This window comes from Allobosea psychrotolerans, assembly GCF_002917105.1.
GTDB lineage: Bacteria > Pseudomonadota > Alphaproteobacteria > Rhizobiales > Beijerinckiaceae > Allobosea > Allobosea psychrotolerans.
The window spans coordinates 1-55,357 of sequence record NZ_PQFZ01000027.1 but is presented as its reverse complement, the minus strand read 5'-3'; the positions used below and the strand labels follow the sequence as shown (position 1 = coordinate 55,357).

Below are 55,357 nucleotides of genomic sequence, written 5' to 3'. Positions count from 1 at the left end.
TCATCGTCACCCACAACATGCAGCAGGCGGCGCGTATCTCGCAGTACACCGCCTTCATGTATCTCGGCGAAGTGATCGAGTTCGCGCCGACCAACACCATCTTCATGAACCCGCACAAGAAGCAGACGCAGGACTATGTCACCGGCCGCTTCGGCTGACTGTCGAACCCTGTTTTCGCTTCCAGAGGATCCGCCGCGATGACCGAACATATCGTCCGCTCCTACGACGCCGAACTTGAGGGGCTGCGCCGCAGCCTCGCCGAGATGGGCGGCATGTCCGAGCGCATGCTCGGCGATTCCACCGTGGCGCTGGTGCGCCGCGACACCACGCTCGCCCAGAAGGTGATCAGCGCCGACCAGCGCCTCGACAATCTGCAGCGCGATGTCGAGGAGCGCGCGGTCCTGACCATCGCCCGGCGCCAGCCGCTGGCGAACGACCTGCGTGAACTGATCTCGGCGATCCGCATCGCTGCCGACATCGAGCGCGTCGGTGATCTCGCCAAGAACATCGCCAAGCGCGCAGTCGCGATCTCCGGCCAGTTCCAGCCGCCGCATCGCGCCGTGGTCGGGCTCGAGCATATGAGCCGGCTCGTCCAGGCCCAGCTCAAGGACGTGCTCGACGCCTATGCCGCGAGCAACGAGCAGAAGGCCATGGAGGTCTGGCGCCGCGACGACGAGATCGATGCGCTCTACACCTCGCTCTTCCGCGAATTGCTGACCTATATGATGGAAGATCCGCGCAACATCACCTTCTGCACGCATCTCCTGTTCTGCGCCAAGAACGTCGAGCGCATCGGCGATCACACCACCAACATCGCCGAGACGATCCATTATCTCGTCACCGGCGAGTCGCTCGACCTCAGCCGTCCCAAGCTCGACACCACCGACATCAATGTCGAGGCCACGGCCGGTCAATAACGTTCGTCATCGGAAACGCACATGCCCGCACGCATCCTGATCGTCGAGGACGAGGAGCCGCTCACGCTGCTCCTGCGCTACAATCTCGAAGCCGAGGGCTTCGAGGTCGACAGCGTCGCCCGCGGCGACGATGCCGAACTGCATCTGCGCGACCACACGCCCGACCTCGTCCTGCTCGACTGGATGCTGCCGGGCCTGTCGGGCATCGAGCTCTGCCGCCGCCTGCGTACGCGCAGGGACACCGAGCGCGTGCCGATCATCATGCTCACCGCGCGCGGCGAGGAGACCGAGCGCGTGCGCGGTCTCGCCACAGGCGCCGACGACTATGTGGTCAAGCCGTTCTCGCTGCCTGAACTGATCGCGCGCATCCAGGCGCTGCTGCGCCGGGCGAAGCCTGGCCATGTCGCTGGGCTGCTCGCGGCCGGCGATCTCGAGCTCGACCGCACGACGCGGCGCGTCCGCCGCTCCGGCGCGGAACTGCATCTTGGCCCGACCGAATTCCGCCTGCTCGAATTCCTGATGCAGGCGCCGGGCCGGGTCTATTCCCGCGCGCAGCTCCTCGACGCCGTCTGGGGGCGCGACGTCTATATCGACGAGCGCACGGTCGACGTTCATGTCGGCCGCCTGCGCAAGGCGATCACGCCCGGCGATGCCAAGGATCCGCTGCGTACGGTACGCGGTGCGGGCTACGCTTTCGACGAGACCTTTGCGCGGGGGTGATGCCGCGTCATTCTCGGGCTTGCCCCGAGAAGCTCCAGCCGCATGAAGCACCATTCGGTTCGGCATGAGATGCTCGGGTCAAGCCCGGGCATGACGATCGCGCTTGACCCGCGCGCCCGCCGGCCCCAAGCCCTCCCGATGCAAAACAAATCCATTGCGATCATCGGCGCCGGTCCGTCCGGCCTGATCGCCGCCGAGCGGCTGTCGGCCGCCGGCCACGCCGTTACGATCTATGACCGCATGCCCTCGCCGGCGCGCAAATTCCTGCTTGCCGGCCGCGGCGGGCTGAACCTGACCCATTCCGAACCGCTGGACCAGTTCCTGACGCGCTATCGCGACGCGCAGGCCTGGCTCGAACCGGCGATCCGCGCCTTCCCGCCCCAGGCCTTGCGCGACTGGGCCGATGGGCTCGGCGCCGACAGCTTCGTCGGTACGAGCGGGCGCGTCTTTCCCAGGGCGATGAAGGCCTCGCCTCTGCTGCGCGCCTGGCTGCGACGGCTGGAAGGGCAGGGCGTGAAACTCGCATCGGGCATGGGCTGGACCGGCTGGAGCGCCGACGGCGCGCTGACCTTCCGGACCCGCGACGGCGGGGTCGAAACGATCCGGCCCGGCGTGACCTTGCTGGCATTGGGCGGCGCGAGCTGGCCGCGGCTCGGTTCCGACGGCGGTTGGGTGCCGCTGCTCGCGGCGCGTGGCGTCGCCATCGCGCCATTGCTGCCCGCCAATGGCGGCTTCACCGTCGCCTGGTCGGCGATGATGCGCGAGCGCTTCAGTGGCGCGCCGCTGAAGCGCATCGTCATCCGCTTTGGCGAGCGTCAGGCCACCGGCGAGGCGATGATCGATGCCGACGGCATCGAGGGCGGCGCGGTCTATGCGCTGTCGGGCCTGCTGCGCGAGGCGATCCTGCGCGAGGGCAAGGCGGCGGTCACGCTCGATCTGCGGCCCGACATGGAGACGGCCCGCCTCGTCGAACGTCTGGCGAAGCGCCGCAAGGGCGAGACGCTGAGCAACCATCTGCGCAAGGCGGCGGGCCTGTCGCCGGTCGCGATCGCGCTCCTGCGCGAGGCGAGCCCGCGCTTGCCTGAGGACGCAGCGGCCTTGGCGACGCTGATCAAATCCGCTCCCCTGACGCTGACTGGCCTCGCCCCGATCACGCGCGCGATTTCGAGCGCCGGCGGCATCGAAGCCGGCGCGGTCGCACCCGACTTCATGCTGAAGGCGCTGCCCGGCGTCTTCGTCGCCGGCGAGATGCTGGACTGGGAAGCCCCGACCGGGGGCTACCTGCTGCAGGCCTGCTTCGCCACCGGCGTCGCGGCGGCGGCGGGGATGGAGGCTTGGCTGGCAAGGGCGTAAGTCAAGCGCGGGGAACCCTTCTCCTGCATCGAAGTCGGGTTTACCCGACTTCGACACCTTGAGTGCTGATCTCGGGCAAGCCCGAGATCAGTGAGAAGGGCAGGGATGAGGTGTCGGCCCCTTGACCAGTAAAGCGTCGAGCCAACCACACGCGACGGTGAGGCTGCGCTCCAGCGTATAACGGCCGACACCTCACCCTGCCCTCTCCTTACAGGAGAGGGTTCTTTGTTGAGGTTCCGCCACCCACCAACACAGGGGAGGAGCTCCCCGCTGGCCCCTGAAGCCGGACCTCACGCGTCGTGAGGTGAGGCCACCGCGCGCTCGTGGTCCCGGGTCCGCTCGTAGATGGCGCCGAGATCATGGCTCACCAGCATGACGGCGTCCTGGCTCAATGGCTTGGCCTGGACCGTCCCATTGGTCAGCAGGAAGAGCTGCACCAGCGCCGAGCGTCCGGCCTCGTCCAGGCCCATGACCTGCGTCAGCAGCCAGAGATCGTCGGGGAGGTCGAAATGGGACGCGACCTCCAGCAGCGGGCTGTAGCGCGGGTACCGTTCCATCAGCGTCATTAGGGTCGCCAGCGCGTTTCCAAGGTCTTGCCGTTCCTCGGTGGACAAGGGCGAATAAGTGCGCTCGTCATACATGGTTGGTTCGCCTTTCCTCGATGATGCTCGGTCCATGCCGCCGGTCGACCAGTGTCGGGGCCGCGATCCGCTTGAATGCGAGCGTGTTGCGCCAGGCCTCCTCGGTCACGCTGATCATCGTGCCGATGCAGGACATGCCGTCGATCATCGTCGGCAGGCCGAGCGGCTTGACCTCCCAGCCGAGCTCCAGGAAGCGCGGCATCCACCAGGTTTCCATCACGACGGTGATCGCGCTGAAATTCTGCTCCAGGCAGTATTCGAGCATGCCGGCGAGCACGCTGTGCAGCACGGTGGATTCGCGGCCGCGATACTCGGGAACTACGAAGATCCGGGTCCATTCGACGATGTCGGGGCCGCGCTGCAGGCCGCGGATATTGGCGAGGAAGGGAAAGACCTCGCTCATCAGATGCGGGCAGAGTGTCGGTACGAGGCGGGAGCCCCCGATCACCTTGCCGTCTTTCAGCGCCAGCAGATAGACCGCGTCCTCGGTGTCGAACTGGTCGACCTCGCGTCCGTCGGGGCGCTCCAGCTCCATCCAGCGGCGCTCCTCGACATAGATGCTGTGCCGGATACGGAAATGCTCCTCGATCTGGTCGGCATAGAGCCGGCGATTGGAGGCGTCGACGATGTGAATCATGTGCTCTTCCCCAGCGGCGTGAGGAAGAATTTTCTGCCTATCCGCGCCGGGCGGTATCCCGGTTTTCCGGGAGGGCCTGAGCTTTCATTGGGCTATAGACTAAAGTCGGATCTCGCCGCGCAGATGCGCCTCGACCACGGTGCGCGTGCGGCCCCGGGCGCCGAGCTTGCGGGCGGCGTTCTGGTAATGCGCCTCGACGGTTCCGGCGCGGATATTGAGCACCTCCGCGACACCCTCGGTCGATTTTCCGACAGCCATCCAGGTCAGGACCTCGCGCTCCCGCACGGTGAGGCGATGGCCCTGGTTGCCGTGTATGGTGGCCTCGGCCTTGGCATGGGCATAGAGCGACATAAGGTGGATGGCGGAGCGGGACTGCTTGGACAGGTCGGGTTTGTCGCCGGCCATGGTGACGACGGCCTTGAAGCCGTCCTCATTGTGGATCGGCACGCAGAAGCCGTGAACCATCTTGAAGTCGCTGGCGCGCCGCATGATCTCCTGCTGGCGCGCGCTGGCGACCTCCTGGCGATAGACCTCGTCCCAGACGAAAGGGTTCATCGTGGTCTTGCAATGCGCCGCGATCGGGTCGTCATCGGCATAGTTCTGCCGGACATAGAGCTCGAACCAGCCATCAGGCCAGCCATTCAGCAGCACGAGCGGGGCGATCCTGTCACCGGTCTCCGGCAGGCCGGTGATCAGGAAGGCATGGAAGCCGAAGCTGGCGAGCTTGTCGCGCAACGAGGTGATGATCGTCTGCGGGTCGTTGAGGCGCGCCAGCACATCGATGAAATCGAGCGCGTCTCGTCCGGTGTCGAAATGTTGTCCCGACATGCACGGTCCCCAATGGCCGCATTATAGCCGTATTGCTACAGCGTGTCTTGGGGAGTCAATGCCTCCTGCGCAATCTCAGAGCCAGAGCAGGATCTGCACGCGAGGCACGGCAAGGCGCGCCCCACAGCCTTCTCCTCCTGCCATCTCCTGTCAGCTATCCGGCCCGCCATGCGCCTTGCCCTCTCGCGCTTGGGTGGCTTCCGCCCCATATTGGCGCCATGTCCAAAACCTCCGCCCCCGACGCCAAGACGAACGACGCCAAGACGAAGCCTGCGAAAAAGCCGGCCAGCGCACGCACGCCCAAATCCAAGGCCTCGCGCCAGGAATTGAAGCCGCTGGAAGGCTATCTCGCCGATCTGCTCAACCCTGCGATCAACCGCGGCAATGCGGTCCCGGGCGGCGCCGCCGGCTTTTCCGACGCGCCGCAGGCCGGCTACGAAGCAAGGCCCCGCCAGGACGAAAGACCTGGCGATGGCGCGCCGAAGAAGAAAATCGGCAAGAAGGCCGATTCCGCCTTTGACGGCGTCGAGGGCGAGACCGCCGCGAGCCTGACGGCGCAGTCGCTGCAGATGCTGCTGGAGACCGGCAGCCCCTTCATCGATCCCGGCAAGGCCTGGACGCCGCATCGCCCGCCGCGCCCCGAAAAATCCGAAGGCGGCATCCGCTTCCGCATGAATTCGGAATACGAGCCGGCCGGCGACCAGCCGACCGCGATCGCCGATCTCGTCGAGGGCATCGCGCGCCAGGAGCGCGACCAGGTCCTGCTCGGCGTCACCGGCTCCGGCAAGACCTTCACCATGGCGCAGGTCATCGAGAAGACGCAGCGTCCCGCCCTGATCCTGGCGCCGAACAAGACGCTGGCCGCGCAGCTCTATGGCGAGTTCAAGAGCTTCTTCCCCGATAATGCGGTCGAGTATTTCGTCTCCTATTACGACTACTACCAGCCCGAGGCCTATGTGCCGCGTTCGGACACCTTCATCGAGAAGGAAAGCTCGATCAACGAGCAGATCGACCGCATGCGCCACTCCGCCACGCGCTCGCTGCTGGAGCGCGACGACGTCATCATCGTAGCCAGCGTCTCCTGCATCTACGGTATCGGCTCGGTCGAGACCTATACGGCGATGACCTTCGGCATCAAGCTGGGCGAGCGCATCGAGCAGCGCCAGCTCATCGCCGATCTCGTCGCCCTGCAATACAAGCGCACGCTCGGCGATTTCGCCCGTGGCTCCTTCCGCGTGCGCGGCGATGTCATCGAACTCTTCCCGGCGCACTATGAGGACCGCGCCTGGCGCATCGGCCTGTTCGGCGACGAGGTCGAGCAGATCTCGGAATTCGATCCGTTGACCGGCCAGAAGACCGCCGACCTCGAATTCGTCAAGGTCTACGGCAATTCGCACTACACCACGCCGCGCCCGACGCTGACCCAGGCCGTCAAGTCGATCAAGGAGGAGCTGCGTGGCCGCCTCGACGAGCTCAACAGGATGGGCCGCTATCTCGAGGCGCAACGGCTCGACCAGCGCTGCACCTTCGACATCGAGATGATCGAGGCCACCGGCTCCTGCAACGGCATCGAGAACTATTCGCGCTATCTCACCGGCCGCAAGCCGGGCGAGCCGCCGCCGACCCTGTTCGAATATCTGCCCGACAATGCGCTGGTCTTCACCGATGAGAGCCATGTCACCGTGCCGCAGATCGGCGGCATGTATCGCGGCGACTTTCGACGCAAGGCGACTTTGGCGGAATACGGCTTCCGCCTGCCCTCCTGCATGGACAACCGGCCGCTGCGCTTCGAGGAATGGGACGCGATGCGCCCGCAATCGGTGCATGTCTCGGCCACCCCCGGCAATTGGGAGATGGAGCGCACCGGCGGCGTCTTCACCGAGCAGGTCATCCGCCCCACCGGCCTGATCGACCCGCCGGTCGAGATCCGCCCCGCCAAGCATCAGGTCGCCGACCTCCTGGACGAGATCAAGGAGGTCTCGGCCAAGGGCTACCGCACCCTCGTCACCGTGCTGACCAAGCGCATGGCCGAGGATTTGACCGAGTATCTCCACGAGAACGGCGTGCGTGTCCGCTACATGCATTCCGACATCGACACGATCGAGCGCATCGAGATCCTGCGCGATCTCCGCCTTGGAGCCTTCGATGTGCTCGTCGGCATCAACCTGCTGCGTGAGGGCCTCGACATTCCCGAATGCGGTTTCGTCGCCATTCTCGACGCCGACAAGGAGGGCTTCCTGCGTTCGGAAACCTCGTTGATCCAGACCATCGGCCGCGCCGCCCGCAATGTCGACGGCCGCGTCATCCTCTATGCCGACCACATCACCGGCTCGATGGAACGGGCGATCGCCGAGACCAATCGCCGCCGCGAGAAGCAGGAGGCCTACAACGCCGCCCATGGCATCACGCCGCAATCGATCAAGCGCGCCATCGGCGACATTCTGGGCTCGGTCTATGAGCGCGACCACGTCACGGTCGATGCCGGCATGGGCACGCCGATCGCAGGCCACAATTTCAAGGCGGCCCTGGCCGATCTCGAAAAGCGCATGCGCGAAGCCGCCGCCGATCTCGAATTCGAGACCGCCGCGCGTCTGCGCGACGAGATCAAGCGCCTCCAGGCGACCGAGCTCGCCATCTCAGACGACCCGCTCGCCCGCCAGGGCGATGTCGAGGCCTCGGCCGGCAAATACAAGGGCGAGCGCTCCTATGGCGCCAGCGCCAACCTGCCGACGCGGGCGCGCAAGCCGACCGATGCCGATATGGGGCCGCATAACTGGGGCGGCGGAGAGGCCAAGCCGGTGGCACGACCGAAGAAGCCGACGCTCGACGAGATGGGGCCAAGGCCGGATTCGCGCCCGCTGGGGGCTGGGGAGGGAAAGGCGAAGAGGCGGGGCAGGCGGTAGGGTCGGGAGTCTTTCCGCGCGCTTCCCGTCATGCCCGCCACAAGCGCGAGCATGAGAGGCGCGGGGAACCCTTCTCCTGCATCGAAGTCGGGTCTACCCGACTTCGACACTCTGGGTGCTGAACTCGGGCAAGCCCGAGTTCAGTGAGAAGGGCAGGGATGAGGTGTCGGCCCCTGGGCCAGTCAAGCGCAGAGCTAACCGCACGCGGCGGTGAGGCCGCGCCCCAGCGGATAATGGCCTACACCTCACCCCGCCCTCTCCTTGCAGGAGAGGGTTCTCTATCGAGGCTCCGGCGCCATTCAAAACGGGCGTGGGGACACCATTCCCCCAAAACAAAAAAGGCCCGGCCTTTCGGCCGGGCCCTCCGTCAAAGCTGGAGCTCACCAGCGGTCGCGGTCGCGATAGCCATGGGCCGGGGCCCAGGGCGGCGGGCCGCCACGGTGGCGGCCATAGCCGCGATCATAGCCGCGATCGTAATGGCGGTAGCCGCGCCGGGCCTGCATCTCCTGGGTCCGCTGGATCTCCCACATGCGGTGCTCGCGGTTGTGCCTGGCATAGCCGACTTCGACCTTGTCGAGCGCGCTCGCGCCGGTGAAGGCCTCGCTCGCTGCCGCGGGTGTCGCGGCCGCCCCCAGTGCAATGGCCGCGGCGATCAGAAAGTGACGCATGAGTTCCTCCTGGTTTTTCTCAATGCCGTACTAGAGCAGGCCAAGTTGAAACGGATGCTGAACGAAAAGGTTCAGTGCCGTTCATCTTCGCGGCGCGCCGCTTAGAGCTTTTTTTGAGCGAAGTTCCGCTGGATAGCGTGAAGAAACACGTTATAACAAAGGGCTAGAGCAATTTAACGATCCGATCGGCTCGGACATTATTCTAGCTGGCGTGCCGCGCCATAACGACGTCCTCTCCGGGGAACCGACGCGCCGCCTCCAGCTCGGCCAATAGCGCCGCCCCGGACCAGGCCGGGCGCTCGGGGCTCACTTCCGCCGCATGGATCAGCGCCACCAGGCGCGCGTTCACCGGGGCCTTGCGACCGTGGCGCGCGGCAAGGCGGACGACCTCGCCATTGATCCAGTCGATCTCGCTCGGCCGCCCGGCGGCAAGATCGTCCGACATCGAGGAGCGCGCCGTCGGGTCGATGGCGAGCATGCGGGCGGCCAACCGGGCGAAGAGCCAGTCGGGCGTATCGAGCAGGCGCGGGATCCAGCGCGCCGGCAGCGGTGTCAATCGGGCCGGACGCAGTCCGGTTTCGTCGAGGAGCGCCAGCGCCTCCGCCTGGGCCAGCGCCAGGCAGCGCCGATAGGTCCGCAGCGAGAGTTCCTCGCGCAATGGCCGGTTCGCCAGCGCGTTGACGGCGTTGTTGAGGTTGAGGAGCAGCTTGGCCCATTGCACCGGCAGCATGTTGCGGTGCTGTTCCAGCGGCAACCCGGCGTTGGTGAAGGCTGGCAGGAAGGGCGCCAACGCCACATCCTCGGCGATGGCGAGCACGCCCGCCGAGGCCTGGTGGAAGGCGCCCGGACCGGGCGAGACCACGTTGAACGGCACCATGCCGGCGAGAACGGTTCGGCCGGGCAGGGCGGCGCGCAGCGTCTCGGCATGGCCGAGCCCGTTCTGGAAGCTCACCACTACCGCGCCCGGCCGCAACACCGGGGCGAGCTCCGCCGCGACCGTGCCCGTCGCCATCGATTTCACCGTGACCAGCACGAGATCGGCCGTGGCGGCACCCGCCGGCCCGGTCGCCATGGCGATGCCCTGCGGCGGAACGCGCCAGCGCCCGCCGTGGAGATCAGTCAGCGTCAGCCCATGTTCGGCCAGCTCGTCGGCGCTGCGCGGGCGGCCGACGAAGCCGAGATCGGCCCCGGCCGCCAGCAACCGCCCGCCGAGATAGCAGCCGATCGCGCCGGCGCCGTAGACACAAATCCTGGCCATGCGCTTCCCCGCCTGCTGCGCGACGATAGCCGCTTCCAGGGGCGGATCGTGAAAGCAATTTCCGATCCAATTGGATCGTTCAATTTTTCTAAGGCTTTGTTTTGACGCGTTTTCTCAGCGCAAACGCTTCGCGTTTGTCGCGAGGGGACGGGTATCCGCTTCACTCGAAAATGCTCTACGCCTCCGGCCCGCCTTCGATCTCGCTTGCCCAGGCCAGCGCCGCGTCGAACTCCGCCGGCTTGAAGCATTTCAACTCGACATGCGGGATGATCGGATTGGCGATCGCCATGAAGCTCTCGATCCAGCCCTTGTCGGTGACCACCGCCTCGCGCGGAAACCGCTTCAATCGTCGCACCATGCTGAGCCCATAGCGCGCATCCTTGAGCCCGGCCCGGAAGGTCATGTCCTCGAAGCCGGTCAGATCGACCAGGATGCCGAGCTTTTCGTGGCGGGACAGCCTGCCCTCGATATCGGCGACGACGCCGTCGAGATCGGCCTCCGTTAGCGTGCCCGTCAGGCGATAAGCGGCGACATGGTCCGGCGCTGCGAGAATTTCGAACATGATGGCCTCCCCGAGAGAAAAGGGAAACGCGCCGGCGCGCGAGAGGTTGCGTCGCGATGGGCGGGAGGTGCGAGGAACCCTTCTCCCACCCATCTCGGGCTTGTCCGAGATGGCAATCCTTGAGAGTCATCGTCGGCAACAGCCGACTTTGATGGGGGAGAAGGAAGAGGCGCACCAACCGCAGCGGAAACGCCTGCGCGGATTTGGCCTGCGCGATCATATTTCCCCGATGAATACTGGCTTGGCAATTATCATAGCGTCAGTGATTGACCCTCGGTCCGGGCAGGTGCTTCCTCGAACCCGGCATCCAAGCTGCGCGCTTACCAGGGGGACAAAAAATGGCACGCTACGCGAGAATTCTGGTCGGCTTCCTGCTGGCGCTCGGCCTGTCATATGGCGGGCAGGCTGAGGCCCAGACCCTGAAGGCGGTCAAGGCGCGCGGCGTCCTGAATTGCGGCATCGGCACCGGGCTCGCGGGCTTCGGCCTTGCGGATGCGACCGGCACCTGGAAGGGCGTCAACATCGATTTCTGCCATGCGCTCGCCGCAGCGATCTTCGACGACGCCAGCAAGGTCAAATTCGTCTCGCTTTCGTCCAAGGACCGCTTCACCGCGCTGCAATCGGGCGAGAGCGACCTGATCGCGGCGACGACGACCTGGACGATGAGCCGCGACACCATCCTCGGCCTGAATTTCCGGGCGGTGTTCTATTATGACGGCCAGGGCTTCATGGTGAAGAAGGCCCTGAACATCAAATCGGCCCGCGAGCTGAGCGGCGCCTCGATCTGCATCCAGCAGGGCACCACGACCGAGCTCAACACCGCCGATTATTTCCGCAAGAACAACATGAAGTTCGAGCCGGTGACCTTCGCCACCAACAACGAGGCGACCGAGGCCTATGAGAGCGGCCGCTGCGACGTCTTCACCACGGACCAGTCCGGCCTCTATGCCGAGCGGCTGCGCTTCAAGAACCCGTCCGAGCATGTCGTGCTGCCCGAGACGATCTCGAAGGAGCCGCTTGCCTATGCCGTGCGCCATGGCGACGATCAGTGGTTCGATATCGTCAGCTGGGTCCAGTACGCGCTGGTCACGGCCGAGGAGCTCGAGGTGACGCAGGCCAATGTCGACGAGATGCGCAAGTCGACCAATCCCGACATCCGCCGGCTGCTCGGCGTCGAGGGTTCCTTCGGCCAGGCGCTCGGCCTCGGCAATGACTGGGCCTATAAGGTGATCAAGACCGCCGGCAATTACGGCGAGGTCTTCGAGCGCCATCTCGGCCAGCAATCGTCGATGAAGATCGCGCGCGGGCAGAACGCCCTGTGGAGCAATGGCGGCCTGCAATACGCCCCGCCGATCCGCTGAGATCTCGTTCGGAGACTCCGCGAGCCCTCATCCTGAGGAGCCATCCTGTGAGGAATGGCGTCTCGAAGGATGCTCCAGGAGTCTCCAGAACCATCTGAAGCATCCTTCGAGACGCCGCTGACGCGGCTCCTCAGGATGAGGGCTCACCTTTGCAAACGGTCCCGAGGAATGTGGCCGGCGCTACTTCAACGCGGCCACGATCATCAGGAAGACCAGCACCAGCGCGATCTGCTTCAGGCTCCAGTTCAGGCGCGTCAGGGCCTCGAACACCGTCTCCTCCGGCTCCTCTTCGGCCGGGGCGAGCGCGGGCGCCGGGGCTGCCGCGCTCCAGGCGATGCGCTCGACCAGGCCGCGCGCCGGGGCGCTGCCCTCATCGTCGGGCCTCGGCCCGAGCCGCCACGCGACGCGGCGCTCGGCAGGCGCGTCGCGGTCCGCCTCGTCGAGCCAGAGGCTCGTGGTGGCGACAAGCGAGAGCCGCCCGGCGCGGCCGGCCTCGACATCCTGCTTCAGCGCGGAAAAGATCTCGCCGGGCAGCCAGAGCGTGGCGTGATAGCCCGGCTCCTCCCCACCATGCGCCAGCACGAGCAGCATGCGCACGGCCGTGCCGCCTTCCGGCAAGGGGCGAATCGCGAGCGGCATCTCGCCGGCTTCCTCGCTGAGGCCCGCCCGGCCGAGACTGTCCTCGGGCAACCTTGCCTGCGCGGCGATCCGGCCGTCATTGGCCAGCGCGCCGTCGCGCAGCGCATAGCCCGAAAGCACGGCAAGCCCGCTCGCCTCCACACTGAGCCGGCGCGCCGGCGCCTGAACGAAATGGCCGGATAAGCCGGCGATGGTCATCTTGCCATCCGTGACCGTTGCGCGTTGCGCTGTCGACAAATCCATGGGCCCCGCGCCGTGTTTGCGGGCGAGGATAGAGCATCGGCCCGAAAAGAGGGAACCGGTTATTCGGGATAAGCCGATGGAAGATCAAAGCTCCGCCCGAATAAGGTGGCGGCTGATGCTGCAATCGATCGCAGCTGACCGGATCGCAGCTGACATGGTCGCGCCATCGCGTCGGGCTATGGTTGCGGAAACGACAACGCCAGGGAGAACACCGTGTCGGACGAGCTCGTGCTCTACACCAACCCGATGTCGCGCGGCCGGATCGCGCGCTGGATGCTGGAGGAGGTGGGGGCGCCCTACCGCGCCGAGATCCTGGGTTTCGGCCCGCCGATGAAGGGCGCCTATAAGGCGGTCAACCCGATGGGCAAGGTGCCGGCGCTGAAGCATGGCGACATGGTCGTCACCGAATGCGCCGCGATCTGCGCCTATCTCGCCGACGCCTTCCCGCAGGCCGGCCTCGTGCCTGCGCCGGGCAGCAGGCTGCGCGGACCCTATTACCGCTGGCTGTTCTTCGGCGCGGGGCCGGTGGAGGCGGCGGTGAGCAACAAGGCGCTGGGTTTCGAGGTGCCCGCCGACAAGGCCCGCATGATCGGCTATGGCAGCTTCGCCGACGTCATGGACACGCTGGAGCAGGCGGTGACGGCGGGCGAATATCTGTTGGGCGACCGCTTCAGCGCGGCCGATGTCTATCTCGGCTCGCAGATCCTCTGGGGTCTGCAATTCGGCTCGATCGAGAAGCGCCCGGCCTTCGAGGCCTATGGCAAGCGCATCTCCGGCCGCCCGGCGGCGCTCCGGGCCGACGAGATCGATAACGCCCTGATCGCCGAGCAGCAGAAGCAGGGCTGAAGCGGTTTCGAGCGAAGCGAGCGCCGGCGCGCTTCCCGCTCGGTGCATGACGCGCTGCAGCAGAGCCGGGTTGTCCCGCATGGGCGGAGGGCATAAAACTCCCCGCTCCAGGGGGCAATCGAGCTTTTCCAGATCCGCCCTGCGCGGATGAGCGCCCGCACAGGCTGACATGACCGCAATCGCAGACCCCGCCCTGCCGCGCCACGGCATGAGCTTCCGTTCCTTCGTGACGCTGACCGCCGCCCTGATGGCGACGAATGCGCTCGCGATCGATTCGATGCTGCCGGCCTTGCCCGAAATGGCCGAGACGCTCGGCATCATGGAGGCGAATCATCGGCAATGGATCGTCACGGCCTATCTGCTCGGCTTTGGCGTCGCGCAGATCGTCTACGGCACGCTGTCGGACCGTTTCGGCCGCAGGCCCGTGCTGCTCTTCGGCCTCGGCCTCTATGTGCTGGCGAGCATCGCGGCGGCCTTCTCCGGCTCCTTCGAGGCGATGATGTGGGCGCGCGTCGCCCAGGGCATCGGCGCGGCGGCGACGCGCGTGCTCGCGGTCTCGATCGTGCGCGACTGCTATTCCGGTCGCGACATGGCGCGGGTGATGTCGCTCGCCATGATCGTCTTCCTGGCGGTGCCGATCCTCGCCCCCTCGATCGGCCAGGCCATCCTCTGGGTCGCGCCCTGGCGCTGGATCTTTGGCGTGCTGACGATCTTCGGCGCCTCGGTGATGCTCTGGGCCGCGTTCAGGCTGCCCGAGACGCTGCATGAGGAGGATCGCAAGCCGATCGAGTTCCACAGCGTCGTCGCCGCCTTCCGCACCACGCTGACGACGCGCGTCGCGGTCGGCTACATGTCGGCCATGGCCTTCGTCATCGGCGGGCTGTTCGGCTTCATCAACTCGGCCCAGCAGGTCTTCGTCGACGTCTTCGCGGCGCCGCAGCTCTTCACCGTCATCTTCGCGCTGATCGCGGGCTTCATGGCGGTGGCCTCGCTGGTCAATTCGCGCATCGTCGTCAGGCTGGGCATGCGCCGGGTCTCGCATGCCGCGCTGCTGGGCTATATCGCCTTCACCGGCACGCATGCGCTGATCGCGCTGGCGGGGCATGAATCGCTCTGGAGCTTCACGGCCCTGCAGGGCGGCGCGATGTTCTGTTTCGGCCTGCTGGCGCCGAATTTCGGCGCGCTCGCCATGGACCCGCTCGGCCATGTCGCGGGCACGGCCTCCTCGGTGCAGGGCTTCGTCACCACGGTCGGCGGCGCGCTGATCGGCTTCTATATCGGCCAGCATTTCGACGGCACGGTGGTGCCGCTGACGCTGGGCTTCTCGTTGTGCGGGTTGGTCGCGCTGGGGATCGTGCTGGTGGCTGAGAAGGGCCGGCTGTTTCGGCCGGCGCCAGGTCGCAGCTAGTTACCGGGTCGCAGCCGACAGTAAGCCGCCGCGGAAATCGGGCCATTGGGGCTGGCCCTTGCCCTCCGACCGCCGCCTCTTGGCGACGGGCATGCCGGGAATCGTCTTCAGTCCTGGTAGATCGATAGAGATTCGCATTGGCTCGGGAAGCGACGCCGCCGATCGGCCTCCCGTCTAGGGGTTGTCTCACGCAGTCTTGAGATTGACCGCCGAGGACTTGCCGGTCTTGCGGTCGGCCTCGAGATCGTAGCTGATCTTCTGACCTTCGTTCAGGCCGCGCATGCCAGAGCGCTCGACCGCGCTGATATGCACGAAAACATCGCTGCCGCCCTGATCAGGCGTGATGAATCCGTAGCCCTTGGTTTCATTGAACCATTTCACGGTACCCGTGCTCACGTGCTGTTCCTTCAGTCTCAGTTCAGGCCGGCTCATGCCGACCCGGGCCACACTGTAGGGGGCAAAACGCTATGGTTGCAATGATGCGCCGCAAAACGCCCTTGCGCCGGTCTTTGCGATGTCGCAGATGCAGCCCCGTCCCGAGAGTCGAGGCCCTTGCCCCGCACGCCCCACTCCCGCATGAACGGCAGCGGAAATATCCGAAGGAGCCCCGAGCCATGACGAATTACGTGATCGATCCGCCTGCCGTCACCGCGGTGCCGGTCGCCGGCGGCGGGCTCTTCCCCGTGCGCCGGGTCTTCTGCGTCGGCAGGAACTATGCCGAGCATACCCGCGAGATGGGCGGCGATCCCGATCGCGAGGAGCCGTTCTTCTTCACCAAGCCGGCCGACGCGCTGCTGATCAACGGCGCCGACATGCCTTATCCGACCAAGACCAAGGACCTGCACCACGAGATGGAGCTGGTCGTGGCGATCGGCACCGGCGGACATGACATCCCCGAGGCCGAGGCGTTGAACCATGTCTATGGCTATGCCGCCGGGCTCGACATGACGCGGCGTGACCTGCAGGCCGCGGCCAAGAAGACCGGCAAGCCCTGGGACATGAGCAAGGGCTTCGACCTTTCGGGGCCGATCGGCGAGATCGCGCCTGCGAGCCATGTCGGCCATCCCAGCGCCGGCAAGATCGAGCTCGTCGTCAATAGCGTGCCTCGCCAGAGCTCGGACCTCGCCAAGATGATCTGGAGCGTGCCTGAGACGATCGCCTATCTGTCGAGCCTCGTCGTCCTCGCGCCCGGCGACCTGATCTTCACCGGCACGCCCGAGGGCGTCGCGGCGGTGGTCAAGGGCGACGTGCTGGAAGGCGAGATCGCCGGGGTCGGCAGCGTGCGCACCCGCATCGTCTGAAAGCCGCATCGAAGCCCATCGACATAATCCATCCGAAAGCCAGAACCATGAGCTTGACCCCCGACGCCAGCGGCGTCTTCCCGATCGCGCCGACGCCGTTCAATCCCGACGGTACGATCGACTGGACCTCGACCGAGCGCCTGTTCGAATTCTACGATCGAATCGGCTCCGACGGAACGACGGTGCTCGGCATCATGGGCGAGGCCCCCAAGCTGGAGCCGGAGGAATCGGTCGGCATCGTCAAGATCGCCGTGGCCAAGATGCCGGGCAAGCCGGTCATCGTCGGCGTCTCCGCGCCGGGCTTTGCCGCCATGCGCTCGCTGGCGCGCCAGTCGATGGAGCTCGGCGCGGCCGGCGTGATGATCGCGCCGCCGCCATCCCTGCGCACCGACGACCAGATCATCGGCTATTACGCCCAGGCCGTGGAGGCGATCGGTACCGACATCCCCTTCGTCATCCAGGATTACCCGCTGACGCTCTCGGTGATCATGACGCCGGCGGTGATCCGCAAGATCGTCATGGACCATCCCTCCTGCGTGATGCTGAAGCATGAGGATTGGCCGGGGCTGGAGAAGATCTCGACCCTGCGCAAGTTCCAGGCCGAGGGTTCGTTGCGGCCGATCTCGATCCTGACCGGCAATGGCGGCATGTTCCTCGATTTCGAGATGGAGCGCGGCGCCGACGGCGCGATGACCGGCTACGCTTTCCCGGAATTGCTGATCGATGTGGTCAAGCTGCAGAAGGCCGGCCAACGCGACGCCGCCCACGACATCTTCGACGCGCATCTGCCGCTGCTGCGTTATGAACAGCAGCTCGGCGTCGGCCTCGCCGTGCGCAAATACACCATGATGAAGCGCGGCATCCTGGCCAGCGACGCCCAGCGCAAGCCGGGCTCCTCGATCTCGGCCAAGGCGAAGACCGAGGTCGATTACCTGCTGGCGCGCGTCGCCAAGACCGATCCGCGCGCCAAGGTGTGAGTGTTATTCTCGGGCGAAGCCCGAGAATCTTTTTGCCGGAGATGCTCGGGCCTTCGCCCGAGCATGACGGCGCGGCCTGCGCCTCAGTGCGTATGCGCGCTGGGGTCGGCGGCCTTGGCGCCCATGGCCTCGACCTTGAACGCGACCTCGATCGTGCCGGCCTTCTCGAAGGTCAGCACGCCCTTGAGCATCTCGTTCTGCTTCAGCGGCTGCTTCAGGTCCATGAACATGATGTGGTAGCCGCCGGGCTTGAACTCGACCTTGGCGCCGGGCGCGAGCGCGAGCCCGTTTTCGAGCGGCCGCATGGTCATGATGCCGTCGACCACGGCCATCTCGTGCATTTCGACGCTGTCGGCGAAGGGCACCGAGATCGAGACCAGCCGGTCGGGCGTCGAACCCGTATTCTCGATCGAGAGATAGCCGCCGCCGACCTTCGCGCCAGCGGGCGTGGCCCGCGACCAGGGATGGCCGATCTTGAGCGGGCCGGCCTTGTATTCATGGGCGAAGGCGGCGGCGCTGCTCACTGTCAGCGCGATGGCCGCGAATGTGCGAGTGATCCTGTTCATCGAAAAATCCTGAATGGCTGCATCGACCATGCCCAGGCGGGCAGGGGATGCGGAACGGCTGGGCAATCTGGTGCGCCTGCCCGAATGAAAGCGTTAGGAGCCGTCAGAGACGGAGGCGGGCCGCGGCCGGCGGCGCGCGCGACTGCGGCAGGCCGAATGTGGCCATGCGCGGCGGCGCTGGGATGATGGTTTGAACGGCAGGCGCCTGAACGGCCAGCCTGACGATCATGCCGTGTAGGGTTGGCGCGGGGCCGGCGATCACCGGATTGACCGGGCAGCCCTTGCAATGCGTCAGCTCGCCGGCAGGCTCTGGCGCGTCAGGCCCGGGAGCGCTCAGTCCGGAACAGAGCAGCGCGCCGTCGAGGCCGGGATGGGCGAGCGCGGCGGACGGCGCCAGTCCCGCAGCCAGCACCGCCAGCGCGTAAGTGACGGCGAGCCAGGCTCCGAGCACGGAGCGGCGCAGTCGCGCTAACGTGTTGCGCGAAAAACTGGGCACCAGGGGGGCGAAAGCCGGCATGCCGGGCAGATGCACCCGCATTCCCGCGCCCGTCAAGCCGCGCCAGTGAAGCCGCGCATTCGCGCAGCGACCGGCGCGGTGTTTCGGCGAAGGATTTTTCGCTTCGCTGCCGCTTGCGGGAAAATTCTTTTCTCCCGCTTCGTTTCTTTAAAAGAACGATTGGGTTGACAAAGAGGATATCTCCAGCCAGATTACGGCTTGTCATCGGGCTTGGTTCGATGGCCGCGGGGATTTGAGCGAGCAGCTTGCGCCGCGTCACCAAACGCTAAAGCGCCACGACGTGGTCGTGGGCTCCAGTTATGAGGAGAAGACCATGGCCATGCTGACCGTTCGACCTGACGAACCCCGCCTCGCCCGCGACATGGGCTGTTGTCGACGCTGATCCTGCGCTGAAGGCCGGCTCACCGGCTCTTCCATCAGATGTCCATCAAGCGCCGCAAGAGCGGCGGAGGCAGAACCATGTCGCATACTCATTCCAGTTACGATCAGCAGGCTCAGATCCAGGCCTCTCAGGCTTATGTCATCGAGGTCGGCGAGACCCAGGCGGGCCTGGTCAATCGCCGCCCCGACGAGCGCTATTTCACCTTCATCGCCGCATCGGCCGCGTTCCATGCGCTCGAGGGCCATCGCTTTGCCACGCCGGGCGCGGCCGAGCTCGCCGCCCGTCAGCTTGCCGCGCCGCGCCGCCACAGCGCGCCGCGACTGGCAGCCTGACGAGGCCGCTATGAGACCGCTCGCCTTTCTCTGGCGCTCGCTGTCGTCCTGGTTCGCCAGGGCGGTGCCTGCGCAGGCAGGTTGCGATCCCACGGCTGATGAGGCCCTGCGCAAATCCATCCATGATGTGACGCACGAACAGCTCGGCATTGCCCACTGGTCCTGCCACACCCAATTCTGAGGCCATGATGAACGCCCCATTGAAGCCCGACGCCTTTCGTGTCGGGATCGGCATCCCGCCCTTGCCTGAGCCGATCATCCGCTTCGAGCGGGTCGGCAAGGTGTTTGCCGGCCGTCGCGGCCAAGGCGAGGTTGAAGCGCTCGCGGGCATCGATCTCGATGTGCCCAGGGGCGCGATCGTCGGCGTCATCGGTCGCTCCGGCGCCGGCAAGTCGACCTTGATCCGGCTGGTCAACGGGCTGGAGCGCGCCAGTTCCGGCCGCATCCTGATCGAGGGTGAGGACGTCACCGGCCTGAGCGAGGCCGGCTGGCGGGCCCGGCGCCGCACGACCGGCATGATCTTCCAGCATTTCAACCTGCTCTCCTCGCGCACGGTCTTCGACAATGTCGCGCTGCCTCTGGAGATCGCCGGCACGCCCAAGGCGGAGATCACGGCCCAGGTCGAGCGCCTGCTCGATCTCGTCGGCCTCGCCGACAAGCGCGAGCGCTATCCGGCCGAGCTCTCCGGCGGCCAGAAGCAGCGCGTCGGCATCGCCCGTGCGCTCGCGACCGGGCCGAAGGTGCTGCTCTGCGACGAGGCGACCTCGGCGCTCGATCCTGAGACGACGCAATCGATCCTGGCGCTGCTCAAGCAGGTCAACCGCGAGCTCGGCGTCACCATCCTGCTGATCACCCACGAGATTCCCGTCATCAAGGAAATCTGCGACCGCGTCGCGGTGATCGAGGGCGGCCGCATCGTCGAGGAGGGCGATACCTTCTCGGTGCTGACGCAGCCCAGGCACCCGACCACGGCGCGTTTCGTCGAGGCGGTGACCGGCGTCGACCTGCCGGCTCATCTCGCCGGCCGTCTTCGCGCGGAGCCGCGACCGGGCGACGCCGCGGTGCTGCGCATCACCTTCACCGGCGAGAACGCGACGGCCCCGGTGATCAGCCGCTTGAGCTCGATCATCGGCGTCGACGTCAACATCCTGGCCGGGCGCATCGACGCCATCGCCGGCAAGCCCTTCGGCAGCCTGCTGGTCTCGGTGCCGGCGCGCGAGCCTGAACTCGGCGCCGTGCTCGGCGCGCTGAAAAACCTCGAACTCAAGGTGGAGGTCATCGGCCATGTCGCCTGACATCATCCGGCTCATCCTCCAGGCCACGGCCGACACGCTGACCATGGTCGCGGTCGCGGCCGGGATCGGCACCTTGCTGGGATTGCCGCTCGGCGTCTTCCTGGCGACGAGCAAGCGCGGCGAGTTGTTCGCCGCGCCCTTCGCCAACGCTGTGCTCGGCGCGCTCGTCAACGCCACGCGCTCGACGCCCTTCATCATCCTCGTCGTCGCGATCATCCCGTTCACGCGTTTGCTGGCGGGCACCTCGATCGGCACTGCGGCTGCAATCGTGCCCTTGACGGTCGCCTCCACGCCCTTCATCGCGCGGTTGATCGAGGGGGCGATCCGCGAGGTCGATCAGGGCCTCGTCGAGGCCGCCCGGTCGATGGGCGCGACGCCGGTCCAGATCGTGCGCAAGGTCTTGGTGCCCGAGGCGCTGCCCGCGATCGTGCTGGGGCTCACGCTCGCCATCGTCAGCCTGCTCGGCTTCTCCGCCATGGTCGGTGCGGTCGGCGGCGGCGGGCTCGGCGATCTCGGCATCCGCTACGGCTATCAGCGCTTCATGCCCGATGTCATGGCCGCTGTCGTCGCCGTTCTGATCGTCCTGGTCCAGACCGTCCAGAGCATTGGGGACCGCCTCGCTCGCCGCCTCAACAAGCGCTTGCGCCACGCCTGAACCGCTTCACCCAACCAAACCCCGGGACCCATATATCTCAGCCCTCATCCTGAGGAGCGCCACAGGCGCGTCTCGAAGGATGATCCGGGATGCTCCGCAACCTCTGGAGCATCCTTCGAGACGCCGCTGTGCGGCTCCTCAGGATGAGGGCTGGATTTGAAACGCAAACCTTCATCATCCTCACAGGAGCCCGTCCCATGTCCATCATCACCCGCCGCGCTGCGCTGGCAGCCTCCGCCGCTCTTGCCCTGACGCTCGCCGTTCCCGCGCTCGCCCAGCAGACCCAGCTCGTGCGCATCGGCGCATCGCCCGGTCCCCATGCCGAGATCCTGGAGAAGCTGAAGCCGCTCGTCGCCAAGCAGGGCATCGACCTCAAGATCATCGAGTTCTCCGACTATGTCGTGCCGAACCAGGCGCTCGACGCCGGCGAGCTGGAGGCCAACTCCTTCCAGAACCAGCCTTATCTCGACAACCAGGTGAAGGATCGCGGCTACAAGATCGTCAGCGTCGGCCTGACCGTGAACTTCCCGCTCGGCATCTATTCGGCAAAGTACAAGAGCTGGGGCGAGGTCCCGGACGGCGCCACCATCGCCATCCAGAACGACCCGACCAATGGCGGCCGCTCGCTGCTGCTGCTGCAGGACAAGGGCATCATCAAGCTGAAGGACGGCGTCGGCTTCAAGCCGGGCCCGGCCGACATCGTCTCGAATCCGAAGAAGCTGAAGGTCATCGAGATCGAGGCGGCGCAGACCCCGCGGTCGCTCGCCGACGTCGCTGCCGCCGCGATCAACACCAACTACGCCGTCGACGCCAAGATCGAGCCGACCTCGGCGATCCTGCGCGAGGATCCGAAGGGTCCCTACGTCAACGTCATCGCGGTCCGTGCCGCCGACAAGGACAAGCCCTGGGTCAAGACCCTGGTCGAAGCCTATCATACCCCCGAGATCAAGGCCTTCGTCGCCGAGCGCTTCAAGGGCGCGGTCCTCGCCGGCTGGTAACGCTTCCTCCCCACCTGGCCCCGATCGCGGTCAGGCGCCTGCCCCGGATGCGTGCATCCGGGGCTTTTTTGTTGCTGCTCAGCGCGTGATCTTGCCGAAGGCGAAGAACTGCGTCTCGCCGGAAGACTCGTCGACGCCGTCATTATCGGTGACGACGAAGAGGTCGCCCGCCTTGTCGAGCGCCATGCCCTCGACCTTGTCGAGGCCGTAGCCGCCGAGCTTCATCAGATCGGGCGTCAGGTCGCGCAGCAGCGTCTTCTCCACGGTTGGGATTGTGGTCGAACCAATCGGTGCCGGAGTCAGGCCCTTGACCGAGAAGGTCGCCAGCGTCTTCACAGCCTTTTCGCCGAAGAGGTTGTCGCGTTCGATCACGACGAAGCTGTCATTGCCGAGAGCTGTCAGTTCGGACAGGCCCATCCAGGCGCCGTCGGCCGGCTTGCCGAGCGGGTAGTGCAGCACGCCCCATGTCTTCGTCGTGGGCTTGTAGCTCAGGATCTTGGCCTTGCCCTTGGGATCGTCCTTCCACTCGCGCTGCACGGCGAGCCAGACGGTTTCCTCCGCGCCGGCGCCGGTCACGGCGACGCCCTCGAAACCGAAGCGGGTTGCCTGCTTCGCCAAATCCTCGGGGAGAAGGATTTCCTCCTCGATCGCGCCTGTGGCCGAGGCGCGCAGCAGGATGTTCTGCGTCGGCTTGTCCTTGGCCTCGGGATTGCCCTCCGAGGCCAGCCAGAAGCCGCCAGCGGGGCGCGTCGCGATGGCTTCGAGATCATAGGCGGCGGGCTTGCCGTCCTTGGTCACGGTCAGGCCGGCGACGATCCGGGCCGGCTTCTGGCTGGCGTCGATCTCGACAAGGCGCGAGGGCGAATAGGCGTTGTCGATGACGGCGAAGAGACGCCCGGGCGTCGCAGGATGCGCCGCCAGCCCCGACAGCGCGCCCCAGCCGAGCGGAGCGCCCTCGACATCACCGGAGACGATGCTCGGATAGGCGGCGGGCTGATCGCCGCGCTGATAGATCGTCACGGCGGAGCGGGCTCCGCCTTTCTCGCCGAGATCGGCCTCGGAGGCCGAGACGAAGAGGTTGCGCTGCGGGATGGCGAGCAGGCCCTCCGGCGCGATGCCGCCCGGCAGCGCCTGGAAATAGCGCGGTGCCCGGCCAGGGCCTTCGTCCTTGTAGACCAGGATCAGCGAGGCGCGCTCCAGCCCGACGAAGATCAGGCGGTCATTGCCGTAGCGTGCGACCTCGATGCCCTCCGGCTCGCTGCCCTTGGCGGCCGAGCGGCGCTCGGGGTAATGGCCGAGGCGCATCGCGACATGCTCGACTGCGGCGCCTGAATCGAACTCGATCGCGCCGTCCTTGCGGAAGATGGTGAAGCCGCGCGAGCCGCCCTTCCAGTCGCCCTCATTGGCGGTGACGAAGCGATCATTGTCGAGCCAGCGCACGGCGTCGGGCTCGCGCGCCACGCCCTTCAGCTCCTCGCCGGGCTTGATCTGGCCGTCGCGAGTCTTGTCGATCTCCTTGATATCGACCGTGCCAGCCGGGAAATGCGCGACCAGCTTGCCCGTTTTCACATCGACGATGGCGATGTGGTTGTTCTCCTGCAACGTCACCACGACGAGGCCGTCCTGATTGACGTCGACGAATTCGGGCTCCGGATCGGTCGGCTCGACAGCCGCGATACCGGTGAGATCGACGATCTGGCGCGAGGCGCAATCGGCCGCGCCGTCCTTGATGCCGATCAGGGTCAGGTTCCCGGCCGGCAATTGCGGCAGCGCGCCCTTGTTCAGCTTCTCGTCTCGCTCGTTCTCGATCGCGATGACGATTCGGCTCTTGTCCTTGCTGAGCGTGATCGAATCGGGCTGGCCACCGAGCTCACATCTGGCCACGACCTGCCTGGTCTTCAGGTCGATGGTGGCGAGATGCCCGGCCGGCTCCTTGAAGTTGTCGCCGGAGGTGACGACCGCCGCGAAGGCGAGATCGCCGAGGATGACGATCGAGGTCGTCTCACCCCCGACGGGAATGAATCCGGCGGGCTTGGGTGCGTTCGGCGTGGCGATGTCGATCAGCCCGACGGCCTTCTGCTCGCCGTCGGTATAGGCGAGCAGGGTGCCGGCCTCGTTGGCCGCGATGATCTCTGCGACCGTCTTCTGCCTGGCGTTCCTGTCGGGGGGAAGATTGAGCGGCACGGAAAAGGTCGCGATGCGGTTGAACATCGGCTCGGCCGTGGCGGCGCCGCAGAACAGCGTGGAGGCGAGGGCGGCGAGGATGAAGGGCTGGCGCATGGATCGATCCTGCTTCCGTTGGGAGATAGGAGGGCGAATCCAACCCGGCTAGTCAGGCTGCATGACAGTTGCGTGTCGGGGTGCCGGAAATCCGGCGCCCCGACGGGACGGGCTGTTGGTCACAGGCTCGCTGCAGCATTGGCGGCAGAGTTGGCCGCCGAACGCTTCAGGCCGATGACCTCGAGCTCCGTGATCACCGCGACGGCCGCGGCTTGCGCCAGCACGAAGGCGGTGCCGAGCCCGCTTGGCTGGAACCAGCCCGCGACCAGGATCGCGATGCTGTCGGCGACCCAGAGGATGTTGATGCCGATCACGGCGTGCACGGCCAGGCGCGGCAGGGTTTGGCGGGCGCAGAACCAGGCGAGCAGTGCCGCACAGGGCAGCAGCACGAGGCCGGCTCCGCGCAGGAAGCTTGTGGGGAAGCCGAGCAGGCCGGAGAGCGGCTCGGCCGCCGCGGCAAGCAGCAGGCCGGTGGCGGCGCAGGCGGCAGCGTCCGCGGCAAGTGCATTCCGCAGGAAGCGCGAGGAGTGGATCATGGACATCGCTCTGGTCTCCTTGGTTGTGGCCGGGGCGGTCTTGAGCCTGGGGCCGTGGTCGATGGAGGCCATGCTGACGGGATCGTGTCGGCGGGTCGATTAAGCGCGAGGTAATTGAAAGCGGACCGTGCTCGGATAGATTTGGCGTCATGAACAAGCATCATCAGCCCATGGTCGGCTCCCTCATCCGCGACTGGCGGCAATTGCGCCGGCTCAGCCAGCTCGATCTCGCGCTCGAGGCCGAGATCTCGCAGAAGCATCTCAGCTTCCTCGAAAGCGGCCGCTCGCAACCGAGCCGCGACATGGTCCTGCTGCTCTGCGAGCATCTCGGCGTGCCGCTGCGCGAGCGCAATGCGCTGCTGCTGGCAGCGGGCTATGCGCCGGTCTATCTCGAGCGCGCCCTGGAAGACCCTGGTCTGCAGGCGGCGAAGGCCGCGATCGACCTCGTGCTCAAAGGCCACGAGCCCTATCCTGCGCTCGCCGTCGACCGCCACTGGACGCTGCTCGCCGCCAACGCTGCGGTTGCGCCGCTGCTTGGCCTCGTCGCTGATACCGATCTGCTGCGGCCGCCCGTCAATGTGCTGCGGCTCTCGCTGCATCCGGCCGGGCTCGCCCCGCTCATCGTGAATCTGGGAGAGTGGCGGATGCATCTGCTGGCGCGCCTGCGCCAGCAGATCAGGGCCACGGCCGATCCGGTTCTGGCCGATCTCCTGGCCGAGTTGCTGACCTATCCCGCGCCGGTCGAGCCTGCGCGCAAGGGCCATGCATCGGAGGTGGATGCGGAGGCTGCCATCGTGGTGCCGCTGCGATTGCAGCTGGGCGAGACGGTCTTGTCCCTGATCTCGACGACGACGGTTTTCGGCACGCCGGTGGACATCACGCTGTCAGAGCTGGCGCTGGAGACCTTCTTCCCGGCCGACGCAGCGACGGGAGAGGCCTTGCGCGCAATGGCGGCGTAAGGCTCTCGAGCGCGCCGCCGGGCACGCCTTGAGCCCTAAAAGTTCCTGGGAACCTTCCTTACGCCCGCTGGTTTCTTCGTCTCAGGCCGTATGGACGGCGCAAGTTCGAGAGAAGGATCAAGACGATGGGCAGCACCGCCGACAAGATCAAGGGCTTGGCCAATGAGGCCGCCGGCAATGTCAAGCAGGCCGCCGGCAAGACGCTGAACAAGCCCGGCCTCGAGGCCGAGGGCATGGCGCAGGAGCGCAAGGGCGAGGCCCAGCAGGCGCTCGGCAAGGGCAAGGATGCCATCAAGAAGGTGATCGACAAGGTCTGATCGCGGTCAGGCTACGATCGAAGAACGGGCTGCCGGAAGGCGGCCCGTTTTTTTGTGTGTGCTGTACCGCTGCCCGTCATTGCGAGCGCAGCGAAGCAATCCAGGGGCAGCGTGCCCTACGAGGCTGGATTGCTTCGCTGCGCTCGCAATGACGTCGGGATCAAGCCGCGCCGCCGAGCCCGCCCAGAAAGTCCTTCACGCGGCCGAAGAAGCCGGCGGCTTCGGGATGGGTCGAATGCGAACTCTCGCGCTCGAACTCCAGCAGCAATTCGCGCTGGCGGGCGGTGAGCTTCTGCGGCGTCTCGATCAACACCTGGATGTAGAGGTCGCCGACCTCGCGCGAGCGCAGCACGCTCATGCCCTTGCCCTTGAGGCGGAACTGCTTGCCGGTCTGCGTGCCCTCGGGGATCTTCACCCGGGCCTGCTCGCCGGTCAGCGTCGGCACCTCGATTTCGCCGCCGAGCGCCGCCGAGGTCAGGCCGAGCGGTACGCGGCAGAACAGGTCGGCGCCGTCGCGCTGGAAGATCGCATGCGGCCTGATCGAGAGGAAGATGTAGAGGTCGCCCGCCGGCCCGCCGCGCAGGCCGGCCTCGCCCTCGCCGGCAAGCCGGATGCGGGTGCCGTCCTCGACGCCGGCCGGGATGTTGACGGCAAGCGTGCGCTCGCGCGTGACCCGGCCCGCGCCCTGGCAGATCTTGCAGGGGTCGTCGATGATCTCGCCGCGGCCATTGCAGGTCGGGCAGGTGCGCTCGACCGAGAAGAAGCCCTGATTGGCGCGCACCCGGCCATGCCCCCCGCAGGTCGGGCATTGCCGCGATTTGGAGCCAGGCTTCGCACCGGTGCCGGAGCAGGCCTCGCAGGCGATCGAGGTCGGCACGCGGATCGAGGCGTTCTTGCCCGTGAAGGCGTCCTCGAGGCCGATCTCGAGGTTGTAACGTAGATCGGCGCCGCGCTCGCGGCCATTGGCTGCGCGCGCGCCGCCGCGTCCGCCGCCCCGGGCATCGCCGAAGAAGGAGTCGAAGATGTCCGACATGAAGTCGGAGAAATCGGGGTTGCCGCCGCCCCCGCCGCCATTCTCGAAAGCCTGGTGGCCGAAGCGGTCATAGGCCGCGCGCTTCTGCTCGTCGGACAGGATCTGATAGGCCTCGTTCAGTTCCTTGAACTTGGCCTCCGCCCCCTTGTCGCCGGGATGACGATCGGGATGGCACTGCATCGCCTGCTTGCGGAAGGAACTCTTCAGTTCCGCATCGCTGGCGGTCTTGGAGACGCCGAGGATTTCGTAATAGTCGCGCTTGGACATCAAATAGCCGCCCCTTCGCACTCCTCGAAATCATGGCCGGGCTCAGGCCCGACCATCTCCGACAGAAGAGCGATATCTTCCTTCAGGACGCCTTCTGCGAACGCAATGGCCGGGTCAAGCCCGGCCATCTCGTTCAGCGAAAGGAGTCGTGCAATCAGGCGCTCTTCTTCTTGTCGCCCTTGTCGTCGCTGACGTCCTTGAAGTCGGCGTCGATGACGTCGTCCTTCTTGGCTTCAGCGGCATGCTCGTCGCCGCCATCGGCCGCCGCAGCGCCTTCGGCCTGGCTCGCCGCATACATGGCTTCGCCCAGCTTCATCGAAGCCTGCATCAGGTCGGTGGTGCGCGCCGAGATGGTCTCGGCGTTGTCTTCCGCCAGGGCCGCCTTCAGCGCGTCGAGCGCGGTCTCGATCGCCGTCTTGTCGGCGGCCGTGACCTTGTCGCCATAGTCCTTCAGCGACTTCTCGGTCGAGTGCACCAGGCTTTCGCCCTGGTTCTTGGCCTCGACCAGCTCGCGGCGCTTCTTGTCCTCGCCGGCATTGGCCTCGGCATCCTTGACCATCTTCTGGATGTCGGCCTCCGACAGTCCACCAGACGCCTGGATGCGGATCTGCTGCTCCTTGTTGGTGGCCTTGTCCTTCGCCGTCACCGAAACGATGCCGTTGGCGTCGATGTCGAAGGTCACCTCGATCTGCGGCATGCCGCGCGGAGACGGGGGGATGCCCATCAGGTCGAACTGGCCGAGCATCTTGTTGTCGGCGGCCATCTCGCGCTCGCCCTGGAAGACCCGGATCGTCACCGCCTGCTGATTGTCCTCGGCAGTGGAGAAGACCTGGCTCTTCTTGGTCGGGATCGTGGTGTTGCGGTCGATCAGGCGCGTGAACACGCCGCCCAGCGTCTCGATGCCGAGCGAAAGCGGGGTCACGTCGAGCAGCAGCACGTCCTTGACGTCGCCCTGCAGCACGCCGGCCTGGATCGCGGCGCCGATGGCGACGACCTCGTCCGGGTTGACGCCCTTATGCGGCTCCTTGCCGAAGAACTGCTTCACGACCTCCTGGACCTTCGGCATGCGGGTCATGCCGCCGACGAGAACGACCTCGTCGATCTGGCCCGCCGAAAGACCGGCATCCTTGAGCGCCTTCTTGCAGGGCTCGATGGTGCGCTGGACGAGATCGTCGACCAGGCTCTCGAACTTGGCGCGCGAGAGCTTGATGGCGAGATGCTTCGGTCCGGAAGCGTCAGCCGTGATGTAGGGCAGGTTGATCTCGGTCTGGGCCGTGGTCGAGAGCTCGATCTTGGCCTTCTCGGCAGCTTCCTTCAGGCGCTGCAGGGCGAGCTTGTCCTTTTTCAGGTCGATGCCCTGCTCGCGCTTGAACTCCTCGGCGAGATATTCGACGAGGCGCATGTCGAAATCCTCGCCGCCGAGGAAAGTGTCGCCATTGGTCGACTTCACCTCGAAGACGCCGTCGCCGATCTCGAGGATCGAGACGTCGAAGGTGCCGCCGCCGAGGTCATAGACCGCGATCGTGCCGGCCGACTTCTTGTCGAGGCCATAGGCCAGGGCAGCCGCGGTCGGCTCGTTGATGATGCGCAGAACTTCCAGGCCGGCGATGCGGCCGGCATCCTTCGTCGCCTGGCGCTGGGCGTCGTTGAAATAGGCCGGGACCGTGATGACGGCCTGGGTGACCGGCTGGCCGAGATAGGCCTCCGCGGTCTCCTTCATCTTGGTCAGCGTGAAGGCCGAGATCTGCGAGGGCGAATAGTCGGTGCCGTCGGCCTCGACCCAGGCGTCGCCCGCGGCGGCCTTCTTGATCTTGTAGGGGACGAGATGCATGTCCTTCTGCGTCATCGGATCGTCGAAGGTCCGACCGATCAGGCGCTTGATCGCGAAGAAGGTGCGCTCGGGGTTGGTGACAGCCTGACGCTTGGCCGGCTGGCCGACGAGGCGTTCGCCGTCATCGGTGATGGCCACGATCGACGGCGTGGTGCGCGCACCTTCCGAATTCTCGATGACCTTGGGTGTAGAGCCTTCCATGACCGCGACGCAGGAGTTCGTTGTGCCGAGGTCGATACCGATAACTTTACCCATGGAGGGGATCCCTTTTAAATTGAGCAGATCGCCGGCCTGCGGTGCCTGGGCGCCGCCTTCCGGCCCATGGACCGGGCCGCCCCCGCCTGCTGCGGCGAGCGAAACCGGCATTCCACGTCGAACGGTCGTTAAACCGCCTCTTGGCGGCGTATATAGTGAGGGTGTTCCCGCCCTTGCAAGACACGAGAGCCGATTAAGAATCAGACGCCGTCGCTATGGCCGGGCGCGGCCACGATGCGGATCATTCCCGGCCGGTGTTGCGCTTGTGTCCTTGCGTGCCGGCGCAGGCCCCTGCATTCAAGGTGGAGTGCCCAAGCTTTCGTCGGGCTTGCCAAGTTTTCGCATGGTCAAGTCTTCGCCAGGGTTGTGACGTGAATCGACATCCGCGCCTTGCTTCGAGCCTTGTCCTGCTCGCCCTTGTCGGCGGGACGACGCTGGCTTGTGCCCAGCCGCTGCAATTGCCCGGCGCCCAGCCGCTGAACCAGGCCGGTGCCCATCAGGCCGCGCCGCCTGCCTCGGGCGGCGCGCCGGCGACACCGCGCGCCCATGTGATGCCGGCGATCAAGGTCGCGGGCGAGGAGGCGATCATTGGCCGGACGCTCAGGCGCAATGGCGGCTTCGGCGAGGCGGTCTTCGAGAAGACGGCGGCGGGCTACGGGCTGAAGCTCAAGGCCGAGGGGTTCCAGGCCAGTAACTTGGTCGAGCCTTGCGCGATCTCGTTCGGCGATGCGCCGGTGCCGCTGACATCGCTGGGAAGACCCGCCGGCGTGCCGCGCTACAAGCTCGAGGCCTCGATCTGCCCGATCGTCTTCGATGTGCTCGATGGTGCTTTCCTCGTGGTCGAACCGGCGCAGCCCTGCGTCGTCGAGACCGCCGCCTGCCGGATCGATCCGCGCGGCTTGTGGGGGCCGGATTCGCGCACGCTCGTCTCTCGCGCCAAGGAGATCGAATCCGCGCGCGGCACGGCTGAAAGGGCAGTGCGCGAGGGCTATCGGGTGTTGGGCGCCAAGGGCGATGCGGTCGACCAGCGCGCCATCGCGCGCGAGCAGGCGAGCTTCTCGGCCGAGCGCGAACTGACCTGCCGCGACTTCCAGCGCGAGGGCTCGCTCGGCTTCTGCGGCGCGCGCGTCACCGAGGCGCGGGCGGCATCGATCCGGGCGCGTCTCGGCATCACCAGCGAGCCGAAGCCCGCGGCCAAGCCGAAGCCGCGTCCGAAGCCGACCCCGCTGCCGCTCACGCCGACGCAGTGACTTACAGTATAGCCCGTCATTCCGGATAAGCTCAGGAATCCGAAGCGCGTCATGGTCGAGCTTGACCCGACCATCTCGTAAACCAGAGCATTCTGGTCATGAGGTTCTTAGGGCGCAAGCCCGAGAACGACGCCCTGTGATTGGCTCCGGGCCTTCGTGCAACTTACCTCGGGTCGACCAAAGGTTTCGAAGGTGGAGCTGCGAAATGACGGCGGGGGTGCTTGTCAGTCGCGCTTTTCGACCGCAGCCCGCAACGCCCGCGTCGCGCCCTCGACATCGTCCGTCCCGAACATCGCGCCGATCACGGCGACACCCTCCGCGCCGGCCGCCATCACCGAGGCGGCGTTGGCCGCATTGATGCCGGCGATCGCTCCAACCGGGAGTAAACCCAGCGCCTCGGCTGCCTGCCGTCGCAGCGCAGCGTAGCCGTCGAGGCCGAGCGGGACGTCGGCATCGTCCTTGTGCTGCGTGGCGAAGACTGGACCGATGCAGGCGTAATCGATGCGCGCGGAGGCGAGGTAGGGCAATTCCGCCGCCTCTCCCAGCGTCGCGCCGATGATAGCGTTCTCGCCGAGCAGGCGGCGAGCGTCGGCAAGCTCCATGTCGTCGGCGCCCAGATGCACGCCTGCCGCGCCGGCCGCCAAAGCAACGTCGACGCGGTCGTTGATCAGCAGCGGCACGCCGGTGCCGGCGAGCGCTGCATGGATCGCTCGGGCCTCCCGCACCATCTCGCGCGTCGAGGCTTCCTTGGCGCGGTACTGGATCAGCGTCGCGCCGCCTTGGGCCGCCGCCCGGGCGAGGTCGGCGAGCGAGCGGCCCCGGGCGATCTGCGGGTCGACCAGACCGTAGAGCAGGATATCGACGCTCAACCCTCTTCTCCCATCCGCGCCCGCAGCGTGGCCTCATCGAGGCCCGCCAGCGCGTCGATCAGCGCGACAGTGAAACTGCCAGGCCCATTGCTGCGTTCGGCGGCGATCTCGCCGGCAATGCCATAGGCGGTCAACGCCGCGGCCGCCGCCAGGGCCGGGTTGCTCTCGACCGCGCAAGCTGCCGCGATCAGGGCGCCGGCGGCACAGCCGACGCCGGTGACCTTCGTCATAAGGGGGTGGCCATGGGCGACCGAGAACGCGCCGCGCGGGCCTTCGATGCGGTCGATCTTGCCGGTCGTGACCAGCGTCAGATTGTGCTCGCGCGCGGCCTGGAGCGCATCTGCGAGCGCCGTCATCTCGGTCGCGTTGCCGCGCACGACGATGTTGCGCAAGCGCAGCACCTGGCGCGCAACGTGCTGGCGCAGGGGCGAGAGCTCGACGAAGACGGGGTCGAAGACCAGCGGCTTGGCCTTGTCGCGCGCCACCTCCAGCAATTTGGGAATGGCGAGCTCGCTCTCGGCGTTGATCGTGCCGATATTGATCAGGATCGCGCCCGCGCCGTCGGCCATCGCCGCGACCTCGTCGACATGGATCGCCATCGAGGGAATGGCCCCGAAGGCGAGCAGCATGTTCGCCGTGATGTTCTGCGCCACCGTATTGGTCAGGCATTGCACGCGCGGCCGCCGCGCCGTCACGCGCGCCAGCACGGCGGCGACGCGGGCGGCATCGAGATGGTCTTCCGTCATGGTCATGCTCATGGTCGTGCTCATTCGGCCGCCGGCAGGTAGAGATTGCCGCCCTTCGCAAGGAATTCCTGCGATTTCGCCGCCATGCCTTCGTGCCTTTGTGTCTCGATCTGCGCCGCCGCCTGGTCAAGTGCGATGCGCTCGTTCTCGCCCATGGCGAGGACCTCGGCGCGCAGATCCTGCGTGATCTTCATCGAGCAGAACTTCGGTCCGCACATCGAACAGAAATGCGCGACCTTATGCACGTCCTTCGGCAGGGTTTCGTCGTGATAGGCGCGGGCGGTGTCGGGGTCCAGCGCCAGGTTGAACTGGTCTTCCCAGCGGAAGTCGAAGCGAGCGCGGCTGACCGCATCGTCGCGGAGCTTGGCCGCCGGATGACCCTTGGCGAGATCGGCGGCATGGGCAGCAATCCGATAGGTGATGACGCCGGCCTTGACGTCGTCGCGGTTGGGCAGGCCGAGATGCTCCTTGGGCGTGACATAGCAGAGCATGGCGCAGCCGAACCAGCCGATCATCGCCGCCCCGATCCCCGAGGTAATGTGGTCGTAGCCCGGCGCGATGTCGGTCGTCAGCGGTCCAAGCGTGTAGAAGGGCGCCTCGCCGCATTCGCGCAATTGCTTGTCCATGTTCTCCTTGATCTTGTGCATCGGCACATGGCCGGGGCCCTCGATCATCACCTGGCAGCCCTTGTCCCAGGCGACCTTGGTGAGCTCGCCCAGCGTCTCCAGCTCGGCGAACTGGGCTCGGTCGTTGGCATCGGCGATCGAGCCCGGACGCAACCCGTCGCCGAGCGAGAACGAGACGTCATAGCGCCGTAGGATCTCGCAGATCTCGTCGAAGCGCTCGTAGAGGAAGCTCTCCTTGTGATGCGCCAGGCACCAGCGTGCCATGATCGAGCCGCCGCGCGAGACGATGCCGGTCACCCTCGAAGCCGTCAGCGGCACATAGGGCAGCCTGACGCCGGCATGGATGGTGAAGTAGTCGACGCCTTGCTCTGCCTGCTCGATCAGCGTGTCCTTGAACACCTCCCAGTCGAGCTTGACCGGATCGCCGCCGACCTTCTCCAGCGCCTGGTAGATCGGCACGGTGCCGATCGGGACCGGCGAGTTGCGCAGGATCCAGGAGCGGATGTTGTGGATGTTGCGCCCGGTCGACAGGTCCATGACCGTGTCGGCGCCCCAGCGGATCGCCCAGACCAGCTTCTCGACCTCCTCGGCGGCACCGGAGGTCACGGCGGAATTGCCGATATTGGCGTTGATCTTGACCAGGAAGTTCCGGCCGATCGCCATCGGCTCGAGTTCCGGGTGGTTGATGTTGGCGGGAATGATCGCGCGGCCGCGCGCGATCTCGCTGCGCACGAATTCGGGCGTGACGAATTCCGGCAGGCTTGCGCCAAAACTCTCGCCATCGGCATGACGGTCTTTCGCGCCTTCAAGCATGGCGGCGCGGCCGAGGTTCTCGCGATGCGCGACATAGATCATCTCGGGCGTGATGATCCCGGCGCGGGCGAACTCGTACTGCGTTGCCATCTGGCCGGGCTTGGCCGTCAGCACCGGACGCTGAGCCGGGCAGGCGGGCACAACGTTCTCGGGCGAGATGTTGCCATTGTCGGCAGCTGTGACCTCGCGGCCGGGAATGGTGTCGAAACCGCGCGCGTCGAGCCAGGCGCGGCGTGGCTCCGGCAGGCCCTGGTTCAGGTCGATCCTGGCGTCGGTCTCGGTGAAGGGCCCTGACGGGTCGTAGATGCGCACCGGTGGTTCGGCGTCGGTCGTCAGCACGACTTCGCGGAAGGGCACCCGCATGGTCGGGTCCTCCGGCGCCGCGACATAGATCTTGCGCGAGCCGATGATCGGGCCGGTGGTGACGCCTGTCGGCGCACCAAATTTGGGCGCGGCCTTGACGCTGTTCTTGTCGGGCTTGGTGTGGGCATTCATGGGGATCTCCTCCTTGGTCCAAGGTTCAGGAGATCCGGCGTCGAAGCGGTCTAGCGCTGTCTGCGGCCGCGATGATGCGCAAGCCACGTTCCAGTCCCTCCGCCGGTATGACCCGGATCAGGTTCGATGGGTTCGGCCTGGACGGCCATCTCAGCTCTTGCGAGCACCCCTCGGAACGGCTGGGAAGTTAGGCGTGATGGCGCCGGTGCGCAACCGGCAAAACACCGGGAACGCCCCGCAGGGCGGGCATGCCGCCTGCTCAGGCGGTGATGTCGACGGTCTGGCCCTGGCCGGGCGGGAGGGCGGCCTTCGCCTGGGCCGCGCCCTGCTGCAGCAGATCGGCTACGGCCTGTTCGGCATCGGCCTGCTGCTTGACCAATTCGGTCTGGATCGTTTGTCGCGTAGCCGCGGCCTGGCTCGTCGCGAGGCTCTGCGCGATGGCAATCGATGAATCGCTCATGGTCAGTCGCCTCTCGGTTAGAGCCAGAGCCTTGCGCGAAAAAGTAGGCACCGGTTTTTCGCGAGAGCAATGCTCTCAACTTTTGGAATAGTTCATGTTGCATTCGGACGATTAAGTCCGAATGCAACATGAACTAGACCAGAGACCTTGCCGCTTCATGAAAGCAATGCGGCGAAAGCGAACCGGCGCGGCAGCGAGCCGCCGCGCCGGCATTGTCTTCAGCGCCCGCTTTGCCCGGCCAGCAGCGGCGTGATCCGCCGCAGCGTCACGCGCCGGTTCTCGCGCGAGGGCTCCTGGGTCGCGACCTTGAGATATTGCTCGCCATAGCCCTGGGTCGTCAGGTTCTCGGCCGGCACGCCGAAGTCGCGGGTCAGGATTTCGGCGACCGATTGGGCGCGGCGGTCCGACAAGGACAGGTTGTCGATGTCGGAGCCGACGGCGTCGGTATGCCCCTCGACCAGGAAGACCTCGTTGGGCGAGCTCTGCAGCCCCTGCCGGATCGACTGGGCGATGGTCGCGAGCCGCTGCGCCTGGTCCGGCGCGATGGTCCAGGAGCCTGTCTCGAAGGTCACCGTATTGATGTCGACGCTGCGCATCCGCGCCCGCAGATCGGGCGAATAGCGCACCTCGTCGAGCGTGTAGCGGCGCGGGATCGCCGCGATCGGCGGGGCCATGATCGTCTCGTAGATCAGACCCTCATCGGCCCGCTCGGCATCGACGATATAGCGCTCGCGCGGCATCGGCAGCGGTGGCGGCGGCAGCACGACGATCTCGTCCGAGAAGCGGTCATTGGGTCGATCGCGGCGGGTGTTGTCGATGATCACGACCTCACGCCCGTCGCGGTCGAGGCGGGCGCGGCGGATCAGCCGGCCATCCTCGTCGGTGACCGTCACCACGCGAGTGCCGTCGGGCCGTTCGAAGACACTGCGGGTCTCGCCGTCGCGACGGTCGACGCGCGGCTGGTAGCCAAGATCACGGAAGCGCTGCGTCTCGTCGCGGCGGATGATGACGCGGTCATCGTCGCGAATGATCGTACGGCCGGGCTCGCGGATGATCGTGACGTCGCCGTCGCGCCGCTCCTCGCGTCGGCTGCGGACATCGTCGAAGCGCTCGGCACCTTGCGTCGCCATGATGCCGCCGATCACGCCGGCGCCAAGGCCGATCGCGGCTGCGCCGCCAAGCCCGATGCCGCCACGCCGGCCTTGCCGGTCAGGCGCCGGCGGTTGGCCGGGGCCACCGGCGGGCGGCTGGCCTGCTGGCGGAGGCGCCAGAGTCTGTCCGGGCTGGGTCTGCCCCGGCTGCGGCTGGGCGGCAGGCGACTGAGTTCCCGGACTGCGCCCGCCAAGGGCAGGGGCAAGGGCAGGGGCCGCCGGAGCCGTCGTGGACGGAGCCGCCTGGGGTGCGGCCGCGGGCGGAGGCACAGGCGCCGGCCGGGTTGCTGGCGCTTGACCCGGAGCCGCTGCCGGCGGAGCGGCTTGCGGCTGGCCCGGCGGCAGTGGCGCCGCGCGCGGGACGGCCGGGGCCGTGGGCGTTCCTGGTGCCGCGGGCGCTGCCGCCGGCGGAACCGGAGCAGGGCGGGGCGCCGCCGGTGCGGCGTTCGGGGCAGGTGCAGGTGCAGGCTGAGCCGCGGGCGGTGCGCCCGGCGCGCGGCCGGCGGGAGGCGGCGGTGCGACTGGGGCCGGTGCGGGCGTCGGCCGTGCGGCCGGCGGCTGGCCGGGCAGGGGCTGCGGTCGCGCGGCCGGCGGGCGGCCGGGTTCGCCTGGGGCGGGCGCCATGATCGGCGGGACGGGGCGCGGCATCGATGGTTCGCGGGGCGGCTCGGCACGCGGGGCAGGCGCGGGCGGAACGGGGCGAGCCGCCGGCGGCTCGGCACGGGGCTGGGGCCGGGGTTCTGGCGCAGCGGCCGGCGGAGCCGGAGCTGGACGGGGCGCAGCCGGGGCCGCCGGCGCGACGTTCGGGGCTGGCGGAGCAGCAGGGCGCTGTATCGCCGGCGGCGCGCCGGGCGCGGGACGAGCCGCAGGCGGGCGCTCGGTCCCCGGCTGCTGGCCTGGCGGGCGGGGCCGGCCCGGCCGGCCGGGTTCTTCCTCGCTGGGAGCGGGGGCGGGCGCTTGCGCCAGCAGCAGGACGTTCTGAGCGGAGGGAGCGGCGAAGCCCCCCTGCGACAAGGTGATCGCAGGCAGCATGGTTCCGATCAGGAGCCAGTTCTTGGTGCGCGTCATGGGATCCGTTTTCCGTTTCAGCGACGGGCATCAACGCCTTTGCGCGCTGAACCCCCGATGAAGCGAAAACGGCCGAAATCGGGCAGAGTTCCGTCCCGCCCGGTATTGCCGGGCGGGATGGCGCGGTTCAGAGCCCGGCCTGCGCCTTCACATAGCGCGCGATCTCGGCATGGCTGGCGAACCAGACATCGCCCTTCGCCTTGGCGTGCCGGATCAACTCCTCGAGGATCCAGATGCGCGAGCGATAGGTGATGATATGCGGGTGCATCGTCAGCAGGAACAACCCGCCATCCTCATAGGCGCCGTCGAATTCGCGGCGGAAGATGTCGAACACGGTCTCCGGCGCCGTATAGGGCCGCAAGGCCTGGAAGCGGTTCATGTTGAAATAGACCGCGTCGTCGCGAATCCATTCGACCGGCAACTCGACCATGCCGGTCGCCTCGCCCTTGTCGATCAGCTCGTAGGGGTCGTCATCGGCGAAGAGCGATGAATCGTAGAGCAGGCCGAGTTCGCGTTCGATCGCCAGCGTCACTTCGGAGAAGTCCCAGGACGGCGTGCGCATCCCGACAGGCCTGACGCCGGTGACCTTCTCCAGCGTGTCGGCAGAGCGCAGATGCAATTCGCGCTCATTGGCCGGGGGCACGGCGGTGTTCACCTCGTGGATCCAGCCGTGAAGGCCGATCTCGTGGCCCTCCGCGACGACGCGGCGCTGTTCGTCCGGGTAAAGCAGCGCGGTCACCGCCGGCACGAAGAAGCTCGCCTGGATGTCCTCCTTCGCCAGCAGGCTCAGGATGCGCGGCATGCCGACGCGATTGCCGTATTGCCCCCAGGACAGCCGCCCCACCGACTTACCGCCATCGCGGAGTTCGTTGGTCTCGTGATCGACGTCGAAGGACAGCGCCACGGCGCAGCGCGCGCCGTTGGGCCAGGTCTTCGGCTTCAGATTGCGTCCGGCGCGGACGCGGTCGACCTTGGCGCGCCAGGTCTCTTCAGGCCATTGCCAGGGTTCGAGGGGCAGATCGGTCATGGCAGGCTCCTTCAGGCGGGGGCGAAAGGCGCGAAATGACAGGCGCTCAGTCGGGCCGCGCCGACCTCGCGCAGGAGCGGCCGCTCCTCGCGGCAGCGCTCTGCCGCGAGCGGACAGCGCAAATGGAAATGGCAGCCCGCCGGAGGCGAGAGCGGCGAGGGCAGTTCGCCAGCGATCGGTTTGAACGACGTCGTGACCCCGTCATCGAGGACGAGCTTGGGCACGCTGTCGAGCAGCGCCTGGGTATAGGGGTGCTGCGGGGCGGCGTAGACCGCCTGCGTTTCGCCCAGCTCGACGATGCGGCCGAGATACATGATCGCGACGCGGTCGCAGAGATGGCGCACCACGCCGAGATCATGGCTGATGAACAGCATGGTGAGGTTGAGTTCGCGGCGCAGCTTCAGGAACAGGTTGATGATCTGCGCCTGGATCGAGACATCGAGCGAGGCCACCGGCTCGTCGCAGACCAGCATGTCGGGCTGCATCGCCAGCGCACGCGCGATCGCGATGCGTTGGCGCTGCCCGCCCGAGAACTGGTGCGGGTAGCGCGAGGCGAAGGCGGGGTCGAGCCCCACGGTCGTGAGCCATTTGCCGACATAGTCGCGCGCCTGCGCCTTCGTCGTCAGGCCATGCGCGAGCGGCCCTTCCGCAATGGTGTCGCCGACCTGCATGCGCGGATCGAGCGAGGCGAAGGGGTCCTGGAAGATCATCTGGACGCGCGTCGTCGTCTTGCGCCCACCCGACATCACCGGCTCGCCGGCAACCGAGGTCGCACCGGCGCTTGGTGCCAGGATGCCGGCGACGACGCGGCCGAGCGTGGACTTGCCACAGCCGGATTCGCCGACGAGCCCGAGCGCCTCGCCCTTGGCGACGGACAGGGAGACGCCGTCGACGGCGTGGGTGATGCGGGTGTCGACCTTCTGGCCGAGCTTGGCCGCGATCCTGTCGCCGAAGGAGACGCGCGGCGCGAACCGGCGCGAGACGTTCTCGATGTTGAGGAAGGCGTCGGTCATGTCGCGACCTCCAGCCCGAGCGGATGGTGGCAGCGATGCTGGCGCAGGCGTTCCGTCACCAGCTCCGGCATCACCTGGCAGGCGGCGTCGGCGCGCGGACAGCGCGGTGCGAAAGCGCAGCCCGGCGGCAGCGAGAGCAGCAAGGGCGTGGAGCCCGGAATCTGCACCAGATCGCGGCCGGGCTCGGCCCGCGCCGGCAGGGAATCCAGCAGCCCGCGCGTATAGGGGTGGCGCGGATTGCGCAGCACGGCCGCCGTCGGGCCGGCCTCGACGATGCGCCCGGCATACATCACCGCGATCTTGTCGGCGAGCGAGGAGACGGTGGCGAGGTCGTGGCTGATCCAGATCAGCGCCATGCCGAGATCGGCGACGAGCGCCTTCATCTCGGCCAGGATCTGCGCCTGGATCGAGACGTCGAGCGCCGTCGTCGGCTCGTCGGCGATCAGCAAAGCGGGATCATGCAGCAGCGCGATTGCGATCGCGACGCGCTGGCGCATGCCGCCGGAGAACTCGTGCGGATAGGCGCCCAGGCGGCGCGCGGCATCGGGAATTCCGACGCGGGTCAGGACGGCGACGCTGCGTGCGCGCGTCGCCTGCTCGCCGGTCACGCCATGGGCTTCCAGGGCCATGCGCATCTGCTCGCCGATGGTGATGACCGGGTTCAGCGTCGTCGCCGGGTCCTGGAAGACCATGGCGATGCGCTTGCCCCGCAGCCGCCGCAGTTGCGAGGGCCGCATCGAAACCAGGTTCTGTCCCTCGAAGCGCACGGCCCCCGAGGCGATTCGGCCGGGCGGATCGACCAGGCCCAGCAGCGAGAAGCCGGTGACGCTCTTGCCCGAGCCGGACTCGCCGACGAGACCCATGACCTCGCCCTTGCTGAGACGAAAGGAAACGCCGTCGACCGCCTTCACCACCCCGGCGCGGGTGAAGAAATGCGTCGCGAGCGCCTCGACCTCCAGCAGCGGCGCCGTGGCCGCGCCGCCGCTCATCGCTTCAACCTCGGATTGACCTGGTCGCGGATCTGGTCGCCGACGAGGTTGATGGCGACGATCAGTACGATCAGGGCGATGCCGGGATAGATCGAGATCCAGTAGCGGCCAGACAGCATGTACTGGAAGCCGTTCGAGATCAGCATGCCGAGCGAGGGTTCGGTGACCGGAAGTCCGACGCCGAGGAAGGACAATGTCGCTTCGAGCGCGATGGCGTTGGCGACCTGCACGGACGCGATCACGATCAGGGGCGGCAGGCAGTTCGGCAGGATGTGGCGGAAGACGACCTGCCAGCCAGGTAGCGGCGTCGAGAGCGCCGCTTCGATATAGTCCTTGCCGCGTTCGGCCGCCGCCGCGCCATGGGCGGTGCGCGCGAAATAGGCGTATTGGGCGGCGGTGAGCGCGGTGATGAGTTGCGCCTTGCCCTGGCCGAGCAGGGCCGAGAGCACGAGCGCGAGCAGGATCGCGGGAAAGGCGAGCTGCAGGTCGATCACCCGCATGATGAAGGCCTCCCAGCGCCCCCCGACATAGGCCGCGCCCAACCCCAGGCTGACGCCGATTGCAAAGGCGCAGGAGCCGGCGATCAAACCCATCTGCAAGGAGATGCGCAGGCCGTAGAGGATGGCCGAGAACAGGTCGCGTCCCTGCGCGTCCGTGCCCAGGATATGAGTGTAGCCGGCCGAACCGACGAAGCCCGGCGGCCGGCGCGCATCCATCAGCACGAGATTGGCGAGGTCATAGGGGTCCTGCGGGGCGACGAGCGGAGCGAGCAGTGCGACGCCGATCATCAGCACCACGACGGCGAGTGCGGCGAGCGCGACCCGGCTCTCGCGGAATTCGGCCCAGAAACGGGCGATCGGGGAGGCGGGCTTCATCAGGCGCGCGCCTTCCGCAGGCGTGGATCGAGCCCGACATAGGCGAGATCGACCAGGAAGTTGATGGTGATGAAGACGCAGGCGACGAGCATGAGATAGGCGACCATCACCGGCCGGTCGAGCGAGGTGATCGAATCGATGATGAGCTTGCCGATGCCGGGCCAGGAGAAGATCGTCTCGGTAACGACGGCGAAAGCCAGCGTCGAGGCGAATTCCAGTCCGAAGACCGTGACGATCGGGATCGCGATCAATCGCAGCACATGCCGGCGCAGTACGGTCCATTCCGAGAGACCGGCGGCCCGGGCGAATTTCACCGTGTCGGTCAGCATCACCTCGCGCGTGCCGGCCCGTGCGAGGCGCGTCATCAAGGCGAGCTTGAAGAAGGCGAGGTTCAGCGCCGGCAGCAAGAGATGACTGAGCCCGTTGAGCGTCAGGAAGCTCCATTCGATGCCGAAGAGCGAGGCCGTGTCGCCGCGCCCGCCCGCCGGCAGCCATTGCAATTCGACCGCGAAGGCGATGATCAGCACGAGGCCGATCCAGAAGGTCGGCACCGAGAAGCCCAGGATCGAGACCGCCATGATGATCTTGGCGGGCAGGCCGTCGGGCCGGTAGCCGGCATAGATGCCGGCGGGAATGCCGATCAGCGCGGCGCCGCAGACGGCCAACAGCGTCAGTTCCAGGGTCGCCGGCAGGCGCGACAGGATCAGGTCGAGCACCGGCATGCCGAAGACGAAGGAGCGGCCGAAATCACCGTGCAGGATGCGCCCGAGGAAGGTGAAGTACTGCTCCCAGAGCGGCCGGTCGAGCCCATAGCGTGCGATGGTCTCGAGCCTGATGTCCTGGCTGACATCGGGGCCGATCAGCACATCGATAGGGTTGCCGATGGCGTAGACGCCGACGAAGACCAGCGCCGACATGACCAGCATGACGGCGAGGGCCTGCACCACGCGCTCGATGACATGGCCTAGCATGGGCGGGCGCCGTGGCGTCGCCTCACGGCCAGTCCTCGACCATCGCCGCGCGGGTCTCCTCGACGCCGATCTGCCAGAGGCTCAGCATCTCCTCGTCGGAGCGCTGGTAGCGGCCGTGGAAATTGCCGTCGCCCAGGATCTCGCGCTTCCGGGCCGGGTTGGCTGCCTGATAAAGCGCCGCATTGAAGGGTGGTTTCGCGGCATTAGGCACCGCCACGCCTTCCAGCCGCGTCCAGGGGAAGTTCTCCATCCAGGACGCGTGCGAAGCCGCCGTATCGATCGCCTTCACGGCTGCCTGAAAACGCGGCCCCGCCCACCAATTGTGCATCCTGACGCTGGCATCGGTCCTCACGCCCATCCACTCCGTGCAGAAGGTCATGGCCGGCGAATTGCCGCCATGGCCGTTGACCAGTACGATGCGGCGGAAGCCGGAGCGGTAGAATCCTTCGAGCATGTCCTCGACCACTGCAATATACGTGCTCAGCCGCAGCGAGACGGTGCCGGGATAGGCGGCAAAGCCCGGCGTCATGCCGTAGGCGAGCACGGGAAAGACCGGGATGTCGAGCGGTTCCGCCGCATCCTGAGCCACTTTTTCGGAGAGGATCGCGTCTGTCGCCAGGCTCAGATAGGCGTGCTGCTCGACGCTGCCGAGCGGCAGGACGCAGCGGTCGTCCCGCCTGGCTTGCGCCTCGACCTGCATCCAGTTCATCTGTGCGATGCGCACGGCCCGTTCCTTGCAGAAAAAGAGTGGCAAAATCCGATGGCTGGGCCATCCTTGACTCCCGCTTTCAGGAGCGTCAAGTTCCATTTGGAACTAAATCAGGGAGCTGATCATGCGCCGCGCCCCGACCGCCCTGTCGCGTCTCGACCATGAGCGCGAGGCCGCGCTGCGCGACCTTGATCCGCTCACCATCACCAAGCTCTGGGACAACCCCTGCTGGCTGTCCTTCCGGCTGAACTTCATCGCCTTCCGCTTCAACGATCCCGTCTATCGCTGGATCGAGACGCGCTATGGGCTGGTGCGGCCCGAATTCGTCGTGCTCTACGCCGTCGGCCTGAGGGATGGCGTCGCCGCCAAGAACATCGTGGCCTCCTCCGGCCTGCCCAAGAACACGCTCTCGCGCGCCATCCAGAAGCTTTTGACCCGCCGCCTGCTCAAGCGCGAGACCGATCGCGACGATCTGCGCAGCTTCGTACTGCGCCTGACCAACGCCGGTCGCGCGATCTTCGATGAGACGATGCCGCTGATGGTCCAGCAGCAGACCACCATGCTGGAAGGGCTCAGCGAAGCCGAGCAGCGCCAGCTCTGCGAATTGATGGACAAGCTCGTCATCGCCTCACCGACCTGGCCCAATGATCTCGAGAACCAGACATAGCCCGGAGGCATCCGAACCGTCTTTCCAAAGAACCGGCGCAGCGTGGCACGTCGAGACTGCCTGCCGGGCTCACTAGAAGCGTTTTCGAGCGAAGTGGACACCGGTTCGCGTGAAGAAAACGTGTCAAAACAAAAGGATAGAGCGATTTCCGATCCAGTAGGATCGGAAATCGCTCTAGAGAAGAACCATCGCGTGGAATCAACCGATCATGCCGCCGCTCGAAAATGGCATGACAGATCTCAGAGGATCCCCATCATGACGCTCTCACTTTCCCTTCGCTCGCTCGCGCTTGCGGCCATGCTCGGCATGTCGGTTTCGACCGCAGCCCTCGCCCAGAACCTCACGATCGGCGTGCGCGCCGGCCCGGATTCGATCGATCCGCATTTCACAGCGACCGGTACTCACGCCGAAGCGCTCAAGCATGTCTTCGACACGCTGACCTGGTCCGGCGACAAACTCCAGATCGAGCCGCGCCTCGCCTTGAGCTGGAAGGCGATTGAGCCCTCCGTTTGGGAGTTCAAGCTGCGTCCCGGCGTGAAATTCCACGACGGCTCGGATTTCACCGCCGAGGACGTCAAGTTCTCGATCGAGCGCATCCCGGTCGTCTCGGGCCCCAACCCGACCACGATCTATGTTCGTCGGGTCAAGGAGGTGAAGATCATCGATCCGCTGACGGTGCATATCGTCACCGACGGACCGGCGCCCAATCTGCCCAACGACTTCATCCGCCTGTTCATCGTCTCGGCCAAGGCCGCCGCTGGCCTGACCAAGGACAACGCCAACGAGGCCTTCAACTCCGGCAAGGCGGCGATCGGCACCGGCCCCTACAAATTCGTCTCCTGGACGCCGAAGGACCAGATGGTTCTGGAGCGTTTCGACGGCTATTGGGGGCCGAAGGAGCCATGGGCTCGGGTCATCCGCAAGGAATTGCCCAATGACGCCGCCCGCGTCGCCCAGCTCAAGGCCGGCCAGGTCGATATCATCGTCCGCGCGCCGTCCTCCGACGTCGCGACGCTGAAGCGCGACCCCAAGCTCTCGGTCGCGACCATCGACACGGTCTATGTCTTCAACATGGAGCTCGACATGCGGGACAAGGCTCCGCAGATCAGCGCCAAGGACGGCTCGCCGCTGGCGAAGAACCCGCTGCAGGACGCAAAGGTGCGCGAGGCGATCGACCTCGCCATCGACCGGCCGGCCCTGGTCGAGATCGCGATGGAAGGGCTGGGGGCTCCGGTCAACCAGCTCGTCACCGCCAGCATTGCGGGCTTCAACTCCTCGCTGCCGCCGCTGAAGCCCGATCTCGCCAAGGCCAAGAAGCTGATGGAGGAGGCCGGTTACGCCAATGGCTTCAAGGTGACCTTCTCCTTCACCAGCGACCGCCTGCCGGGCGATCGCCAGGTCGGCACTTCGATCGCGCAGATGCTGGCCCGCATCGGCATCGAGGTGAACGCCAACGCCCAGCCGGGCGCGGTCTTCTTCCCGGCCCGCTCGCGCGGCGAGTTCTCGCTGGCGATGTCCGGCTGGGGCACGCTGACGGGCGAGGCGAACTACACGCTCTCCTCGGTCGTGCACTCCAACGATCCCGCCAAGAAGCTCGGCCCCTTCAATGTGCTCGGCTACAAGAACGCCGAGCTCGACAAGCTGATCGAGGATGCCGGCGTCGAGATGGACGAGGCCAAGCGCAACAAATACCTCGCCGACGCCAACGCCATCGTCGCCAAGGACCGGCCGCGCCTGCCGATCGTCGCTGTCGGTTCGGCCTGGGCGATGCAGAAGGACAAGGTCACGATCGCCCCGCGCGTCGACGAGGACACGCTGGCGATGGACATCAAGCCCGCCAAGAAGTGAGCGGGCAGGCAGTCGGCAATGGGCAGTCGGCAGTCGTTTTCTGCCGCCGACCGCTCGTCCGACTGCCTATTGCCTATTGCCGACTGCCCCGTTCCGAGGTTCCATCACATGACCAACATCGCTCTCGCCATTCATGGCGGCTGCGGCACGCTGCCCAAGGCCGAGATGACCCACGCCGAATGGGCGCAGGCCCGGGCCGATCTCGCAGCCTCCTTGCGCGCGGGCTGGGCGATCCTCGCCAGGGGCGGCACCGCGGTGGATGCCGTCGAAGCGGCCGTGCTTGTGATGGAGGATTCGCCCCATTTCAACGCTGGCCACGGCGCGGCCTTCAATGCCGATGGCGAGCATGAGCTCGACGTTTCGATCATGGATGGCGCGACGCTGGCGGCTGGCGCACTCTGCGGCGTCAAGCGCGTCAAGAACCCGGTCAGCGCCGCGAAGGCCTTGATGCGGCGCGGCGATCCGCTGCTGCTGGCGGGCGCGGCCGGAGACGCCTTCGCCGAGCATGAAGGCCTCGATATGGTCGAGAACGAGCATTTCTCGACCGAGCGCCGCCGCAAGAACCTCTCCTCGATGAAGATCCGGGAACTAGTAGGCACGGCCTCGGAAGCGAGCGAGGCGGAAAAGCACGGCACGGTCGGCGCGGTTGCGCGCGATGTGCAAGGTCATCTCGCCGCGGCGACCTCGACCGGCGGCTACACCAACAAGCCGGTCGGGCGCGTCGGCGATTCCCCCATCATCGGGGCCGGCACCTACGCCCGCGACGGTCGCTGCGCCGTCTCCGGCACCGGCAAGGGCGAGTATTTCATCCGCTATTGCGTCGGCCACGAGATCGCGTCGCTGATCGCCTATAAGGGGCTGAGCCTGAAACAGGCGACCGACACGGTCCTGGCCGAATTGACGGCGCACAGGATCGGCGCCGGCCTCGTCGCCATCGATGCCGATGGCGCCATCGTCGCGCCCTATAATTCCGAAGGCATGTATCGCGGCTGGGTCACGCCCGACGGGCTCGTCCATGTCGCGACCCATGGTGACGTCGAGATGGCAGGGCAGGCATGATGGACGCGCTTCATCCCACCACAGCCCTCATCCTGAGGAGCCGCGCAGCGGCGTCTCGAAGGATGGTTCAGGAGGCTCCGGAGTCATCTGGAGCATCCTTCGAGACGCAGCCTTCGGCTGCTCCTCAGGATGAGGGCTTCAAGGTGGAAAGGCCGGCGCCATGACCACACCCGAACCCATCCTGATCTGGGGCGCAGGCGCGATCGGCGGCACGCTGGGCGCCTATTGGGCCCGCGCCGGCATCCCTGTCCTCCTCGTCGATATCGTGCCTGAGCATGTCGAGGCCTGCCGCATGACGGGCCTTGCGATCACCGGGCCGATCGAGGAGTTCCGCCAGGTCGTCCCGGCGGCGACGCCGGCCGAACTGACCGGTACCTATAAGCGCATCGTGCTGGCGGTGAAGGCCGGCGCGACCGAAGCTGCGGTCGCGGCGCTGAAGCCGCATCTCGCGGCGGACGGATTCGTGCTCTCCGCCCAGAACGGTCTCAACGAGTTGACGATCGCAAGCCAGGTCGGCGAGGCGCGCACCATGGGCTGCTTCGTCAATTTCGGCGCGGACTGGCACGGGCCGGGCGAGATCTTGTACGGCAATCGCGGCGCGGTCGTCGTCGGCGAACTCGACGGGGCGATGACGCCGCGCCTGCACGAGATGCATGCGTTGCTGAAGCTCTTCGACCAGGACTCGGTCGTGACCGACAACATCTGGGGTTCGCTCTGGGGCAAGCTCGCCTATGGCGCGATGTTGTTCGGCACGGCGCTGACGGATGAGTCGATGTCGGCGAATTTCGCCGATCCCGAGCGGCTGCCGGTCTGGCTCGCGCTCGGTCGCGAGGTCGGCGCGGTCGCCGCTGCGCGCGGCGTACGCTCGCTCGGCTTCGGCGCGTTCGATCCGATGGTCTTTGCCCCCGGCCGGCCTGAAGGCCCGCAGATCGAGACGATTGCCTGGCTCGCCGACTACACCTCCCGGACGGCAAAAACCCATTCCGGCATCTGGCGCGATCTGGCTGTGCGCAAGCGCAAGACCGAGGTCGATCCGCAGATCGGCATCATCGCGACGCTGGGCCGCGAGGCGGGTGTCGCCACCCCGGCGCTGGTTACGCTGGTTTCGCTCATCCATGAGATCGAGGACGGCAAGCGCCCGCTCTCCTTCGCCACGCTGAAAGTCCTGCTCGACCAATGCAAATCCGCTTCGACAATCGCGTAGCCCTCGTCACTGGCGCAGCTCAGGGCATCGGCCGGGCCATCGCCACGGCGCTGGCCGAGTCCGGCGCGACCGTACACCTTGCCGATATCGACGCCGCCGGCGTGGCCGAGACGGCCAAGGCGATCGGCGCGACGGCGCATGCGGTCGATCTCGGTACACCCGAGGCTGCGAGCGCGCTCATCACCGAGATCGTCGCGAAAAGCGGCAAGCTCGATCTCATGGTCCATGCTGCCGGCGGCGTGCGCGGGCAGGTCGGCCGGCCGATCGAGGCGATTTCCGAGGCGGATTGGCGCGTGATCTTCGCCGCCAATGTCGACGCTGCCTTCTTTCTCGCCCAGGCAGCCGCCCCGGTGATGCGGCAATCCGGCTATGGCCGCATCGTCACGATCTCGTCGGGAGCGGGCCTGCGGCCGAGCCTCACCGGCATCCAGGCCTATGCCAGCGCCAAGCACGCGCTGGTTGGTTTGACCAAGCAGCTCGCCTGGGAGCTCGGCCCCCATGGCGTCACGGTGAACTCCGTCGCGCCGGGCTTCGTGCGCTCCAATCCCGCGACCGAGCGGCAATGGGAGAGCTATGGCCCGGAGGGGCAGAAGCGCCTGGTCGAGGGCATCCATACCCGCCGCCTCGGCACGCCGGCCGACATCGCGGCGGCGACGCTGTTCTTCCTGAGCGAACAGGCCGGCTGGATCACCGGCCAGGTGCTGTCCGTGGATGGCGGGCGGTCGTAGGGGCGTCCGGCACGCCGGGGCCTCTTCGGCCGGCATTCCTGGGCAATCTCATGCAGGACGAGGCGTAGTAGCTCGACGCGCGCGAGAGAGGCTCGGGACAAGCCCGAGCATGACGCCGCCGCGCGGTCTCAAGCCTTAGGCAGGTCCGGCACGCGATAGGCCGTGGTCGACTTGATCCGCTCCATCGCGAAGCGCGAGGTCACGTTCTTGAGCGGGATCGTCTCGATCAGCTTCTTGTAGAAGCCGTCATAGGCCGCCATGTCGGCGACGACGACGCGCAGCATGTAGTCGACATCGCCGGCCATGCGGTAGAACTCCATCACCTCCGGCATTGACGCGACCATCTGCGCGAACTTCTCCAGCCACGGCCCGGAATGGTCGGCGGTCTCGATCTGGACGAAGACGGTGAGGCCGAGTCCGATCTTCTCCGGCGCGACCAGCGCGACGCGTTTCACGATGACGCCGGACTGCTCCAGCCGCTGGATTCGCTTCCAGCACGGCGTCTGCGACAGCCCGACGCGGTCGGCGAGTTCGGCGATCGAGATATTGGCGTCGCCCTGCAGGACGGTGAGGATTTTCCGGTCTATCGCATCCATTCTCGTATTCCGTCCGTGATCAGAAGATTATCTCTGTTGAATGCCGCAAAAGGAGAATGATTATCTTTTTAAGGCTTTCATCTTGTTTTCAGATAGAAAATCCTTTTCTCCATCTGTCAATGGGTGCGCCTTCCGCACCGTCTTCACGAAGGATTTGATCGATGGATCGCCGCCAGTTCCTGCTCGCCGGCTCGGCGCTTCTCGCTGCGTCGCCGCTATCCGGCGCGCGCGCCCAGGGCGCTGTCACCGCGCGCATCGGCTATATCCCGGTCATCGGCACGGCTCCGATCTTCGTCGCCAATGGCGAGGGTTGGCTCAAGGAAGCCGGTCTCGCTGCGAGCTTCACGGTGTTCGAATCCGGCCCGAACATGATCCAGGCCTTCGCCTCCGGCACGATCGATTTCTACGTCGCCGGCATCGCGCCACTGGCGGTGGCGCGCTCGCGCGGCGTCGATGTCCGCGTCGTGGCTGCGACCGCAGTCGCAGAGAACGTCTTCGTCGCCGCGCCGTCCCTGACCAAATTCTTCACGCCGGGTACCACGGCCTCGGCCGCCTTCAAGGCCTACAAGGCCGCGACCGGCAAACCGGCGCGGCTCGCCACCCAGCCGGCGGGCTCCGTGCCCAACACCACGCTGCAATACTGGCTCTGGGAGGTCGCCAAGGCCGACAAGGCCGATGTCGAGATCGTGCCGATGGGCATCGACGCGACCCAGCAGGCGGTGCTGGCGGCGGCCGTCGAGGGTGCGATCGTGCGTGAGCCGGCGCTGACCATCATCCAGACCCGCAACCCCGGCATCAAGCTGATCGCGGGCGGGCAGGAGCTCTTCCCCGGCCAGCCCGGCACGGTGGTGGCGGGGTCGGGCGCCTTCGTCACGAAAAACCCGGAGGTCGTGCAGAAGCTGGTCAACAGCCTCGTGCGCGCGGCCGATCTCATCGCCAAGAACCCCGACAAGGCCGCGCCTCATGTCGGGACCGCGCTCGGAAAGGGCATCGTTGATCCCGAATTGATCCGCAAGGCGCTGACCTCGCCGGCGAGCACCTTCGAGATCGATCCGCGCAAGATCATCGAGCCGTCCCGCGTCATGCAGGCCTATCAGGTCAAGCTCGGTTCGCTCGACAAGGAATTGCCGTTCGACGGCCTGTTCGAGACGCAATATTACGAGCGCGCGATCAAGGCGGGCGGTTGACACTCTTGCAATCCCTTCGGGCTCCGGCCCTAGCCTTTGTGGGCCTCGTCGCCTTCCTGCTGCTGTGGGAGGCGATCCCTTTCTTCGGCCTCGTGAACCCGGCCTTCCTGCCGGGCCCGAGCGCCTTGCCGAAGGCGTTTTGGCGTGAGGTCACCTCGGGCGCCTGGCTTGCCGCGATCCTCGGTTCGCTCGGCCACTACTTCACCGGCCTGATCACCGGCTCGGTGCTCGGCGCGGCGCTTGGCGTGCTCGTCGGCATGTCGCGCATCGCTGAAGAAGCCACGGCCTGGGTGGTGCGCCTGCTCAGGCCGATTCCCGGTCTCGCCTGGGTGCCCTTTGCCATCATCTGGTTTGGCGTGAACCCGTCGGCCGCGGTGTTCATCATCGCGATCGGCGTGTTCTGGATCGTCTTCTTCGCCGCCCAGGGCGCGATCCGCGGCGTCGATCGCGATCTGATCGAGGTCGCCGACGCCTTCGGCTTCCGCACGAGCTGGCAGCGCCTGAGCAAGATCCTGCTGCCGGCGGCCATGCCCGGCATCCTGATCGGCGTGCGCACGGCGCTGGGCCAGGCCTGGATGGCGGTCGTCGCGGCCGAGATTTTTGGCGTCGCCGGCGTCGGCCAGCGCATGATGCAGGCCTCCAGCCTGCTCGCGACCGATATCGTGGTGATCTACATGCTGACCATGGCGGGGCTCTACGGCTTCCTCGACACCCTCTTCGTCGCCTTCCAGACATGGGTGCTGCGATGGAAAGCGTGATCGACATCAAGGCGCTCTCGCTGACCTTCACCCGCAACGGCGAGGCGACGGAGGTGCTGCACAAGCTCGATCTCTCGGTCGCGCGTGGCGAGTTCCTGGCGATCGTCGGCCCGTCCGGCGTCGGCAAGTCGACGCTGCTGCGCGTCATCGCAGGCCTCGCCAAGCCCAGCGGCGGCGAGGTCGTGATCAATGCTGCAGATAGCGCCCGCCGGCCGGTCGCGCTCGTCTTCCAGGATTCGCGCCTGCTGCCCTGGCGCAAGGTCGCCTCGAATGTCGGCTTCGGGTTGGAGGGGCAGGTCTCGCGTCACGAGCGTCAGGCGAAGGCGCAGGAGATGCTCGATCTCGTGGGCCTGAGTTCGTTGGCGAAGCGCTGGCCGCACCAGCTCTCCGGCGGCCAGCGCCAGCGCGTCTCGCTGGCGCGCGCGCTCGCCGTCGAGCCCGAGATCCTGCTGATGGATGAGCCGTTCTCGGCGCTCGACGCCTTGACCCGCGAAAGCCTGCAGGACGAGCTGATCCGCGTCTGGCAGCGCACCGGCAAGACCGTGCTCTTCGTCACGCACGACATCGATGAGGCGGCCTATCTCGCCGACCGCGTCGTCATCCTCTCCGGCGCGCCCGGCCAGATCATCGCCGAGCACAGGATCGATGCGCCCCGGCCCCGCAAGCGCGGCGAGGCGGCCGAAGCCGAGATCGTGCGCGCGGTGCGACTGGGTCTGGGCGCCGATACGGTGACGGACGGCGCGGCGATCTGAGGTCTCACTCTCCCTCGACATGCGCCTTGAACGCCTCGGCGAAGCCGGGGTGCCAGCGCGAGAGCGGCGGGCGGTTCTCGATGATGTCGCCGATCGCCCAGGCCATGCGCTTCTCGTCCAGCGCGCGCGGTGTCTCGTTGTCGGGGCAAAGGATGTAGAAGTCGCCTGCGCCCAGTCGCTCCAGCATGAAGTCGACCGTCTGCTCCGGCGTCCAGGCTCCGGCCGGTTGCTCGGGGCGTCCCTTGGCTGTGAGCGGCGTGTAGACAAAGCCGGGGATCAGGAGATGGGCGCTGACCTTGCAGCCTGCCGTCCCGCGCAATTCATGCTGCAAGGCTTCGGTGAAGGCCTTCACGCCGGCTTTCGAGACGTTGTAGGCGGGGTCGCCGGGTGGAGTGGTGATGCCCTGCTTCGAGCCGGTGTTGATGATCAGGCCGGGGGTGCCGCCGGCGATCATGTCGGGCGCGAAGATCTGCGTGCCGTTGATGATGCCGCCGAGATTGACGGCGAGAATCCGCTCCCAGGTTTCGATCGGCCCAAACATCGCGCTGCCCGGCTGGATGCCGGCATTGTTCATCAGCACATGGACGGCGCCGAAGCGGGCCGTCACCTGCTCGTGCAGGGCTTGCACCGCTTCGCGCCGCGCCACATCGGTGGGCACGGCGAGCACGTTCTCCGCGCCGACGAGCGTCGCCAGCACCTGCCCGGCGGCCTTGAGCCCTTCCGCGTCGTGGTCGGCGATGGCGACCTTCATGCCCAGCCCCGCGAAGGCGCGGGCTGCGGCGAAGCCGATGCCCGAGGCCGCCCCCGTGACCACGGCGACATGCGAGGGGGCGATGGCGGCAGGCAATGTGGCCATGGTCAGCTTTCAAGGTTCCGGAATGTCGGGCGCGCAGCTAAAGCAGCACACGCGGCGACATCATGGCGCGGTGCGCTGTTTCCGTCCTTACCCGACAATGACGCCTCGTCCCGGCATCACCGGCTTGTCATTGGCTCTGTGTGGCAAAGTCGGGCATCTGGAGGGGAATTGAACGGGATGACGACCTGGCCCATGGCTCAGAGCTTTCGACAAGGCCTCTTGCGTAACGCCGTGCTGGCGTTCGCGCTGATCGCGCCGGCCATCGCCATCGCGGCGGAATCGGCTGCCGTCAGCTCGCCGCGCGTCACGGCGACGCTGCTGTCGAGCCGCGATGCCGTCCAGCCGGGCGAACGCTTCCAGGTCGCCCTCGTCCAGAAGATCGCCAGGGGCTGGCATACCTATTGGCAGAACCCCGGCGATTCCGGTGAGGCGACGCGCATCGACTGGACGCTGCCCGCCGGCATGACGGCGGGCGAGATCCGCTGGCCCGCGCCCAAGGCGCTCCCGGTCGAGCCGCTGGTCAATTTCGGTTTCGAGGGCACGCTGCTGCTGCCGGTCGAGATCGCCGTGCCCGAGAGCGCCAGGCCCGGCGAGCGGGTGACGCTGAAGGCCAATGCGACCTGGCTCGTCTGCGAGAAGATCTGCATTCCCGAGGAGGGCGCCTTCACGCTCGACCTGCCGGTCGAGGCCACGGCGATCGTCGATGAGAATGCCCAGTCGCGCATCGATGCGACGCTGGCCGCCTTGCCGCAGCCGGCCGGCTTCAAGGCGAAGCTGACGAGCAATGGCGACAGGCTCGCGCTCTCGCTGCCCGGCCTGGGCGCGGAGGCGCGCGATATCCGCTTCTTCCCGCTCTCCGACACGCTGATCGAGCATGCCGCGCCCCAGTCCGCCACGCCCGCTGCCAATGGCACGACCTTGCAGCTTGCCCGCTCCAGCGCGTTCAAGCTCGAGAGCGCGGAGCTCTCCGGCGTCGTCACCTTCAGGGAGGGCGGCCTGCCGCGCGCACTGGCGGTCACAGTCGAGGTCGAGCCCGCCTTGCTGACCGCCGCGACGGGGGCAAGCGCTGCGCCGCGCCCGGCCGTGGTGCGGCTGCCGGTGCCGGTCGAGGGCGCCGACCTGACGCTGTGGGCGGCGCTCGCCTTCGCCTTCGCAGGCGGTTTGATCCTCAACCTGATGCCCTGCGTGCTGCCTGTGCTGTTCATCAAGGCGCTCGGCTTCGCGCAACTGGCGCGGGCGCATCGCGACGAGGTCCGCGAGCAGGGCGTGCTGTTCCTCAGCGGCGTGGTCGTGACTTTCATGATCCTGGCCGGCATCGTCATCGGCTTCGCGGCGCTGGGCTCCGGCATCGGCTGGGGGTTCCAATTGCAGTCGCCGCCCCTGGTCATCGCGCTTGCCGTCATCATGACGCTGATCGGCTTCAACCTGCTGGGCGCCTTCGAGGTCGGAACTTCAGCTGGAGGCATAGGCCAGGACCTCGCCGGCCGAGGCGGGCGCCTGGGCGCTTTCATGACCGGCGCGCTCGCCGTCGTGGTCGCGACGCCCTGCACCGCCCCCTTCATGGGCGCGGCTGTGGGCTATGCGGTGACGCAGCCGCCTGCCATGGGCCTCGCTGTCTTCCTGGCATTGGCGCTCGGCTTCGCTCTGCCCGTCCTGGCGCTCTCCTTCGCGCCCGGCCTGCTGCGTCTGCTGCCCAGGCCCGGCCGCTGGATGGTGATCCTGAAGCAGGCTTTCGCCTTCCCGATGTTCGCGACCGCGATCTGGCTGGTCTGGGTCGCCTCGGTGCAGGCCGGTCCCGGCGGCGTCCTGGCCGCGCTGGTCGCGGTGCTGGCTGCGGGCTTCATCGTCTGGCTCGTCGGCGTCACGCGCGGCGCGGGCGGCGTGCGCCTGGCCGCCACGGGTCTTGCCGCGCTGGTCGCGCTTGGCGCCGGCTGGTTCGTGCTGCAGAGCGCCGTGCCCAGCGCCACCAGCGAGGCGCGTGCTGGCGGCATCCAGGCCTGGACGCCCGAGCGCGTCGCTGCGCTGCAAGCCGAAGGCAAGCCGGTCTTCGTCAATTTCACCGCAGCCTGGTGCATCACCTGCCTGGCGAATGAGCGCGTCGCGCTCTCGCGGCAGGAGGTCAAGGACGCCTTCGCCGAATTGAAGGTCGCCTCCCTCAAGGCCGACTGGACCAACCGCAATTCTGCGATCGCCCAGGCCTTGGCCGAGCAGGGCCGCGCCGGCGTGCCGCTCTATCTGTTCTATCCCGGCAAGAAGGATGCGCAGCCCGAGATCCTGCCGCAATTGCTGACGCCCGACATGGTGGTGACCGCCGCCCGCCGTGCCGCCGGCAAGGAGATGAAGACTGCCTCCCGCTGAGAGTTTCCCCCCTGAAGACGGAGACACCCGATGAAAGCCAGCCTGTCCCGACAGAGTTTCATCGCCGGCCTCGCGCTCGCCGGCCTCTCGCTGAGTGCAGGCTCCGTCCTGGCGCAGGGGGGCGCGAAGATCGGTCAGCCTGCGCCTGCCTTCCAGGCCGTCGATGCCGACGGCAAGACGCGCAATCTCTCGGAATTCGCCGGCAAGACCGTGATCCTGGAATGGACCAATCACGACTGCCCCTATGTCCGGAAGCACTACAACAGCGCCACCATGCAGACGCTGCAGAAGGATATGGTCAGGGAGGGCATCGTCTGGCTCTCGGTCGTGTCCTCGCCAGTCGGCGAGCAGGGTTATGTTGATGGCGCTGCGGCCAAGGAACTGACCACGAAGCGCGATGCTGCGCCGGCCGCGGTGCTGCTCGACCCCAACAGCAAGGTGGCGCGCGCCTATGGAGCGACGACGACGCCGCATATGTACATTGTCGATCCCAAGGGCACGCTCGCCTATATGGGCGCGATCGACGACAAGCCCTCATCGAACCCGGCAAGCCTCAACGGCGCCAAGAGCTATGTCCGGCAGGCCGTGGCCGAGCTGAAGGCCGGCAAGCCGATCAGCGAGGCGGCCACCAAATCCTATGGCTGCGCGGTGAAATACGCGCCGCTGAGCTGAGGGAATCTCGACGCAGAGCCTCTCTCGGAATGTCCAGCGGATAGGTTGGTTACAAATTAGCCTGGGTAGATGGGTGACAGTTTCTGGCCTCGGTGGTCGATGAGGCCGATGGGCTGTTTGTAGAA

The 55,357-nt window shown here is 66.8% G+C and carries 55 protein-coding genes and 1 riboswitch (1 of these 56 cut by a window edge); of the genes, 28 read left to right on the top strand and 27 right to left on the bottom strand.

Going from position 1 to position 55,357, the window contains the following annotated elements; genetic code table 11:
* From pstB to CYD53_RS27310, 4 genes are all read left to right on the top strand, one after another.
* Positions 1–158, top strand: the final stretch of a protein-coding gene (pstB, locus tag CYD53_RS27325; RefSeq protein ID WP_103721241.1) for a phosphate ABC transporter ATP-binding protein PstB. Its footprint begins 643 nt before the window's first position; 158 of the gene's 801 nt are visible here — the last part of the coding sequence; its start codon lies off the left edge, out of view; it ends in the stop codon at positions 156–158.
* 39 nt (positions 159–197) lie between these two features.
* Complete coding sequence (phoU, locus tag CYD53_RS27320) at positions 198–917, top strand: phosphate signaling complex protein PhoU (RefSeq protein WP_103721240.1); 720 nt, start codon at positions 198–200, stop codon at positions 915–917.
* Between the two features lie 21 nt (positions 918–938).
* On the top strand, positions 939–1,637 hold the full coding sequence (gene phoB / locus CYD53_RS27315; protein WP_069689660.1) for a phosphate regulon transcriptional regulator PhoB: 699 nt from the start codon (positions 939–941) through the stop codon (positions 1,635–1,637).
* Positions 1,638–1,775: 138 nt separating this feature from the next.
* A complete protein-coding gene (locus CYD53_RS27310; RefSeq protein ID WP_103721256.1) occupies positions 1,776–2,990 on the top strand; it encodes a TIGR03862 family flavoprotein in 1,215 nt (404 codons plus the stop codon).
* A 290-nt stretch (positions 2,991–3,280) separates the two neighbouring features.
* Here CYD53_RS27310 and CYD53_RS27305 read toward each other — a convergent pair whose 3' ends face one another.
* From CYD53_RS27305 to CYD53_RS27295, 3 genes are all read right to left on the bottom strand, one after another.
* Positions 3,281–3,631, bottom strand: coding sequence for a hypothetical protein (locus CYD53_RS27305; RefSeq protein ID WP_146056018.1), 351 nt, complete (start codon positions 3,629–3,631; stop codon positions 3,281–3,283).
* Positions 3,624–4,268 (bottom strand): acyl-homoserine-lactone synthase, encoded by a 645-nt coding sequence (locus tag CYD53_RS27300; protein WP_103721238.1) that lies wholly within the window; start codon positions 4,266–4,268, stop codon positions 3,624–3,626. The genes CYD53_RS27305 and CYD53_RS27300 overlap by 8 nt, the downstream gene beginning before the upstream one ends.
* Positions 4,269–4,367: 99 nt before the next feature.
* The gene (locus CYD53_RS27295) at positions 4,368–5,096 is read right to left on the bottom strand and encodes a helix-turn-helix transcriptional regulator (RefSeq protein ID WP_103721237.1); all 729 of its coding nucleotides are present in this window, start codon (positions 5,094–5,096) and stop codon (positions 4,368–4,370) included.
* 218 nt (positions 5,097–5,314) lie between these two features.
* Here CYD53_RS27295 and uvrB point away from each other — a divergent pair, with 218 nt between their 5' ends.
* A complete protein-coding gene (gene uvrB, locus CYD53_RS27290) occupies positions 5,315–7,999 on the top strand; it encodes an excinuclease ABC subunit UvrB (RefSeq protein ID WP_103721236.1) in 2,685 nt (894 codons plus the stop codon).
* A 380-nt stretch (positions 8,000–8,379) separates the two neighbouring features.
* Here uvrB and CYD53_RS27285 read toward each other — a convergent pair whose 3' ends face one another.
* From CYD53_RS27285 to CYD53_RS27275, 3 genes are all read right to left on the bottom strand, one after another.
* Positions 8,380–8,667, bottom strand: coding sequence for a hypothetical protein (locus tag CYD53_RS27285; protein WP_103721235.1), 288 nt, complete (start codon positions 8,665–8,667; stop codon positions 8,380–8,382).
* A gap of 202 nt (positions 8,668–8,869) precedes the next feature.
* Positions 8,870–9,925, bottom strand: coding sequence for a 2-dehydropantoate 2-reductase (locus tag CYD53_RS27280; RefSeq protein WP_103721234.1), 1,056 nt, complete (start codon positions 9,923–9,925; stop codon positions 8,870–8,872).
* A gap of 175 nt (positions 9,926–10,100) precedes the next feature.
* Entirely contained in the window at positions 10,101–10,487 is a 387-nt protein-coding gene (locus CYD53_RS27275) for a SpoIIAA family protein (RefSeq protein WP_103721233.1), read from the bottom strand.
* A gap of 338 nt (positions 10,488–10,825) precedes the next feature.
* On the opposite strand from CYD53_RS27275, the gene CYD53_RS27270 reads away from it, so the two are divergent.
* Positions 10,826–11,848, top strand: coding sequence for an amino acid ABC transporter substrate-binding protein (locus CYD53_RS27270; protein ID WP_103721232.1), 1,023 nt, complete (start codon positions 10,826–10,828; stop codon positions 11,846–11,848).
* Positions 11,849–12,028: 180 nt separating this feature from the next.
* Here CYD53_RS27270 and CYD53_RS27265 read toward each other — a convergent pair whose 3' ends face one another.
* The gene (locus CYD53_RS27265) at positions 12,029–12,685 is read right to left on the bottom strand and encodes a hypothetical protein (RefSeq protein WP_146056017.1); all 657 of its coding nucleotides are present in this window, start codon (positions 12,683–12,685) and stop codon (positions 12,029–12,031) included.
* A gap of 258 nt (positions 12,686–12,943) precedes the next feature.
* On the opposite strand from CYD53_RS27265, the gene CYD53_RS27260 reads away from it, so the two are divergent.
* A complete protein-coding gene (locus tag CYD53_RS27260; protein ID WP_103721230.1) occupies positions 12,944–13,576 on the top strand; it encodes a glutathione S-transferase family protein in 633 nt (210 codons plus the stop codon).
* A 169-nt stretch (positions 13,577–13,745) separates the two neighbouring features.
* A complete protein-coding gene (locus tag CYD53_RS27255) occupies positions 13,746–14,984 on the top strand; it encodes a multidrug effflux MFS transporter (protein ID WP_245928455.1) in 1,239 nt (412 codons plus the stop codon).
* Between the two features lie 186 nt (positions 14,985–15,170).
* Here CYD53_RS27255 and CYD53_RS27250 read toward each other — a convergent pair whose 3' ends face one another.
* Positions 15,171–15,380 carry a cold-shock protein gene (locus tag CYD53_RS27250; RefSeq protein WP_054210450.1) on the bottom strand — a complete coding sequence of 70 codons (210 nt, stop codon included), beginning with the start codon at positions 15,378–15,380 and terminating at the stop codon, positions 15,171–15,173.
* Positions 15,381–15,598: 218 nt separating this feature from the next.
* Here CYD53_RS27250 and CYD53_RS27245 point away from each other — a divergent pair, with 218 nt between their 5' ends.
* Positions 15,599–16,285, top strand: coding sequence for a fumarylacetoacetate hydrolase family protein (locus tag CYD53_RS27245; protein ID WP_103721229.1), 687 nt, complete (start codon positions 15,599–15,601; stop codon positions 16,283–16,285).
* Positions 16,286–16,332: 47 nt separating this feature from the next.
* Positions 16,333–17,262 carry a dihydrodipicolinate synthase family protein gene (locus CYD53_RS27240; RefSeq protein ID WP_103721228.1) on the top strand — a complete coding sequence of 310 codons (930 nt, stop codon included), beginning with the start codon at positions 16,333–16,335 and terminating at the stop codon, positions 17,260–17,262.
* Positions 17,263–17,345: 83 nt separating this feature from the next.
* On the opposite strand, the gene CYD53_RS27235 is transcribed toward CYD53_RS27240, so the two are convergent.
* Together CYD53_RS27235 and CYD53_RS27230 are read right to left on the bottom strand one after the other, a co-directional pair.
* Positions 17,346–17,828: a copper chaperone PCu(A)C gene (locus tag CYD53_RS27235; protein WP_245928454.1), complete on the bottom strand. Its 483-nt coding sequence runs from the start codon at positions 17,826–17,828 to the stop codon at positions 17,346–17,348.
* A gap of 103 nt (positions 17,829–17,931) precedes the next feature.
* Positions 17,932–18,366: a hypothetical protein gene (locus CYD53_RS27230; RefSeq protein ID WP_103721226.1), complete on the bottom strand. Its 435-nt coding sequence runs from the start codon at positions 18,364–18,366 to the stop codon at positions 17,932–17,934.
* A 438-nt stretch (positions 18,367–18,804) separates the two neighbouring features.
* Here CYD53_RS27230 and CYD53_RS27225 point away from each other — a divergent pair, with 438 nt between their 5' ends.
* The 5 genes from CYD53_RS27225 (at position 18,805) to CYD53_RS27210 (ending at position 22,007) form a co-directional block, all read left to right on the top strand.
* On the top strand, positions 18,805–19,059 hold the full coding sequence (locus tag CYD53_RS27225) for a hypothetical protein (protein ID WP_103721254.1): 255 nt from the start codon (positions 18,805–18,807) through the stop codon (positions 19,057–19,059).
* A gap of 10 nt (positions 19,060–19,069) precedes the next feature.
* On the top strand, positions 19,070–19,240 hold the full coding sequence (locus CYD53_RS30450) for a hypothetical protein (RefSeq protein ID WP_181012052.1): 171 nt from the start codon (positions 19,070–19,072) through the stop codon (positions 19,238–19,240).
* 7 nt (positions 19,241–19,247) lie between these two features.
* Positions 19,248–20,354 carry a methionine ABC transporter ATP-binding protein gene (locus CYD53_RS27220; protein WP_103721225.1) on the top strand — a complete coding sequence of 369 codons (1,107 nt, stop codon included), beginning with the start codon at positions 19,248–19,250 and terminating at the stop codon, positions 20,352–20,354.
* Entirely contained in the window at positions 20,344–21,009 is a 666-nt protein-coding gene (locus CYD53_RS27215) for a methionine ABC transporter permease (RefSeq protein WP_103721224.1), read from the top strand. The genes CYD53_RS27220 and CYD53_RS27215 overlap by 11 nt, the downstream gene beginning before the upstream one ends.
* Before the next feature lie 197 nt (positions 21,010–21,206).
* Complete coding sequence (locus tag CYD53_RS27210) at positions 21,207–22,007, top strand: MetQ/NlpA family ABC transporter substrate-binding protein (RefSeq protein ID WP_103721223.1); 801 nt, start codon at positions 21,207–21,209, stop codon at positions 22,005–22,007.
* Between the two features lie 78 nt (positions 22,008–22,085).
* On the opposite strand, the gene CYD53_RS27205 is transcribed toward CYD53_RS27210, so the two are convergent.
* A complete protein-coding gene (locus tag CYD53_RS27205; RefSeq protein ID WP_103721222.1) occupies positions 22,086–24,287 on the bottom strand; it encodes an esterase-like activity of phytase family protein in 2,202 nt (733 codons plus the stop codon).
* 119 nt (positions 24,288–24,406) lie between these two features.
* Positions 24,407–24,829, bottom strand: coding sequence for a hypothetical protein (locus tag CYD53_RS27200; RefSeq protein WP_103721253.1), 423 nt, complete (start codon positions 24,827–24,829; stop codon positions 24,407–24,409).
* Between the two features lie 143 nt (positions 24,830–24,972).
* Here CYD53_RS27200 and CYD53_RS27195 point away from each other — a divergent pair, with 143 nt between their 5' ends.
* Both CYD53_RS27195 and CYD53_RS27190 read left to right on the top strand, forming a co-directional pair.
* Complete coding sequence (locus tag CYD53_RS27195; protein WP_103721221.1) at positions 24,973–25,782, top strand: helix-turn-helix transcriptional regulator; 810 nt, start codon at positions 24,973–24,975, stop codon at positions 25,780–25,782.
* A 125-nt stretch (positions 25,783–25,907) separates the two neighbouring features.
* Positions 25,908–26,099, top strand: a complete 192-nt coding sequence (locus CYD53_RS27190) for a CsbD family protein (RefSeq protein WP_103721220.1) — start codon at positions 25,908–25,910, stop codon at positions 26,097–26,099.
* A gap of 160 nt (positions 26,100–26,259) precedes the next feature.
* Here CYD53_RS27190 and dnaJ read toward each other — a convergent pair whose 3' ends face one another.
* Both dnaJ and dnaK read right to left on the bottom strand, forming a co-directional pair.
* Entirely contained in the window at positions 26,260–27,399 is a 1,140-nt protein-coding gene (gene dnaJ / locus CYD53_RS27185) for a molecular chaperone DnaJ (RefSeq protein ID WP_092170945.1), read from the bottom strand.
* A gap of 154 nt (positions 27,400–27,553) precedes the next feature.
* Positions 27,554–29,485: a molecular chaperone DnaK gene (gene dnaK / locus CYD53_RS27180; protein ID WP_103721252.1), complete on the bottom strand. Its 1,932-nt coding sequence runs from the start codon at positions 29,483–29,485 to the stop codon at positions 27,554–27,556.
* A gap of 371 nt (positions 29,486–29,856) precedes the next feature.
* On the opposite strand from dnaK, the gene CYD53_RS27175 reads away from it, so the two are divergent.
* Positions 29,857–30,735 (top strand): hypothetical protein, encoded by an 879-nt coding sequence (locus tag CYD53_RS27175; protein WP_103721219.1) that lies wholly within the window; start codon positions 29,857–29,859, stop codon positions 30,733–30,735.
* Between the two features lie 224 nt (positions 30,736–30,959).
* Here CYD53_RS27175 and thiE read toward each other — a convergent pair whose 3' ends face one another.
* The 11 genes from thiE to CYD53_RS27120 all read right to left on the bottom strand — a co-directional run bounded on the left by thiE (position 30,960) and on the right by CYD53_RS27120 (position 42,562).
* Positions 30,960–31,604, bottom strand: a complete 645-nt coding sequence (gene thiE, locus CYD53_RS27170; RefSeq protein WP_103721218.1) for a thiamine phosphate synthase — start codon at positions 31,602–31,604, stop codon at positions 30,960–30,962.
* Entirely contained in the window at positions 31,601–32,362 is a 762-nt protein-coding gene (thiM, locus tag CYD53_RS27165; RefSeq protein WP_210202445.1) for a hydroxyethylthiazole kinase, read from the bottom strand. Before thiM ends, thiE begins: the two co-directional genes overlap by 4 nt.
* Positions 32,363–32,370: 8 nt before the next feature.
* Entirely contained in the window at positions 32,371–34,284 is a 1,914-nt protein-coding gene (gene thiC, locus CYD53_RS27160) for a phosphomethylpyrimidine synthase ThiC (protein ID WP_103721217.1), read from the bottom strand.
* 76 nt (positions 34,285–34,360) lie between these two features.
* A riboswitch (TPP riboswitch) is annotated at positions 34,361–34,465 on the bottom strand.
* Positions 34,466–34,543: 78 nt separating this feature from the next.
* Positions 34,544–34,744 (bottom strand): hypothetical protein, encoded by a 201-nt coding sequence (locus tag CYD53_RS27155; protein WP_103721216.1) that lies wholly within the window; start codon positions 34,742–34,744, stop codon positions 34,544–34,546.
* A 218-nt stretch (positions 34,745–34,962) separates the two neighbouring features.
* Positions 34,963–36,165, bottom strand: a complete 1,203-nt coding sequence (locus CYD53_RS30805) for an OmpA family protein (RefSeq protein ID WP_245928453.1) — start codon at positions 36,163–36,165, stop codon at positions 34,963–34,965.
* A 925-nt stretch (positions 36,166–37,090) separates the two neighbouring features.
* Positions 37,091–37,990, bottom strand: a complete 900-nt coding sequence (locus CYD53_RS27145) for a polysaccharide deacetylase family protein (protein ID WP_103721214.1) — start codon at positions 37,988–37,990, stop codon at positions 37,091–37,093.
* Positions 37,991–38,001: 11 nt separating this feature from the next.
* On the bottom strand, positions 38,002–39,003 hold the full coding sequence (locus CYD53_RS27140; RefSeq protein ID WP_103721213.1) for an ABC transporter ATP-binding protein: 1,002 nt from the start codon (positions 39,001–39,003) through the stop codon (positions 38,002–38,004).
* Positions 39,000–39,992, bottom strand: a complete 993-nt coding sequence (locus tag CYD53_RS27135) for an ABC transporter ATP-binding protein (protein ID WP_103721212.1) — start codon at positions 39,990–39,992, stop codon at positions 39,000–39,002. Before CYD53_RS27135 ends, CYD53_RS27140 begins: the two co-directional genes overlap by 4 nt.
* Complete coding sequence (locus CYD53_RS27130; protein WP_103721211.1) at positions 39,989–40,867, bottom strand: ABC transporter permease; 879 nt, start codon at positions 40,865–40,867, stop codon at positions 39,989–39,991. The genes CYD53_RS27135 and CYD53_RS27130 overlap by 4 nt, the downstream gene beginning before the upstream one ends.
* Entirely contained in the window at positions 40,867–41,838 is a 972-nt protein-coding gene (locus tag CYD53_RS27125) for an ABC transporter permease (RefSeq protein ID WP_103721210.1), read from the bottom strand. Before CYD53_RS27125 ends, CYD53_RS27130 begins: the two co-directional genes overlap by 1 nt.
* A gap of 22 nt (positions 41,839–41,860) precedes the next feature.
* Positions 41,861–42,562, bottom strand: coding sequence for a creatininase family protein (locus CYD53_RS27120; RefSeq protein ID WP_103721250.1), 702 nt, complete (start codon positions 42,560–42,562; stop codon positions 41,861–41,863).
* A gap of 109 nt (positions 42,563–42,671) precedes the next feature.
* On the opposite strand from CYD53_RS27120, the gene CYD53_RS27115 reads away from it, so the two are divergent.
* The 5 genes from CYD53_RS27115 to CYD53_RS27095 all read left to right on the top strand — a co-directional run bounded on the left by CYD53_RS27115 (position 42,672) and on the right by CYD53_RS27095 (position 48,053).
* On the top strand, positions 42,672–43,214 hold the full coding sequence (locus CYD53_RS27115; RefSeq protein WP_103721209.1) for a MarR family winged helix-turn-helix transcriptional regulator: 543 nt from the start codon (positions 42,672–42,674) through the stop codon (positions 43,212–43,214).
* Between the two features lie 255 nt (positions 43,215–43,469).
* On the top strand, positions 43,470–45,062 hold the full coding sequence (locus CYD53_RS27110; protein ID WP_103721208.1) for an ABC transporter substrate-binding protein: 1,593 nt from the start codon (positions 43,470–43,472) through the stop codon (positions 45,060–45,062).
* Between the two features lie 108 nt (positions 45,063–45,170).
* Positions 45,171–46,121 (top strand): isoaspartyl peptidase/L-asparaginase family protein, encoded by a 951-nt coding sequence (locus CYD53_RS27105; protein WP_103721207.1) that lies wholly within the window; start codon positions 45,171–45,173, stop codon positions 46,119–46,121.
* Between the two features lie 160 nt (positions 46,122–46,281).
* On the top strand, positions 46,282–47,325 hold the full coding sequence (locus CYD53_RS27100; RefSeq protein ID WP_103721206.1) for a ketopantoate reductase family protein: 1,044 nt from the start codon (positions 46,282–46,284) through the stop codon (positions 47,323–47,325).
* Positions 47,298–48,053: an SDR family NAD(P)-dependent oxidoreductase gene (locus CYD53_RS27095; RefSeq protein ID WP_103721205.1), complete on the top strand. Its 756-nt coding sequence runs from the start codon at positions 47,298–47,300 to the stop codon at positions 48,051–48,053. The genes CYD53_RS27100 and CYD53_RS27095 overlap by 28 nt, the downstream gene beginning before the upstream one ends.
* Positions 48,054–48,181: 128 nt before the next feature.
* On the opposite strand, the gene CYD53_RS27090 is transcribed toward CYD53_RS27095, so the two are convergent.
* Complete coding sequence (locus CYD53_RS27090; protein WP_092170895.1) at positions 48,182–48,649, bottom strand: Lrp/AsnC family transcriptional regulator; 468 nt, start codon at positions 48,647–48,649, stop codon at positions 48,182–48,184.
* A 161-nt stretch (positions 48,650–48,810) separates the two neighbouring features.
* Between CYD53_RS27090 and CYD53_RS27085 the strand changes: the two genes are divergently transcribed.
* From CYD53_RS27085 to CYD53_RS27075, 3 genes are read left to right on the top strand one after another with little or no spacing between them, the layout of a single operon-like run.
* Positions 48,811–49,836: an ABC transporter substrate-binding protein gene (locus CYD53_RS27085; protein ID WP_103721204.1), complete on the top strand. Its 1,026-nt coding sequence runs from the start codon at positions 48,811–48,813 to the stop codon at positions 49,834–49,836.
* 5 nt (positions 49,837–49,841) lie between these two features.
* Positions 49,842–50,594 carry an ABC transporter permease gene (locus tag CYD53_RS27080; RefSeq protein WP_103721203.1) on the top strand — a complete coding sequence of 251 codons (753 nt, stop codon included), beginning with the start codon at positions 49,842–49,844 and terminating at the stop codon, positions 50,592–50,594.
* Positions 50,582–51,346, top strand: coding sequence for an ABC transporter ATP-binding protein (locus CYD53_RS27075; protein ID WP_103721202.1), 765 nt, complete (start codon positions 50,582–50,584; stop codon positions 51,344–51,346). The genes CYD53_RS27080 and CYD53_RS27075 overlap by 13 nt, the downstream gene beginning before the upstream one ends.
* Before the next feature lie 4 nt (positions 51,347–51,350).
* Here the strand turns inward: CYD53_RS27075 and CYD53_RS27070 are convergent, their stop codons facing one another.
* Positions 51,351–52,202 (bottom strand): SDR family NAD(P)-dependent oxidoreductase, encoded by an 852-nt coding sequence (locus CYD53_RS27070; RefSeq protein ID WP_181012051.1) that lies wholly within the window; start codon positions 52,200–52,202, stop codon positions 51,351–51,353.
* 177 nt (positions 52,203–52,379) lie between these two features.
* Here CYD53_RS27070 and CYD53_RS27065 point away from each other — a divergent pair, with 177 nt between their 5' ends.
* The gene (locus CYD53_RS27065) at positions 52,380–54,560 is read left to right on the top strand and encodes a protein-disulfide reductase DsbD family protein (protein ID WP_210202444.1); all 2,181 of its coding nucleotides are present in this window, start codon (positions 52,380–52,382) and stop codon (positions 54,558–54,560) included.
* 30 nt (positions 54,561–54,590) lie between these two features.
* A complete protein-coding gene (locus tag CYD53_RS27060) occupies positions 54,591–55,232 on the top strand; it encodes a thioredoxin family protein (RefSeq protein ID WP_103721200.1) in 642 nt (213 codons plus the stop codon).
* Positions 55,233–55,357: the final 125 nt, after the last annotated feature.

Excerpts from the sequence above, each read along its gene's own strand:
- CYD53_RS27090 (WP_092170895.1), bottom strand. The coding sequence starts at position 48,649 with ATGGATGCGATAGACCGGAAAATCCTCACCGTCCTGCAGGGCGACGCC.
- CYD53_RS30450 (WP_181012052.1), top strand. The coding sequence starts at position 19,070 with ATGAGACCGCTCGCCTTTCTCTGGCGCTCGCTGTCGTCCTGGTTCGCC.
- CYD53_RS27070 (WP_181012051.1), bottom strand. The coding sequence starts at position 52,202 with ATGGCCACATTGCCTGCCGCCATCGCCCCCTCGCATGTCGCCGTGGTC.
- CYD53_RS27115 (WP_103721209.1), top strand. The coding sequence starts at position 42,672 with ATGCGCCGCGCCCCGACCGCCCTGTCGCGTCTCGACCATGAGCGCGAG.
- CYD53_RS27300 (WP_103721238.1), bottom strand. The coding sequence starts at position 4,268 with ATGATTCACATCGTCGACGCCTCCAATCGCCGGCTCTATGCCGACCAG.
- CYD53_RS27285 (WP_103721235.1), bottom strand. The coding sequence starts at position 8,667 with ATGCGTCACTTTCTGATCGCCGCGGCCATTGCACTGGGGGCGGCCGCG.
- phoB (WP_069689660.1), top strand. The coding sequence starts at position 939 with ATGCCCGCACGCATCCTGATCGTCGAGGACGAGGAGCCGCTCACGCTG.
- CYD53_RS27105 (WP_103721207.1), top strand. The coding sequence starts at position 45,171 with ATGACCAACATCGCTCTCGCCATTCATGGCGGCTGCGGCACGCTGCCC.
- CYD53_RS27155 (WP_103721216.1), bottom strand. The coding sequence starts at position 34,744 with ATGAGCGATTCATCGATTGCCATCGCGCAGAGCCTCGCGACGAGCCAG.
- CYD53_RS27100 (WP_103721206.1), top strand. The coding sequence starts at position 46,282 with ATGACCACACCCGAACCCATCCTGATCTGGGGCGCAGGCGCGATCGGC.
- CYD53_RS27265 (WP_146056017.1), bottom strand. The coding sequence starts at position 12,685 with ATGACCATCGCCGGCTTATCCGGCCATTTCGTTCAGGCGCCGGCGCGC.
- CYD53_RS27215 (WP_103721224.1), top strand. The coding sequence starts at position 20,344 with ATGTCGCCTGACATCATCCGGCTCATCCTCCAGGCCACGGCCGACACG.
- CYD53_RS27065 (WP_210202444.1), top strand. The coding sequence starts at position 52,380 with ATGACGACCTGGCCCATGGCTCAGAGCTTTCGACAAGGCCTCTTGCGT.
- uvrB (WP_103721236.1), top strand. The coding sequence starts at position 5,315 with ATGTCCAAAACCTCCGCCCCCGACGCCAAGACGAACGACGCCAAGACG.
- CYD53_RS27280 (WP_103721234.1), bottom strand. The coding sequence starts at position 9,925 with ATGGCCAGGATTTGTGTCTACGGCGCCGGCGCGATCGGCTGCTATCTC.
- CYD53_RS27230 (WP_103721226.1), bottom strand. The coding sequence starts at position 18,366 with ATGCGGGTGCATCTGCCCGGCATGCCGGCTTTCGCCCCCCTGGTGCCC.
- CYD53_RS27220 (WP_103721225.1), top strand. The coding sequence starts at position 19,248 with ATGAACGCCCCATTGAAGCCCGACGCCTTTCGTGTCGGGATCGGCATC.
- CYD53_RS27060 (WP_103721200.1), top strand. The coding sequence starts at position 54,591 with ATGAAAGCCAGCCTGTCCCGACAGAGTTTCATCGCCGGCCTCGCGCTC.
- CYD53_RS27225 (WP_103721254.1), top strand. The coding sequence starts at position 18,805 with ATGTCGCATACTCATTCCAGTTACGATCAGCAGGCTCAGATCCAGGCC.
- CYD53_RS27145 (WP_103721214.1), bottom strand. The coding sequence starts at position 37,990 with ATGACCGATCTGCCCCTCGAACCCTGGCAATGGCCTGAAGAGACCTGG.
- CYD53_RS27245 (WP_103721229.1), top strand. The coding sequence starts at position 15,599 with ATGACGAATTACGTGATCGATCCGCCTGCCGTCACCGCGGTGCCGGTC.
- CYD53_RS27075 (WP_103721202.1), top strand. The coding sequence starts at position 50,582 with ATGGAAAGCGTGATCGACATCAAGGCGCTCTCGCTGACCTTCACCCGC.
- CYD53_RS27205 (WP_103721222.1), bottom strand. The coding sequence starts at position 24,287 with ATGCGCCAGCCCTTCATCCTCGCCGCCCTCGCCTCCACGCTGTTCTGC.
- CYD53_RS27140 (WP_103721213.1), bottom strand. The coding sequence starts at position 39,003 with ATGACCGACGCCTTCCTCAACATCGAGAACGTCTCGCGCCGGTTCGCG.
- phoU (WP_103721240.1), top strand. The coding sequence starts at position 198 with ATGACCGAACATATCGTCCGCTCCTACGACGCCGAACTTGAGGGGCTG.
- CYD53_RS27305 (WP_146056018.1), bottom strand. The coding sequence starts at position 3,631 with ATGTATGACGAGCGCACTTATTCGCCCTTGTCCACCGAGGAACGGCAA.
- CYD53_RS27235 (WP_245928454.1), bottom strand. The coding sequence starts at position 17,828 with ATGAACAGGATCACTCGCACATTCGCGGCCATCGCGCTGACAGTGAGC.
- dnaK (WP_103721252.1), bottom strand. The coding sequence starts at position 29,485 with ATGGGTAAAGTTATCGGTATCGACCTCGGCACAACGAACTCCTGCGTC.
- CYD53_RS27130 (WP_103721211.1), bottom strand. The coding sequence starts at position 40,867 with ATGAAGCCCGCCTCCCCGATCGCCCGTTTCTGGGCCGAATTCCGCGAG.
- CYD53_RS27095 (WP_103721205.1), top strand. The coding sequence starts at position 47,298 with ATGCAAATCCGCTTCGACAATCGCGTAGCCCTCGTCACTGGCGCAGCT.
- CYD53_RS27125 (WP_103721210.1), bottom strand. The coding sequence starts at position 41,838 with ATGCTAGGCCATGTCATCGAGCGCGTGGTGCAGGCCCTCGCCGTCATG.
- CYD53_RS27275 (WP_103721233.1), bottom strand. The coding sequence starts at position 10,487 with ATGTTCGAAATTCTCGCAGCGCCGGACCATGTCGCCGCTTATCGCCTG.
- CYD53_RS27195 (WP_103721221.1), top strand. The coding sequence starts at position 24,973 with ATGAACAAGCATCATCAGCCCATGGTCGGCTCCCTCATCCGCGACTGG.
- CYD53_RS27190 (WP_103721220.1), top strand. The coding sequence starts at position 25,908 with ATGGGCAGCACCGCCGACAAGATCAAGGGCTTGGCCAATGAGGCCGCC.
- thiM (WP_210202445.1), bottom strand. The coding sequence starts at position 32,362 with ATGAGCATGACCATGACGGAAGACCATCTCGATGCCGCCCGCGTCGCC.
- CYD53_RS27200 (WP_103721253.1), bottom strand. The coding sequence starts at position 24,829 with ATGTCCATGATCCACTCCTCGCGCTTCCTGCGGAATGCACTTGCCGCG.
- CYD53_RS27255 (WP_245928455.1), top strand. The coding sequence starts at position 13,746 with ATGACCGCAATCGCAGACCCCGCCCTGCCGCGCCACGGCATGAGCTTC.
- CYD53_RS27240 (WP_103721228.1), top strand. The coding sequence starts at position 16,333 with ATGAGCTTGACCCCCGACGCCAGCGGCGTCTTCCCGATCGCGCCGACG.
- CYD53_RS27110 (WP_103721208.1), top strand. The coding sequence starts at position 43,470 with ATGACGCTCTCACTTTCCCTTCGCTCGCTCGCGCTTGCGGCCATGCTC.
- thiC (WP_103721217.1), bottom strand. The coding sequence starts at position 34,284 with ATGAATGCCCACACCAAGCCCGACAAGAACAGCGTCAAGGCCGCGCCC.
- CYD53_RS27210 (WP_103721223.1), top strand. The coding sequence starts at position 21,207 with ATGTCCATCATCACCCGCCGCGCTGCGCTGGCAGCCTCCGCCGCTCTT.
- CYD53_RS27135 (WP_103721212.1), bottom strand. The coding sequence starts at position 39,992 with ATGAGCGGCGGCGCGGCCACGGCGCCGCTGCTGGAGGTCGAGGCGCTC.
- dnaJ (WP_092170945.1), bottom strand. The coding sequence starts at position 27,399 with ATGTCCAAGCGCGACTATTACGAAATCCTCGGCGTCTCCAAGACCGCC.
- CYD53_RS27295 (WP_103721237.1), bottom strand. The coding sequence starts at position 5,096 with ATGTCGGGACAACATTTCGACACCGGACGAGACGCGCTCGATTTCATC.
- CYD53_RS27085 (WP_103721204.1), top strand. The coding sequence starts at position 48,811 with ATGGATCGCCGCCAGTTCCTGCTCGCCGGCTCGGCGCTTCTCGCTGCG.
- CYD53_RS27310 (WP_103721256.1), top strand. The coding sequence starts at position 1,776 with ATGCAAAACAAATCCATTGCGATCATCGGCGCCGGTCCGTCCGGCCTG.
- CYD53_RS27270 (WP_103721232.1), top strand. The coding sequence starts at position 10,826 with ATGGCACGCTACGCGAGAATTCTGGTCGGCTTCCTGCTGGCGCTCGGC.